Here is a 41,199-nt window from a genome sequence, read left to right on the forward strand (position 1 = left end):
CATGAGCTGCACGCCAACTGGCATGTGTCGGCCGAATCGCGCGTGATGGTGTCGCCCTGTGGCGCCATCCGCATTCCGCTGTATGAAGAGGGCACACGGCGGACAGATCTCATGCACCAGTATTTGCCTGATCATCCCGGCGAAGGCGTCCAGCACATTGCACTCGCCACGGACGATATCTTTGCTTGCGTCGAGCAGTTGCTTGCAAACGGCGTGGAATTCGTCGAGCCGCCGCCGCGCTACTACGAGCAGCTGAACACGCGTTTGCCGGGGCATGGCCTGGACGTGCAGCGCCTGAAGTCCACGCATGTTCTGGTGGATGGCGAGATCGGCGCCGACGGCGTGCCGCAACTTTTTTTTCAGACTTTCGTGCGCCGTCGCGCCGGCGAGATTTTCTTCGAGATCGTGCAGCGCCAGGGCCATCATGGGTTCGGCGAAGGCAATCTGAGCGCACTCGCACAGGCGCGCGACTGACCCGCGAATCGCGCTACTTCACCGCAGATTCATCACGGGTCGGCGTTTGAGGAATATCGGCACTGGTTGCCATCCATAATACTTCGGCATCCTCTTCACTTGTCGATACCGCCGCGTGGCCGGTGCGGCTGTCGAAGTAGAGGCTGTCGCCCGCGGTCAGATGCGTCGGCGCATACAGCTCCGAATACAGGCAGACGCTGCCGCTGATCACGTACAGAAATTCTTCGCCTTCGTGACGGCCCCAGTCGTCGAACGCGTCGAGCGTATGCGCCGAAATGCGGATGCGAAACGGCAGCATTGCCTTGTGCGCGAGATCGGTCGCGAGCAATTCCATCTGATAGCCGCGATAGGCGTGGCGCTGGCCTTCGCCTTTGCGCGTCAACGCGCGACGTCCGCTCGCGCTGACCTTGGGCGTCGAGCCGAACAACTCGCCGATTTCAATCTTCAGACCGAGGACGATTTTCTGCAGCACGTCGAAAGTCGGGGACATGAGGCCGTTTTCGACTTTGGAGAGTGTCGAGCGCGAGACGCCGCAAAGACGGCTTGCGGTTTCGAGCGTCAGGTCCTGCGATTGACGGGCCGCGCGCACGCGCCGCCCGAGGTCGGCGGTGGAAGGTTCGACGGGCTTGGTGGTGTTGGTGTCCATGGGTTGCTGCATTGGTCGCTGCGTTACTGCACGCCTGGTTGCGGTGCATGGCGGTATGTTCAATGTTTCCGATAATAACATTCGGGTTGCAGCGGCGACTCCGCGGGGGGCGCGTTTATTGCCGCCGCCCGCCTGCGCAGGCGAGGAACGGAGCTTTTCTGATTGGAAACGAGTGCGCGCTGCGGCGCGCGGTAATTCGCGTGTCTGGCCGGCTTACCATTTACCGTGACTTTGCAACGCGCTGTGACATAAAACCGCCACTTTCAAATGTCAATGCAGGTCGCATATTGATTAATTGTTAAAACTGGCGTGTAGCAATTGATTTATTGTTCCAATGCATTACGATGCTGAAACTAAAATGGCATCAAGAACATAAATCGCTCCATGTCGCAGAATCGGAAAAAACGGCCATCGGGGAATCAGGCGCGTAGAAAGCCGCTTGGCAAAGCGCAACTCTTGCCGCACACGGCCGCCTATGCCCACGAGCAGGCGCTCGGCTGGCATCTTGCATTGGCAGCTTTCAAAGCGGGCAAAGGTAACGGGAGTTTGCTGGCTAAACTCGCGGAGGTGCTTTATCTTGCCTGGTATCTCCGGGAGGCGGATTTTGGCACGGTTGAGCGCGAGGTTTTTGTCGAGGCCGAGCGTATTCTGGATGCCGCAGCTTCTGGCGCCAGTCGTGATGCCTGGATTATCGAAGCTGACGACTGTTTTGCGATTATCACGATTTTCGATTTACACGAGCGACAGTTGCTTTGCGCGCCGGTGTTCGCTGTGGATGAAGCTCAATTGCGTGTCGCCCGGTTCAGCCAGAGCGAAAGGCGGGCGCCGTGGTGAGCGCCGGACTGGTGCGACGTGCAAAGCGAAAGCTTCTTTTTCCTCAATGCCGCTCGCAACGGTGTTCTCTGCTGCATCGGGTATCGTGGCATTAGCAGGCGGCGCGGCCCGCTGACGCTGCATGACGCATGCCGGCGCGGCAAGCCGTGCCGCGCCTAATTCCCCATCACCTTTTTCCCTTTTTTCTTCCCCGCGCCGGGCTCTACCCCCACGCGCGAGTCGCGGTTGCTCACCAGCTTCACGACCGCGCCTGCAATCGCTTCAAATTCTTCATGCTTCTGCGACAGATAAAGCCATTTTCCCAGTACAGGATGCGGCGTCAGCTCTGGCAACTCGCCAATGAGACCGGCGTGCCGATCACGCGACGTGCACACCAGCAGTCCGTTCCACGGCTCTTCCCCGTTGCTGACCGCGAGGCACAGCAGGCCATCCACATAAGCGGCTTCGAAGCCGAACAGGCGTCTTCTCATGAAGCCGGAATCGTCCTCGAGAGGATCGAAAAGCCACAGCAATGAATTCTTGACGGTCGATCCCATAGGCGCTCCTTTTTCCGAGCACCAATCTTAGATCGAACGGAGTGAAAGTGCTTTTTGCTTACTGGTGCAAATAGCGCAGTCTGCAGGCGCTACTTTTCAACGCACAGCAAACAAACGAAGAGACCGTAAGACCCGCCGTTACCAGGAACGGTAAGCCCCTCCATTACTGAGCCGTCGCGCCCGACCCGGCTTGCGACGTTCCGGTCGCTGTCGAACCATAGCCGGTAGTCTCGCTTTGAGCCATCGCATTCTGCGCAGCAACGCGAGCTTCCGCCGCCTGAATATCGGCGGGATAGTTCGCATCCACGGCAATCGCCGGGTTATATCCGGCCTGTTGGATCTGCTTTAACTGTGCCTTGACTTCGGCGCGCGTCAGCGGCTGCTCGGACTGCGCAAACGATGCCACTGGCGCGGCCAGGGCGACGAAGAGCGTAATGACCTTGATCTGCGTATTCATGGTGCTTCCCTCCGGGGATGATGTCGTCAGGTGCCGCAACGGGGCGTCGACACCATGCGCGGATTGTAGGAAGCGGTTTTGCCAGGGAAAACCCCCGATACGGGAATTCACTCTTGCAGCAATCGATAAGTCGGCGTGCTGTAATGACGCGCGTAAACAATGAATGCTCTTTGTCAAATCCCCTCGCGCACGCCCACGCGATACGCGGTGACCTGGCGGTACGTGTCGCCAGGCCGCAGAATGAGTTCTTCGCGCTCGGCGGGCATATTCACCTGATTTGGAAAACCGCCCGCTTCGAGACAGAGCGCGGCATGCGCGTGATAAAGCATTCCGCCGCGTCCTGCTTCGCCTTCCAACCAGTTGCCGCTGTAAAACTGCAAGCCACGCTGATCGGTCGAGACGGTCATCTCGCGGCCGCTGCCCGGATCGTAAAGACAGGCGACTTCGCGCACCTTGCCGGCGCCGCCCGCTGCATCGCGTAAGACATAGCAGTGGTCGAATCCGCCAGCCTGCACGAGCTGCGCGTGCGGCCAGTCGAGCCGCGCGCCGATCGGCGCGCTCTGGCGGAAGTCGAACGCGTTGCCCGCCACGTCCGCGAGTCCGCATGGGATCATGGCTGCGTCGATTTCGTAGAACTGGTCCGCGTCGATCGACAGCATGTGCCCGCGGATATCCGTGCCCGGCCGCCCCGTCAGATTGAAATAACCGTGACTGGTGAGATTGAGCGGCGTGGCGGCGTCGGAAACGGCTTCATACTCGATCGTCAACGTGCCGTCGTCGTCGAGCGTATAACGCACTTGAGTGGTCACATTGCCCGGAAAGCCGGCGTCGCCTTCGGGCGACTCCAGTCGCATGAGCAATGACCCATTGTCTTCGCTCACGTCCCACAGCATGCGATGAAAGCCGACGCTTCCGCCATGCAGCAGCCTCGTGCCTTCATTGCGATCGAGCGTGTACTGGATGCCGTCGAGCGTAAAGCGCGCATCGGCAATGCGGTTGGCCCAGCGGCCAATCAGACCGCCCATATAAGTTGTGGCCGCAACGTATTGAGCCGGCGTATCGTGGCCGAGCAGAATATCGCCAAGACGCCCCGCGCGATCCGGCGCATGCCACGAAACGAGCGTCGCGCCCAGATCGCTGATTGCCACCTTCATGCCGTGTGCGTTGCGCAGCGTGAAGAGCGACACCGGGTCTGTGCCGTTGAGCGTGCCCCATGATTCGGAAGAAAGTTGTGCGATGCTGATCATGTCGTCGATAGGAAATAAATGAGTAAAGGCATGCTCAGCCCGGCGTCGAAGCCTCAGTGGACTTCGCGCGCTCCTGATACTCGCGCGGCGTGCATCCAAGCTCGCGGCGAAACACCGCGTACATGTATTGAAGCGAAGTGAAGCCGCAACGTATCGCCACTTCAGCACTCGACGCGTCCCCCTTAGCGAGGAGTGCTTTGGCGACATCGAGTTTGTGGCGCAAGATTTCCTGGTGCACCGTGCACTTCCTCTCGCGCCGGAAGTACTCTTCAAGCGATGAGCGCGACACGCCCACATAGTCCGCAACCTGTTCCGTGCGAATGCCCTGGCACGCATACTGGCGAATGAAATGCCGCGCGCGCATTACATAGGGACTCGCTAGCGGTTGGTGTTTCGTCGATTCGAGCACGTTGATACCCACCGGCGGCACGAGAATGCGCCGCCCCGGAAAGCGTGCCCCGCGCAGCATCTGATGCAACAGGTGAGCGGCGGTACGGCCCATTTCCTCGGTGCCCTGAATAACCGAAGAAAGTGGAATGCGTGTCAGCGTGCGCGTGAGCGGGTCGTTGTCGATGCCGATAATCGCCACTTCCTCCGGCACTGGAATGCCCGCAATCAGACACGCTTGCAGCAGATGCCGCGCACGCGCGTCGGTCACTGCAATGATGCCGACCGGTTTGGGCAACTCGCGCAGCCACGCCGTGAGCTGTTCCGTCGCCTGGTTCCATGAAGGCGCGCTGGTGGACAGGCCACGATAAATCTCGCTGCGAATCTGCTCTGCACTGTAGCCGTCTGCATGCCGCAGGTGAGCGAATGCCAGTTCACGCTGCTGTGCCCAGCGGTTTTCTTCTGCTTGCGGCAGGCTATATAGCGCGAAGTGTTCGAGTCCCGCGCCGATCAGATGCGTATAGGCGAGCGAGACCAGCTTGCCGTTATCGGTAGCGATATAGGGTAAGTCCGGAGGATATTGCGCCGGGTCCTCGAATGACGAGCCCACTGCGACAACCGGCAAAGGGCAATCGCGCAGTGCTTCGCTCACCGCCGGATCGTCGAAATCGGCAATGATGCCGTCGCCGTCAAAGCGCTCGATGCCGGTCAGGCGGCAGCGGAAATCTTCCTCTAGAAAGAGGTCCCAGGCCGCGCGCGTGGACAGCAGATAGTTGCCAATGCCGGTAATGATCTCGCGGTCGTAGACCTTGTTCGCGTTGAACAGCAGCGCTATGCGATGCGTGGTCTGTGGTGTTTGCGGACGGGTCATGGCGGTGGGCGGCATGCGGATCACAAAACCCACAGTGCCTTGTCTCCTTGGTCCCTGTTTTTAAGCGTCCAGTTATTCTAGGCCGCGAAACGCGCGCCGGTGCAAAACAAAATAGCAGGCGGTAAGAAACATCAAGCGTACTGCGCAATTTCGCAATTGCCGATGCCCTGCGCAAGCGGCAGCATGGCGTCACCTTATCGACCGGCCCGGCCTCGTCGCGCGGGTTGCGGTGCAACATAATCCCTTTAGATGGGAAGGAGACGCTGATGTCCTACTTCGAACACATTCCCGAGATCCGTTACGAAGGCCCGCAATCGGACAACCCGCTTGCGTACCGTCACTATGACAAGAACAAAAAGGTACTCGGCAAAACGCTCGAAGAACATCTGCGCATTGCGGTGTGCTACTGGCATACCTTCGTATGGCCCGGTGTGGACATTTTCGGGCAGGGCACGTTCAGGCGCCCCTGGCAGCAGCCAGGCGACACAATGGAAATGGCGCACCTGAAAGCGGACGCCGCATTCGAGTTCTTCTCGAAGCTGGGCACGCCGTACTACACCTTTCATGATACCGATGTCGCGCCGGAAGGCGCAAACCTGAACGAATACAGCGAGAACTTCTCCCGCATAGTGGACTACCTCGAGCGCAAGCAGCAGGACACGGGCATCAAACTGCTGTGGGGTACGGCGAATCTGTTTTCGCACCCGCGCTATGCGGCTGGCGCGGCCACGAGTCCCGACCCTGAGATCTTCGCTTTTGCCGCGACGCAGGTACGCCATGCTCTCGATGCAACGCAGCGGCTCGGCGGCGAAAACTATGTGTTGTGGGGCGGGCGCGAAGGCTACGACACACTGCTCAACACCGACCTCGTGCGCGAACGTGATCAACTCGCGCGCTTTCTGCATATGGTGGTCGAGCATGCACACAAAATCGGCTTCAAAGGCGCTCTGTTGATCGAGCCTAAACCGCAGGAGCCGACCAAGCATCAATACGATCACGATGTGGCGACCGTGCACGGCTTCTTGCTGCAATACGGGCTCGAGAAAGAAATTCGCGTGAATATCGAGGCCAATCATGCGACGCTTGCCGGCCACTCGTTTCACCATGAAATCGCAACGGCCTATGCGCTCGGCATTTTCGGCAGCGTGGACGCGAATCGCGGCGATCCGCAAAACGGCTGGGACACGGATCAATTCCCAAATAGTGTGGAAGAACTCACGCTTGCCTTCTATGAGATCCTGCGGCACGGCGGCTTCACGACAGGCGGCATGAATTTCGACTCGAAGGTGCGCCGGCAAAGCGTGGATGCGGAAGACCTGTTTCATGGCCACATCGGCGCGATAGATAATCTGGCGCTCGCGCTTGAACGGGCGGCTGTGCTGATCGGGAACGACCGTCTTGACCAGTTCAGGCGTCAGCGTTACGCGGGCTGGGACGCAGACTTTGGCCGCAAGATTCTTTCCGGCGACTATTCGTTGTCGACGCTTGCCGCCGAAGCAGTGTCGCGCGATCTGAATCCGCAGCATAAGAGCGGCCAGCAGGAGCGTATGGAAAACATCGTCAATCAGGCCATTTATAGCGGACGTTAGAGAGCATCGTTGCAATCGGAGAGAGGCGCGCGAGTACATCTCGCGCAAAAAACAAAAAGAAGCTTTGGGTTGTCGCTTGTCCGGACCTGCGTCTCGCAGCGCGGGCCGTCCAATCCGGTATTCCGGCTATCAGACGAAGGAGACAGAGATGAAGTTCGCAACGCGTCGTACTGTACTGAGTTCGCTCGTATGTGGAGCAGTGCTGGCCAGCCTGTCGCTTGTCGCGCCGCTTGCGCACGCGAGTAAGGATCACCCCGAGATCGGCTTTTGTATCGACGACCTGAGGGTCGAGCGCTGGTCGCGCGATCGCGACTATTTCGTCGCCGCTGCCGAAAAGCTCGGCGCGAAGGTATCCGTGCAATCCGCGGATGCCAGCGAGGCGCGGCAAATTTCGCAAATCGAGAACCTGATTTCGCGCGGCGTCGATGTAATCGTGATCGTGCCATTCAATTCGAAGACACTGGGCAACGTGGTGGCGGAAGCCAGAAAAGCGGGCATCAAGGTGGTTTCGTATGACCGCCTGATTCTGGATGCCGACGTGGACGCCTATATCTCGTTCGACAACGAAAAGGTCGGCGAATTGCAGGCGCAAGGCGTGTTTCAGGCGAAGCCGAAGGGCAACTACTTTCTGCTTGGCGGCGCGCCGACTGACAACAACGCGAAGATGTTGCGCGAAGGACAGTTGAAGGTGCTGAAGCCCGCTATCGACAAAGGCGATATCAAGGTAGTGGGCCAGCAGTGGGTGCCGGAGTGGAGCGCGTCCACGGCGCTGCGCATAGTGGAAGATGCGCTGACCGCGAACAACAACAAGATCGACGCAATCGTCGCTTCGAACGACGGCACGGCTGGTGGTGCAATCCAGGCGCTCGCCGCCCAGCATATGGCAGGCAAGGTGCCGGTATCAGGCCAGGACGCGGACCTCGCAGCAGTCAAGCGCCTGATCGCGGGCACGCAAACCATGACGGTGTACAAGCCGCTGAAGCTGATCGCGGGCGAGGCCGCCAAGCTTTCCGTTGCATTGGCGAAGGGCGAAAAGCCAGCCTTCAATGCACAGTACGACAACGGCAAGAAGAAAGTCGATACGGTGCTGCTGCAGCCCACGTTGCTGACAAAAAGCAACGTCGACGTGGTCGTCAAGGATGGCTTCTACACCCAGGCCCAGCTCGCGAGCCAATGACCGTAACGTGCGCGCGGCTCCCGCCGGTACGGTCATAGCGTACCGGCGCGGTCGCACGCCTTGCAGCGAGGCATAGCGAATGACGCAACCGTTACTGACGATGCGCGGCATCGTCAAGGCATTTTCAGGCGTGAAGGCACTCGACGGTATCGACCTCACGGTCGCGCCCGGCGAGTGCGTTGGCTTGTGCGGAGAAAACGGCGCGGGCAAATCCACGCTGATGAAAGTACTCTCCGGCGTTTATCCGCACGGTACCTGGGAAGGCGAAATAACCTGGGAAGGCAAGCCGCTGAGAGCGGCGAGCATACGCGACACCGAGCGCGCCGGCATTATCATCATTCACCAGGAACTCATGCTGGTGCCGGAATTGTCGGTGGCGGAGAACATCTTTCTCGGCAACGAAATCACGCTGCCCGGCGGCCGCATGAACTACGCCGCAATGTATCAACGTGCCGACGAACTGCTGCGCGAACTCGGCATTAGCGGAATCAACGCCGCGCAGCCGGTGATGAACTATGGCGGCGGGCATCAGCAGCTGATTGAAATTGCTAAGGCGCTCAACAAACGCGCGAAGCTGCTGATTCTCGATGAGCCCTCGTCGTCGCTCACGTCGGCGGAGATCGCCATCTTGCTGGACCTTGTGCGCGACCTCAAACGGCGCGGCGTGGCCTGCGTGTACATCTCGCACAAGCTCGACGAAGTGGCCGCGGTTTGCGACACGATCAGCGTGATACGCGACGGACGCCATGTCGCCACGGAGCCTATGCACACGCTCACGACAGATCGCATCATTTCGTTGATGGTGGGGCGTGAGATCAAGAACCTGTTCCCGCGCGAGCCACATCCTGTCGGCGAAGTCATTTTCGAAGCGCGTAACGTGACCTGCTTCGACGTGACGAATCCACGCCGCAAACGCGTGAACGACGTGTCGTTCACATTGCGGCGGGGCGAAATTCTCGGCGTGGCGGGTCTTGTCGGCGCCGGCCGCACGGAATTGATGCAGGCGATTTTCGGCGCATATCCTGGCGCAAGCGAAGCGACGGTCGTAATGGAAGGCAAGCCCGTGAAGATTCGTGCGCCTATCGACGCGATTCGCGCAGGCATCGGCATGGTGCCGGAAGATCGCAAACGCCACGGCATCGTACCCGGCCTGAGCGTGGGTCACAACATTACGCTCGCGGTGCTGGAGCGCTTTGCGTCGGGTGGCCGTATCGATTCCGCAGCCGAGCTCGATACGATTCACACCGAAATGAAGCGACTTTCCGTGCGCGCGGCTCATCCGTTGTTGTCGATCGCGAGTCTTTCCGGCGGCAACCAGCAGAAGGCCGTGCTCACGCGCATGCTGCTGACCGATCCGAAAGTGCTGATTCTCGACGAGCCCACACGCGGCGTCGACGTCGGTGCAAAGTTCGAAATCTACAAACTCATTTTTCAGCTGGCGCAGCGCGGCATGTCAGTCGTGATGGTGTCGTCCGAATTGCCGGAAGTGCTCGGCATCAGCGATCGCGTGCTGGTGATCGGCGAGGGCGAACTGCGCGGCGATTTCGTCAACGAAGGCCTTACGCAGGAAGACATTCTCAGCGCCGCGATCCGTCCCGTGCAGCGAGTCCCGAACCCAACCGCAGCGAGTGCAGCATGACGCCCGACGTTACTTCCCAACGCGCCGACGATACCGCGCCACGAGGCGCATTCGGCGGCACCTTGCGCATTCAGCAACTGTTCGCGCGCTACAAGATTCTCGCGTTGCTGATTGCCGTGGCCGCAATCTGGATTTTCTTTTCAGTGCTCACGCATGGCGCATTCGTGACGCCGCGCAATCTGTCGAATCTGCTGCGGCAAATGTCGATTACCGGCATGCTCGCGTGCGGCATGGTGTTTGTCATCATCGCGGGCGAGATCGATCTGTCGGTCGGATCGCTGCTTGGTTTGCTCGGCGGTGTAGCGGCCATACTCGACGTGAACCGCCATTGGCCAATAGGCGTGACACTGCCGGTGGTGATGCTGCTGGGTGTGCTCGTCGGCGTTTTCAACGGATGGTGGTCGACTTACCGACGTGTGCCTTCGTTCATTGTGGGCCTGGGCGGCATGCTTGCGTATCGCGGCATTCTGCTTGGCGTGACCGGTGGCTCGACCATCGCGCCGGTCTCCGACAGCTTCGTGTTCGTCGGGCAGGGTTATCTGCCGCGACTAGCCGGCGATACGCTAGCGGTCGTGCTGTTTCTGCTGCTAGCGTTCCTGACGGTACGTCAGCGCCGCAACCGCGAGCGGTATCAGTTGAGCGTGGTGCCCATCTGGCAGGACGTCGCGAAGGTAGTCGGCGCGGGTGCTATTCTCGCGGGCTTTGTTGCGACGCTGGACCGTTACGGCGGGATTCCAGTGCCTGTTCTGCTGCTGCTCGCGCTGCTCGGCATTTTTACGTGGATCGCCACGCAGACGGTGTTCGGGCGCCGCATCTACGCGGTCGGTTCCAACCTCGAAGCGACGCGCCTTTCTGGCGTCAATACGGATCGCGTGAAACTCGCTATCTTTGCGCTGATGGGATTGATGTGCGCATTCGCCGGCATCGTGAACACGGCGCGGCTCGCTGCGGGATCGCCGTCGGCGGGCTCGATGGGCGAACTCGACGCGATCGCTGCGTGCTTCATCGGCGGAACCTCGATGCGCGGCGGCTCGGGCACGGTCTACGGTGCGTTGATCGGCGCGCTTGTCATGGCGAGCCTCGACAACGGCATGTCGATGCTCGACGTGGATGCTTATTGGCAAATGATCGTGAAGGGCGGCATTCTCGTATTGGCGGTATGGATCGACGTCGTGTCCGGGTCGAACCGGCGGTGAGGTTGTAAAGTCAAGCGGCGGTTCACTCAGGACAATTAATGAAGCGCCCCACGGCGTTGGAGCAAAAGGCCCTGAACGGCTGACATGCCCATGCCACGCGAATGCGGCTCGATCTGGCCAATTTAAGTCCGCGCCCGTTTCTCCGTCTTACTAATATTGCGTGAGAGCGCAGGGTGCGAACCGCGCCTTGCAGCGGGTTACCGGCAGGCTAGCAGACGGGCCATGATCATGAAGCGCAGAACCTTCCTCATCGGCGGCGCAGGCGCAGTGGGTGCGTTGCTGGTGGGCTGGTCGGTGCTGCCCGCGCGGCAGCGCCTCACTACGGAGGCGCCGTTGCCCATCCAGGGCACGCAAAGCGCGCTGAACGGCTGGGTCAAGATCGCCGCCGACAACAGCGTCACCATCATGATGTGCAAGGCGGAAATGGGGCAGGGCGTTCACACGGGCCTTGCAATGCTGCTTGCCGAAGAACTCGACGCCGACTGGTCGCGCGTGCGTGTCGAGGATGCGCCAATCGACAACATCTACAACAGCGTGCAGAACGTGATTGACGATCTGCCGTTTCGTCCCGACCACGACAGCATGACGAAGCGCGCGATTGTCTGGTACACGCGCAAAGTGGTGCGCGAAGCCGGCACGATGATGACCGGCGGCTCCTCCAGTATCAATGACCTTTGGACACCCATGCGCGAAGCCGGCGCCTCCGCGCGCGCCATGCTGATCGCTGCTGCAGCCGCGCAGTGGCACGTGCCGCCCGGCGAATGTGCTGCGCAAAACGGCTACGTAATGCATCCAGCGGGGCATAAGGCAAGCTTTGGCGAGTTGTCGTCGACTGCCGCTCAGCAGGCGCTACCCCGCAAGGTCGCGTTGAAAGATCCCGCCAGTTTCACGCTGATCGGCAAACCGCTGCGGCGCATCGAGGCTGCCTCGAAAATCAACGGTACCGCGCGTTTCGGCATCGACGCGTTGCCGGACGGTCTGCTCTACGCGAGCGTGGTGATGTGCCCGACGCTCGGCGGCAGTGTCGCAAGTTTTGATGAGACAGCAGCGCAGAAATTGCGTGGCTTCGTCAAGGCGCTTGCCTTCGCGCCTTATGCGGGCGGCACGGGCGGCGTCGCAGTGATCGCGGACAACCCGTTTCGCGCGATGAAGGCCGTCGAAGCGCTCAAGGTCACATGGAAGCACGGTGCCGCGGCTTCGCTTTCGAGCGCGGAAGTGGAGCGCCGCCTCGTGCTTGCACTCGACGACGGAGACGGTCACGCGTACTACCGTCGCGGCGACGTCAACGACGCGCTGAGCGGTGCCGCGCGCACCGTCGCTGCCGAATATCACGCGCCGTATCTTGCGCATGGCGCAGTCGAGCCGCTGAACTGCACCGTGCAGGTTGCCGAAGGCATGGCCACCGTTTGGGTGTCGACACAAGTGCCCGCGCTTGCGCGGCATCACGTCGCCAAAGTGCTGCATATCGACGACGACAAGGTGCATGTGCACGCGCAGTTACTGGGCGGTGCGTTCGGCCGGCGCCTTGAACTGGACTACATCGCGCAGGCTGCGGTGACCGCGCAGGAGGCGGGCGGCCGTCCTGTGCAAACGCTATGGTCACGTGCGCAGGATTTCACGCACGATTTCTATCGGCCGGCATGCGTGTCGCGATTGAAGGCGGGCTTCGACAGTCACGGCAAACTGGTTGCATGGCACAGCGCGTCTGCGAGTCAGGCAATCGTGCCCGAAGTGCTCGCGCGCTATTACGGCGTGCCGCGCATTCCACTCGACAAGACCACGACCGAGGGAGCCTTTGACCAACCGTACGAATGGCCGGCCGCGCGCGTCGCGCACAAGGTTGTCGATTTGCCGGTGCCGGTCGGCTTCTGGCGCTCGGTCGGCCATTCGCATCAGGCCTTCTTTACAGAGAGCTTTACCGATGAACTAGCCGCGGCCGTCGATCAGGACCCCGTTGCATTTCGCGCCGCGCTGCTCGTGGAGCATCCGCGGCATCTGGCTGTGTTGCAGCGAGCGGCGGCATTGTCCGACTGGCGGCAGCCGTTGACGCATGCCGCCGACGGCGCGCCGCGTGCGCGCGGCGTCGCGCTGCACGAGGCGTTTGGCAGCGTCGTGGCGCAAGTCGCGGAAGTATCGATTGGGCCCGACAGACGGATTCGCGTGCACCGCGTGATATGTGTGATCGATTGCGGCTTGCCGGTGAACCCGAATCTGATTCGTCAGCAGATGGAGAGCGCAATCGTATTCGGCCTTTCTGCCGCATTGCAGGAAGAAATAACGATTGTGAACGGCCAGGTCGAGCAGAAGAACTTTGTCGACTTTCCGGTGGTGCGGATCAACGACTGCCCGCTTATCGAAGTCGACATCATGCCGAGTCAGTTGCATCCGCAAGGAGTTGGCGAGCCCGGCGTGCCGCCTGTTGCACCCGCTGTCGCGAATGCGGTGTTCGCACTCACTGGCAGGCGCCTGCGCAACCTGCCGTTGAGACTCACATAAAGCCGGAGACGCACATGGGATCGCTACATATCAACGGACGCGCGGTAGCCGTGCAAGCGGAAGCGGAGATGCCGCTATTGTGGGTGCTGCGCTGCGAACTCGGCATGACGGGAACGAAATTCGGCTGCGGCGTGGGCATTTGCGGCGCCTGCACCGTGCATCTGAACGACAAGCCTTGCCTCTCGTGTCAGACGCCGCTGGCGAGTGTGAATACACAGAAGATCACGACGATAGAAGGACTGCAAGGCGTAGAAGCGCAAGCATTGAAGGCGGCGTGGATCGATCTGGATGTGGTGCAATGCGGCTATTGTCAAAGCGCGCAACTGATGGCCGCCTGCGCCCTGCTGAAACAGAAGCCGCGTCCCACGGATGCGGATATCGACGCGGCGATGAGCAATATTGTCTGCCGTTGCGGCACGTATCCGCGTGTGCGCGCCGCGATCCATCAAGCGGCAAAAAGCCGGCCCACATAAGCTGGGCCGGCTTTTTGCGTGGGCCCGACGCCTAGCCCGCGAGGATTTCGAGCACGGCCACCACGGCCGTGAAGATGCCGATGCATCCGCCCAATGCTGCTGCGCTTTTCATGAATGACGACATACCTTGGCCTCGTACGTGTGGTTGGTGGCAGGTATTTAACCGTAAATGAAAGGCAAAAGAAAGCTGGTCAAAAATAAAACGTAAGTATTGAGTGACCCGGCTACGGCGCCGTGGTGTGCACAGCTACCCCGGAAGCCGGAGCCGCAGCCGCAGCCGCGGGTTGCCGGCCCTGTTCCCACCCGCCGCCCAGAGCGAGGAAGAGGTTGACCTGATCGATGGCCACCTGACCTGCGGCAGCGGCGACCTGTGCTTTGGTCGAGGTCAACGTGCGCGTTGCGTCCAGGTCCGAAATGAAGGACTCGCGGCCCGCGCGATATAGCCGGTGGGTTTCATCTGCGGATTGAGTTGCGGACTTCAGCGCAGCGCGCAGAGCCTCGGCGCGAGCATAGTCGGAAGCATAAGTCGCGAGACTGGTTTCGGTTTCGCGCAACGCGGTCAGCACGACGCCGTCGAAGCGGGCCAGCGCGACCTGGCTCGACGCCTGCGCTTCGCGCACGCGGCCGCGCGCGCCGTTCGCCGGAAATGTCCAGCTGATCAGCGGACCGAAGCCCCAGCGCGCGGTGGGCGAGGTGCCGAGATCTTCGAGAACGCCCGTCAAACCCGCCGATGCGCCGATGCTCACGGTGGGATACAGCGCGCCGGTCGCCACCCCGATGCGTGCCGTGGATGCCGCCAGTTGACGCTCGGCCTCGCGCACGTCCGGCCGGCGTTTGAGCAGCGCGGCGCCGTCGCCGACGGGAATCGGCTGGCGAATCTGCGGCAGCCTTTCGCAAGCGAGAACGGCGGGCGGCAAGTCGGACGGCGCTCGCGCAAGCAGTGCCGCGAGCCTGTATTGCGCGATCTTGCGACGCGCCGTGTATCGCGGAATATCCGCGGACAGCGTATCGACCTGCGTTTGCCCGCGTGTGACCTCCGTCTGATTGCCGCGGCCCGCGTCGCGCAGACGGCGCGATACGTCAACCCGCTGCCTTTGCAACGCGAGCGATTGCTGCGCGATGTTCAGTTCCTCGGCCGCCGAGCATTGCTCGACGTAGGCACGCACCACGTCTGCGACCACCGTGATTCGCGCGAGATCGCCCGCGGCCTGCACGGCTTCGGCATCGGCTTGCGCTGCTTCCACGCCGCGCCGCAGCTTGCCGAACAGGTCGATCTCGTACGCGACGCTGATGCCGACATCGCCTTCGTTCACGACCGGCAGTTTCTCGGTCAGCAAGTACTGTTCTGCCGATTCCTGCGCGCGCTGGAAGGCCGCTGACGCCTTTCCCGAAAATCCGCCTTGCGCCTGCGCGACGCCGAGCGCCTCGCGCGAGCGCGCGAGATTTGCGGCGGCCACGCGCAAGTCCGTGTTGGATTGCAGTGCTTCGTCGACCAGACGGTTCAGCACCGGATCGTCGTACAGCTTCCACCAGACGGCGGGCACGTCGGCGCGCGAGGTGAGCGCCGCGTCGGCGCCTTCGATGGGCGCATTGGCGAGCGGCGCATTGACGAGCGCGTCTTTCGGCAGCGAATAGTTCGGCCCGACGTTCATGCAGCCGTTGAGCAACGCGGCAAGCGGCAGCAGCGCGAGCGCGCGGGAAAGCAGCGGGGACGGCACGGAACGCAGCACTTTCATTGCGAGGCGCCTGAAGCGATGGCAGCCGACGCAGACTGCGAAGCCAGGGCGCCAGAAGCGGGCGAAGCAGCCGCGGGACTCGAAATTCCCGAAGCCCCCGAAGCAGCGGGCGCACTCGTGGCCCCCGAAGCCGCAGCCACATGCGAAGCGTGTGCATGGCCCGCATCGCGCACCGACACCGTTGCAGTGCGCCCTGCAATCATGCGGAAATCCGCGGGCACTTCGTCCAGCGCGACGCGCACCGGAATGCGTTGTGCGAGCCGCACCCAGCTAAAGGCCGGATTCACGTTCGGCAGCAGATTGGTGCCCTGCGTGCGGTCGCGGTCCTCGATACCGGCAACGATGCTTTGCACATGGCCACGCAGCACGCGCGGCTCGCCCATCACGCTGATGTCGACAGGTTGCCCGATGTCTATGCCGCCAAGCTTGGTTTCCTCGAAGTAGCCGTCTACGCGGAACGAATGCATATCCACGACCGAAAGCACCGCGCGTCCGGCCGCGACGAATTCGCCCGCACGCGGCGCGCGGTCGTTCAGGTAACCGTCGACCGGGCTCACGATGGTCGCGCGTTGCAGGTTCAGCTTCGCCGTGTCGATCGCAACGTTCGCGTCGGCAAGTGCCGCCTCCGCCTGGTCGACGCGCGAGCGGCTTTCTTCCGCCACTTCGGCCGCCACCAGGTTGCCGAGCTTGCGATTGCGCGCATCTTCGCGGCGCGCCTGGTCGAGCGTGGCACGGCGTTGCTGGGCAGTGGCCTGTGCCTGACGCAGCGCGAGCGCATAACGTGCCTGATCGATGACGAACAGCACTTGGCCTTGCCTGACCTGCTGGTTGTCCACCACCTGAACCGAGGAAATTAGCCCCGACACGTCGGGCGCGACCTGGATTACGTCGGCGCGTACGTGTCCGTCGCGAGTCCAGGGCGCGAACATGTAGTAGCCGATCAGCTTCCACAGCACGAGCGCGGCGGCCACGACGACGATCAGGGTCAGCAGGATCCGACCCACGGAGAACCATGTTTTTTTCACGTTGATTTCACGAAACGAGTCTGTGCGAAACGACGACGACAAGGCCCAGCACCAGCACGTAGATGCCGAGGTCGAAAATGGAGCGATGCCATACGAAGCGGTAAAAGCCGACGCGCGCGAGCACCGTGCGAATCGCGAGATTGATCAGATAGGCGACCAGCATCAGCACCAGCACAGCCGGCACGAACACGCCGAAGATGTCTATTTCACCGATCATCGCGGGACCAGAGCAGAAGTGTTGAACGGCGCATCAGGCACTCGCGTCGCGTGTGGGCGGCGTGGCTGCTTGCAGCGTGGCCGGAAAGAGCGATAGACGCATGCCGACCAGCGCATGCAGCGCGTCGCGCAAGTGGCGTGCCGAGCTTTGCGAAGCCGGGCTGGCCGCCCCCGCATTGGCAAGCCCTTCTGAGGTGACGCGCGCGACGGCCGAGTCGATGGACGACATCAGGCTGTCGGGCACCGGCTCGCGCGCGCGACGGTTCACGCAGTTCTCGTAGTAGGCATGCACGCCGTCGAGCACCTGTTCGATCGCAGCCGGCGCCTCGCCGCCGAGCTTGAGCGTGAGACGGCGCAGATCGATGGAATTGAAGGCGATGCGCAGGTCGCGAAAACTCTCGATGGAAGGATGGCGATGGTCGTCGGTCGCGCCGAGCCGCGGGATCAGCTGCATCAGGCGGTCCAGCATGCGCGCCGCGTGATTGCGCGGGTCTTCAATAGGCCGCGTGGACGCGGTTAACGCGACGTCGGTCCAACTCGAGCGCAATAGCCGGGCGGCCGCTAGCTCGGCGCCGAACGGGCGCGCCGCGCGAGTCCACAGATACGCATACAGGAGCCCGGCAAGGCCCGCCAGATTGCTGTTCAGGAAGGTCAGAAAGTTGGCGTCGTACGCATCCTGAATGCTGATGAACGTGGCAGTATTGACGGCGACAAGCACCGTGACCATATTGAACTGCGGGCGCGGAATCAACGTGCCGACCAGAATGAACGGCACGGCAAACAGAATCACCAGCATCGCAAAGTCATGCACGTGCGGCAATACGGCGAACAGATACACGCCTGCCGCCACCACGCTGATTGCCGTTGCGACAAAGAAGCGGAACACCATTGGCGCGGGTTCGTCGAGCGCGGCGAAGAAACAGCAGGCGACCGCCGCGAGCGTCACGGCGCTTGCGCCGTCCGCCCAGCCCGAGGCGATCCACAGGCTGCACGCCAGAATCACGGCCGCCGCGGTCGAGCCGGTGGAGAACAACATCATGCCGCGGTCGAAGAAACGTTCGGTGCCGCCAAGCCGCCAATGGCGAAAACGCGGCCGCCAGAAGCCTTCTTCACGCGTGATGATGATGCGCAGGGAGCGGCAGTCCTGCCACACGTCTATCACCTGCTTCATGCGCCACAGTCCGCTCGAAAGCAACACGCCTTCCCATGTCGTGAGCGCGGCGGGTGGCGGCTGCATCGCGGCAATGCGCTTGCGCAGCGTGTCTGCGGCCGGGTCCGGATGATAGCCCGCGCTCGCCGCCGGCAGCGGCGCATTGAACCATCTGACGATATCGGCGAGCAGCGCTTCAAGCCCTTCTGGCCACTTGTGGCTGCCGCTGTTGTAGAGCGCAATGAGCGGATCGGCAAGCGCGGACATGAGCGGCAACAGCAACTGCATGCGTCCGCGAAGTTCATGCGCGCGTGTCAAAAGGTCGGGGCGCGTGTGGTCGTACGCCAACTGGCTCAGCAGCAATTCCAGACCGTTGATGGTGGCTGCGAGCCGCTGGCGCGCACCGGAAATCGCCGCGCCCGCGATGCGTCCCGACAGCGTTTCGGTCGCGTAGAACGCGGCGTCGCGAAACCATGCATCGGTGCGCTCGATGATGGTGGGCGCAAGCCGGCTTGGAAACACCACGCTGCCTACTATGCTTGCGCACACAATGCCGAGCGTGATCTCTTCGGTGCGGCTCACGGCGAGATCGAACACGCCTGCCGGATTGGTGACGGCGGGCAATGCAATGATCGGCATCGTATAGCTCGCGAGCAGAAACACGTAGCTGCGTGCGGTACGGTCCGAGATGGCGAGAAACAGCAGCGTGCCGACCCACAGCGCGAGGACCACACTGAACAGATACGGCGATTCGACGAACGGCGGCACGAGCAGCACAGCCCCCGACGCGCCCAGCACCGTGCCGAGCGCGCGATAAATCGCCTTTGAGCGCGTCGCGCCAACGAACGGGTTCGACACGATGTACACCGTCGCCATGGCCCAGTACGGCCGCGGCAGTTCGAGCGCGAGGCCGATGTACAGCGCGATCATTGCAGCGGCAAAGGTCTTGACCGAGAAGAGCCAGTCGCGAACGGAAGGGTAGATCATCGCGCGCTATGCCGTGCCTTGAGCGCTGCCCGACGCGGCTTCGCGCGTGGGGCCTTGACCGGCTTCGCGGATGTTGCCGTTGGTGTTGCAGTCGCGGCGTTCGTGGCCTTAGCGGCCCGCGCGGCCTTCGCGACGTTAGCAGCGTCGGCGGTTTGCGATTCTTCAGGGGAACTGGCGGTGAACGCGCTCAGCACGCGCAGCGTGGCTTCCAGGTCGCTGCGCGAAATGCCTTTCAGAGCCTGCGCGCGCAGTGTGACGAGTTCGTCTTCCATCTGTTGCGTCACAAAGCGGCCTTGCTGGGTCAGTACCACGGTTTTGGCACGCCGGTCCGCGGGGTCCTCGTCGCGGCGCATCAGGCCCGCCGCGCAGAGTTGATCGAGCAGACGCACGAGCGATGGCCCTTCAATGCCGATGTAGTCGGCCAGCGTGACCTGACGAACCGCCTCGCCGAGCCGGCTCGCGGTAAGGAGCGGGGTGGCGCACGCCTCCGACACGTTGAACGCGGACAGCACGCCATGACTCGTGCGCCGCCACTTGCGGGCAGCGATCACGAGCGTGCCGCTCACTTTACGGCGTAGGGCGTCGAGATTCGTCATGGCCGGTATTCTATTTCCAAAACAATCGTTAGCAAACTATCGAATTGGAAATTTTTTGGCGACGCGACGGGAGCAGCCGTTCAGGCAATCAGGCCGAGGCGGATGCTGCGTGCGAGGTCGTCGAGCTGGAAAGGCTTGCGCAATACGGTGCAGCGTTCCACCGAAAGACCGGATATATCGACGTCGGCATAACCGGTGGCGAGAATCACCGGCAGATCGCTGCGCATTCTGCGTGCTTCCGCGATGACGTCGATGCCGTTCATGCCAGGCATCGCGAAGTCGACCATCAGCAGGTCCGGGTTGTCGTCCTCGAGACGGTTCAGGCCGGCGCGGCCGTCGGCGGCTTCGGTCACGTTGTAGCCGAGCATTCGCAGCGACTCCACCAGCATGGCGCGCACTTCGCTGTCGTCTTCGATCACGAGCACGCGTTTTTCGCCGACGGCGTTCGCTTCTATATTCGTTGCCTCGGCATTCTGCGGCGCGACACGCTCGCGCATCGGCAGCCACAGTTCAACGGTGGTGCCGACGCCTTCCTCGCTGACGAGCCGCGCCGTGCCGCCGGCCTGGCGCGCAATGCCATACACCTGGCTCAAGCCGAGGCCGGTTCCCTTGCCGATCGGCTTGGTGGTGAAGAAAGGATCGAAAACACGCGTGACGATGTCGGGCGGAATCCCCGAGCCCGTGTCGGCGACCTCGATCACGACATATTGGCCTTCCGCGAGGGTCTGGTCGGGCGCCGGGCGTTCCTTCACGCTGACCCGCAACTGGCCGCCGCCTGGCATGGCGTCGCGTGCGTTGATCGCGAGGTTCAGCACGGCAAGCTCCAACTGGTTCGCGTCGGCCTGCGTCCACATCTCGTCGCTTTCGAAGTCGTTGCTGTAGCTGATACCTGATCCGAGCGACACGGTGATGATGTCGCGCATGCCTTGCAGCAATGCGACGACGTCGACGGCTTTCAGATCAAGGTTGCTGTTGCGCGAGAAGGTGAGCAACTGGCCCGTGAGTTTGGCGCCGCGCTCGGTGGCGCGCTTGACGGTCGCGGCCATGCTGCGAATGCGCTCGTCGCCGCTGACGCGAGCGATCAACTCGGAGTTGACCATGATGACGTTCAGCAGGTTGTTGAAGTCGTGCGCGATGCCGCCGGTGAGCTGCCCGAGCGCCTCCATTTTCTGCGATTGCACGAGCACGGCCTGCACCTTCGCGCGCTCGTGAATCTCCATCATCAGCCGGTTGTTGGCCGAAGCCAGTTCGTGAGTGCGTTCGGCGATCCTGCTTTCGAGCGAATCGTTGAGCTGGACTAATGCTTCCTGGGCCTCTATGCGCTCGGCCAGATGGCGGCGCGATTCATATTGCCGGGCGCGCGCCCGCAGCCCAGACGCCACCGCTCGCCGCAGCGTCTCCGAGTTCAGTGGACGTTCCAGTACGACCACGTTGCCAAGCCGCTCGAGCGCCTCCAGTCCGCGTGGCGAGCGACGGCCGGTGCGAGTCGCCGCGAGCAGAATGAACGGGAAATCAGACCATGCCGGCTGGTGTTCGAGCCATTCGAACAGGCGCGTCGCGCGTTGGTCGCCGAGCGCTTCTTCGGCAATCAGTGCGCTGCCAGCGCCCGCATCGAGCGCTTCGGTGAGCGCGTCTGCATCGCGGCAGGCAACGCATACCCGGTTGTCCTTGTTCAGGACCTCGGCAATGACATCGGCGTCGCGGCCAAACGGCGCGAGAATCAGGACGCGTTGCTCCATGAGATTACTGCCGCGACGTGTCGATGACGTGGTCTGGCGCGCCGAGCAGCGCAGTGCTGCCGCGATAAGCCGGCAGCCCGGAGAGCACGCCTTCGAAATCGCGCAGCGCCTCGCCTACTTCGACGCCTTTCGAGGTCAGCCTGAATTGACGGATCGAGCGCTCATGCGCGTTCGCGCGACTCTTGACGGCAGTGACGGCGGTCAGCACTTCGCCGTGGTGTTCGAAGTAACGGAACAGGACGACGACGTCGCTGAGATAGCTGATGTCGATATCGCTTTGAATTTCGCCGATAATTCCATGCTGCCCCAGCACGAGCATCGTGATAACGCCTTGCTGGTTCAGGTAGCCGAGCAGCTCATGCATTTGCAGCAGCAGGTAGCGTTCGCCGGGCATGGCCTGCAGGTAGGCGTTCAGGCTGTCGATCGCAACATATCTCACGCCCCTCTGTTCGACGGAAATGCGAACGTCGCTCGCGAATTCGCCCGGTGAGATTTCGGCCGGATCGATCTGGCGCAGCGTGAGCAGTCCGCTGTCGACATACGGTTGCAGGTTCATCCCAACCGTCGCGCAACGCGCGATAAGCGTGACCAGCGTTTCGTCGAATACGTAATAGACGCAGCGTTCGCCTCGTTCGAGAGCGGCAATCAGGCACGACACCACCGTGGTGGTTTTGCCGACACCAGACGGGCCGACTATCAATGCATTTGTGCCGGGGATCAGACCGCCGCCCAGCAGCATGTCGAGGCCCGTGGTGCCGGTGCTCGTCATGTGCGTGTCGAAGTCCGCGTGATGCTCCGCCGCGACGAGGCGTGGATACACCTTGATGCCGCCGGTATCCAGCGAGAAGTCGTGATAGCCCTCGCGGAACTTGATGCCGCGCATCTTCGCGATGCGCACGCGACGCCGGTTGCCGCCGTAGTCGTGCACGAGGTTGTCGAGCGTAATGACGCCGTGCGCGATGCTATGCAACTGGATGTCGGACGGATCGGACGTGTTGTCGTCGAGCAGCAGCACCGTGCATTCACGCGTGGCGAAATAGCGCTTTAACGCAAGTATCTGCCGCCGGTAGCGCAGCGCGTTCTGCGACAGCAGACGCAATTCGGAGAGGCTGTCGAGCACGATGCGCGAGGGCTTGATCTGTTCCACTTGCTGGATCACGTTACGCACGGTTTCGCCGAGTTCGACCTCCGCCGGATGCAGCACGGTCTGCTCGAATTGCGGGTCGAGGCCCTCGTCGGAAAGCAACTCGAGAATGCGGAACTGGCTCAGGTCCCAACCGTGGCTGTCGGCCACCGAAATCAGTTCGGAGCGCGTCTCGGAGAGCGTAATGTACAGACCTACCTGCCCCTCCTGGACGCCTTCGAGTAAAAATTGCAAGGCCAAGGTAGTTTTACCCGTGCCGGGCGCGCCTTCCACGAGATACATGCGGTGCGGCGTCAGCCCACCCCCGAGAATGTCGTCGATTCCCTCGATTCCCGAGCGAAGGCGGTCAGGCGTGTATTTGGCTTTTGACATAGCGGTGGATGGTTATGCATCAAGTAATAGACTGAAGGTCAGTCAGCCGGTATCGCCAGAATGCAAGTTGCATGCCTATCTGTGGGCGCATGTATTTGACATTGTGGACGTTGCTTACGCAACGAGACTCACGATTAGCTCGGCCACCAGGTCCAGCCCCGCTGTCCCGAGTGCCGCATTTCGACGGCGGTAAGCGGCGGAATTTCAATGCTGCAGAAAATGACCGGGGACGCGCGGAGTACATGCACGATAGCGGCGCGGATCACCGGCGCATGCGTGACGGCGACGACATGGCGCGTGCCGACCGATGCGTTGTCTGCTGTAACGTAGGGTTCGTCAGGTGATTCCAGCGGGACATGCAAGGCAAGTGCATCGAGCCAGTTGCCGATGCGCTTCACGACCTGGGCGAACGGCTCGCCACCGTGAGGGGCGACGTCAGGATCGCGCGTCCATGCGGCGAGCGCACTTGGCGCGTGTGCCGCGAGCTCGCTCAAGCGCCGGCCGCGCCAGTTGCCGTAGTCGATATCCGCCAGTGCTGCGTCTGCTCGCGCCGCAAGGCCGAGCGCGAGCGAGGTTTCGCGTGCGCAGAGGGCGGGGCTCACGAAGGCGGTTGCGTCGTCCGCGATGGGCAGGCGCGAGCGCGCGGCTTGCGCTTCTTCAAGACCGCGAGCGTCGACCGGGTCGTCGGCGGGAAAACGGCCCGCGCGCATGGCCGCGGTCGCGGCATGGCTGATCAGCAACAGCCGTAGGTTCATTCGTGTGCTTTTATAAAAACGGGCTGGTTGGGCCGCGATAGCGGGCCCCGAAGTTTAGCGCGTAGAATAGCCGCACTGCGAGGCGCGGAAGCCGGTGAGAGCCCGGCGCGGTCGCGCCACTGTAATCGGCATCGCAAGCCGAAAGCCAGACCTGAGCTTCGCAGCATTCCTTTGCAATCGACTACGGGGCGCGTTACCCCAGGAGATGTCCATCATGACTGAAGCTGTTTTCGATTCCGCCAGCCAGCCGGCTATTCAGCCCACGCCCATTCCGTTGCGTGAACTGTTGCCCTGGGCCGTGTTCGGCGGATTGCTGCTGTTGCTCGCGCTGTATTTCGTCGGCGCGGAACAGGGTGCCACTTCCATCTTTCCCGGCATGTACGTGCATGAGTTCGTGCACGACGGCCGCCATCTGCTCGGCTTTCCCTGCCACTAACGGAGCAGAACATGGTTGGTAAGTTGTTGTTGCGCGGGATGCTCGCAGGCATCGCCGCGGGGCTGCTCACGTTCGCGTTCGCTCGCGTGGCCGGCGAGCCTCAGGTCAATCAGGCAATCGCCCTCGAGGAACAAGCCGGTGATTCGCACGGCGCTGCGCATGAGCACGAGCATGCGCAGCAGCCTGCCCATGCGCACGAGCATTCGCATGAAGAGGAACTGGTCAGTCGCGACACGCAAGCCAGTTGGGGTTTGCTGACAGGCGTGGTTGTGTACGGCGCGGCGTTCGGCGGATTGTTTGCGCTGGTGTTCGCTTACGCGTATGGGCGAGCGGGCGCGATCAGTGTGCGGGCGTTGTCGGCGTGGCTTGCGCTAGGCGCTTTTGTCGCGCTGGTGATCGTGCCGAACATCAAATATCCGGCGAACCCGCCGGCAGTTGGCTCGCCTGAAACGATAGGCGAGCGCACGGGCCTGTTCTTTCTGATGATCGCCATTTCGCTCACCGCGCTGGTGTTTTCGCTGAAAGTGCGGCGGCGGGCAGCGCTCAGGCTTGGCGCCTGGAACGGTTCGATCGTGGGGGCGCTGGTGTTCATCGCGATCATTGCCGTCGTGCAGACGTCGATGCCGGTTATCGACGAAGTGCCGGCCGGTTTCCCCGCCGCGCTGCTGTGGAAGTTCCGCGTGGCCGCGCTTGGCATGCAGGCGATCATGTGGGCCACCATCGGTCTGCTGTTCGGCGCGATTGTCGAGCGCAGTTCGTTTATGCGGGTGGATCGCAGGCCAGCGGGGGTGGCGGTGGGTTGAGGTGCGGCACTGGCAGGGCGCAGGGGGTAAGTCGTCGCACTCCCGTGCAGCGGGCGGGAAGGCAACCGCGTCAAGTACTTGGGGCGGTTGTGCGGTGGTTTTCCACAGGCCTATGAACAAAAGCTGTGGACAAGCCTTTTTCGCTGGCGCTTTCGCCCCCCTCACCCCGCGTCATGAAAAATAACGCCCAACGTATGCCGCCGCCCTGAGCGCAAGCGGCTCACTCCATGCCGCAAATTCACGCGATAAGCGCCGCGCGTGCCCTGCACCGGCCGTTGGTGGACCGCGAACACAACCGCGTCGCCCTTGCGCAGCGGCACGACCTCGGTGCGTGACTGCATACGCGGACGCTGCTCGGTCATCACGAATTCGCCGCCGGTGAAGTCCTCGCCGGGCTCCGACAGCAGAATCGCAACCTGCAGTGGGAAAACGTGCTCGCCGTACAGGTCCTGATGCAGGCAGTTGTAGTCGTCAGTTGCGTACTGAAGGATCAGCGGTGTGGGGCGCGTCTGCCCGGCAGCATGACAGCGCTCGATAAACTCCGCATGTGCGGCGGGATAGCGTATGTCGATGCCCATCGCCTCGTTCCAGCGATTCGCCACCGGCACGAGATGTGGATACAGTTCGCCGCGCAACTGCGCGATCAATGGCGGCAACGGATACGCGAAGTACTTGTACTCGCCGCGGCCGAAGCCGTGCCGCGCCATCACCACGCGGCTGCGGTACAACTCCTCGCGCGGATAAAGCGCGCTCAGGGCATCGCATTCGCGTGCGGTGAGCAGCCCACGCAGCATCGCGCAGCCATAGCCGTTCAATTCGTGTTCGACGTTGAACCAGTCGATCGCCTCTATGCGGCGCACAAGCGAACTCACGGCAACGCGCTCGTGCGGCGGCGTCGCTTCGGTTTGGGGAACCCGCTGCGGCGAGTGCCCTCGCTGATGCTTCGCGAGCGTATTCATGCGTGTCTCCATCAAACATCTTTGAACGATGATTCGAGTGTAAGCGCGTCTTTCCTGGCGCGCACTCCGACTCTTGCTCTGCAATTCGCATTGACTGGGCGAAACAAGCAGCGGTTAAGACCGGGCAACTGACATGAGACGAGTCATGAGCGGCTCTGTCGCTCGTATATAGCTGAAAATTAAACCGGCGCGTAATGAAAACAGAGCTGTGTATAGGGGCGTGCGTGTAATTGCGGCGATATTTCCCCACAGCTTGTAGGAGCAACCCGGCATTAGCGATGAGAACATGCCGGCGGCGCGGCTTTCTATGCGCATAATGACCTGCTGCCCGTTAACATTAAACCGGCACGCATGCAGTCCACCATCGCCGCGCAACCGAAGGCGCATAAAGGCTCGACCCGAGTTCGCAGCTCACCGCCCGCGCCGCTGCGGGGCCGCGTTACGTTAAAACGGCATGAGCCCGAGAACAATCACATGCGGGGCCGCGTCGCATTAATCGGCGTGAGATTCCCGTGCATCAGCGAGCCTTGCCCGAATGGTTAAATCGAATTCAAAAACTGGCTTGCGGCTAAAAATATCGGTTATGATCGCTGCCTCAAGCGATCGGTCACGCAGCTTAATCCGGCCGGCATCAACGTTAATATCGTCGCGTCGAACAGAAAAAATCAGATGAAGATGTCGCGTAAAAAGATTGCAATTGTGGTGGCCGTGCTTCTGATCGTGGCTGCCGTCGTCATTCAGGCGATCTGGCGTCCGTTCGCACATCGCAAGGCGACCGACACGGGGGAGGTGGTTCTCGATATTCGCCATCCCGACGCGGTGATCGACAGCGAGGCATTGTCGCGCTTGCCGCGCGACATGCTGCGCGTGCCTCTGCTTCACGACGTGCTGACGCAGGACTTCGTCGACTATTACGAAGCGGCGAATACGCGGCTTTCCGCAGAAGGCGCGTTGCGGCGTCTCGCGTTCGAACATCAGCTCGACTGGCGCGACGAGCTGATGCGCCGCGTGTTTGACGAGCCCGCGCACGTACTGCTGTGGCGCTCGCCTGACGGGCGCCTCGGTTACTGGGTGCTGTCGGTGCGCCGCAACGGTCTCGCCAAACTGCTGCAAGGCATTGGCAACGTCGCCGCGAGCGACAAGCAGTTGAGCCAGGTCGCGAAGCTCTCGGGCGGCGTGCCGGTCTATGCGCTCAAACTCGCCGTAGGTCGCACGCTGCTGTTCGCGACAAAAGACGATCGTCTCGTCGTGTTGTCGGCGCCGGGCGTGCTGCTCGACGAAAAAGGCGGCCTGCTCAGCGAACGCGCGGACGCGGTGTCAGACATGCTGTCGTCGGGGCGTGACGACGCAGCGCACGCCTATAGCCTGGATGCACAGACGGACACGCCCAAGGGGCACCGTCTCGTCGTGTCGGCCAATTATCTGTCGTTTGGTTATCAGGCGTTCTTTTCCGGCATCGACGCATTGCGTTTCGATTTTTCGCCGAACGGCAACGCTGCCGCCAACTGGCGAACCTTGGCTCTGATTCAGCCGGGTAAGCTGCCGCAGCAGTGGAACAGCGCCGATTTGTGGCGCGCGTTGCCGGCCAACGCCGCGGCGTGTACGAGCTTGCCGGCGGACTGGAAAGAAGCTTCGGCGCTATTGGGCAAAGTTGCGGATGGCGGCGATGCATCCGCCGCAATCGGCGATGGTCTGACAGGCCCTGCGGCGGTGTGCTGGTATGCAAAGTCCACGCTGGTCGCGCCGGTGTTCGTCGCGCGCGTGAAGGCGCAGGACGCTGCGTCGATCGCGGCGCTTAAAACCGCGCTCGGCAAAACGTTCGGCGATGTGGTCGGCGCTTATGAGGCGAAGGCCGCTAAGGCGGACGGCAACGACGCGGCCTATCGGCGTCTGCCTGTCACCATGCGCGAGCAGGGCGCGGACGTCACCGTGTGGCAGCGGCCCGTGAGCGCACGCTCGGGCACGGCATTGAGCAGCAAGGCGTCGTTTGCTTCGCAGTTGTCGGCGCAACGGTATTTCCCGGTGACGCTCGCGCTCGCGCACGGTTACGTGATTTTCTCGCCGGACTCGCGTCTCGTCGACGACACGCTCGCCGTGCTCGACAAGCGTTACCCGGCGCTTGCCGATACGCTCGCGGCAGAACGTCTGCCCCGCACAATCTTGACGCTCGCGCCTGCGTCCGCTGCCGCGTTGATCGAACGCGAAGCAGGCGCCGCCTTGCCGGCGGATCAGGAGGCGATCTTCCGCAACGCGTCGCGCACCCATCTGACGCCGAAGCTGCGCGCGCTTGCGCACTATCCGCCCTTATCGTTGACGCTGCCGCAGAGCTTGCCTGGCTCGACTGGCTGGGTGCCGGTCGAGTGGTGGTTCGACCGCGCAAAGGGCGATGCCGGGTCGGCGAATGCAGCCGCAGACGCACCTGTCGATCAGCCCGGCACCGAGGGCGATTAAGTGCGCCTCTTTCGTGTCGCAGGCACGATGCGCGCGCCTCGCGAGGTGCATCGTCGCGCGCCCACCGTCGACCATGATGCGCACGCGGCCCACCAATCGCTCGCCGCTGGCCTCGCCGCAGCGTCGCGCCGCGCATGCCTCTCGCGCGTGATCGCGTTGTTCGCACTGGCCGCCGTTGCGCCCTGTGCGCGCGCGCTGAGCATTGCCACCACCTCGCCCGATCCGGACGCGCTCAACACTCAGCAATCCGCCGCGTTTCGCGCGTGGTTCGCGCGCATCGTCGATCAGCAGATGCGCCGCGGTCCCACGCCGCGCTGGACGCAGCGCGATTGCGCGGGGCTCGTGCGCTTTGCCGTCGGCGAGACTTTGCGGCCGCACGACAGCAAATGGCTGCGCGCGAACGGCATGACAGGTCTCGTGGACACCAGCAGTTTGCCGCCCGAACTGCAGCTTTCCGCGGCGCAGCGCACGCTCGCCAATCGTTGGACGCAACTGGACGGTTCCACTGGCGCATACGCGTCCGCCATCGCGCTGATTCAACGCAACAGCCGTTTCGTTTCGAGGGACGTGAACCAGGCGCTGCCCGGCGATCTGTTGTTCTTCGATCAGGGCGACGACCAGCATCTGATGATCTGGCTCGATCGCTACATCGCTTATCACACTGGCACCGTCACGCCGACCGACACCGGTCTGCGCGCAGTCGCCGTTTCCGACCTGATGCAATGGAAAGATTCCCGCTGGCAGCCGCTCGACGGCAATCCGAACTTCGTCGGCGTATTTCGTTTGGACTTTTTGACACCATGACCCGAATGATTTCCGTCGTCGCGACGCGCGACTGGTTGGGCAAAGCGCGCCATCGCGCGGCATTCATTGTGACGGCACTGCTGGCCGCCCTTGCGCTCGCGAGCGCAAGCGGCGCCGCGCTTGCAGCCGACGAGGCATCGGCCGCCGCGGCCGCTGACGCGAATATCGCCGCGAATCCCACATTGAACCCCGCGCCGCCGAGCAACTACAGCTCGCAAAAGCTGGACGGCCAGCCGTTCTTCCTGCTGTCGGACGCGAGCTTCGGCAGCGATCAGCTCGCTCAGGTCCGGCTCGAGGCGCCCGGCCGCGACTTCAAGGACGCGTTGCAGCCGTATGGCGGTGCGGACATTGTCGTGTATCGCGTGGCGAAACCTCTGGAGTTCCTGAAGGCGCAGAAGAACCTGCATCGGCCGAATGTCGCGCCGAATTACCAGGGTGAAGGGCTCGCGAACACGCTCGCTTATTTGTGGGACCGCTGGTACACCGAGGCGCGCCGCGCATGGCAGCGCGTGCTCTCGTTCGCGACCCGCAGCAAGGCAACCCAGGCGGCACCGCAATTCAAGCTCGGCGAGCAAACGGGCAAACAGACGCAATTCGAGCAGAACTCGCAGTTCGCGCCGCTCAAGGGCTACGACGTGGTAGCGCGCTTTCGCTACCCGATCTGGGACGCAAAGGTGATCGAGCCGCCCAAGGGTGTGAACCTTGCGGGCAGCAGCAGCAACTTCATCGAGGCGAGCGCGGGCAACGTGATGATTCCGGTTGGCAAGCTGCCGCCGGGGCTCTATATCGTCGAGGCCGTGATCGGCAACTATCGTGCTCATACGCTGCTGTTCGTGTCGGACACGGTCGCGGTCGTGAAGGCGGCGTCGAGCGGAATGCTGGTATGGACCACACGGCGCGACAGCGGCAAGCCGGTCGCCAATACCGAGATCAACTGGACCGACGGCGTGGGCGTTCTGCAAAGCGGCACCACGGGCAACGACGGCGCGCTCGTGCTGCAGCACGTGAGCCCGGAGCGCAGCTACGTGCTCGGCGTTGATCCGCAGGGCGGGGTGTTCGTCTCCGAAAACTTCTATTACGACAGCGAGATCTACAACACCAAGATCTATGCGGTAACGGACCGGCCGATGTACCGCCCGGGCGATGCCGTGCATGTGAAGTTCATTGGCCGCACGTTCCAGAACGCAACGCAATCGTCGGCGCCTGCCGAGGCCGACATCAAACTGGAAGTGCTCGATCCGAACGGCTCGCCGGTCGCGACCACTAAAACGCATTTCGCTTCCGACACGGGCGCGGACACGTCGTTCACGCTGCCCGCCGACGCGACCGCCGGCGGCTACACGTTGCGCTTCGACTATAACGGCGATGCGTATGGCAGCGCGTTTCGCGTCGCCGAATACGTGAAGCCGCATTTCGACGTGAACCTCTCGATGGACAAAGCCGACTACGCAACCGGCGAGCCGCTCAAGGGCACGATCCAGTTGCGTTATCCGGACGGCAAGCCGGTGCGCGACAGCAAGATTTCGGTCACGCTGCGCGCGCAGAAAGTGACGATTGTCGACGGCGAATTGCGTTATGCCGGCCTCTTTCCGGTCAAGCTCGAGCAACAGGAACTGAAGACGGATAGCGACGGCAACGCGAGCCTCACGCTGCCTGCCGCGACCGAGCCGAGCCGTTACGCCCTGACGCTGTTCGCACAGGACGGCGCCGCGTACAAAGTGCGTGTCACGCGGGAAGTGCTGATCGCGCGCGGCGCGACGCCGTATCGCCTGAGCACCGCCAGGTCGTTCTCGCAGCCGAACGAAAGCGTCAACTTCGATCTGCAGCCACTCGCCGCGCTTAATCCCTCGGCACACGCGCCGGCCAAATGGGAATGGACCCGCCTCGAGTCGCAGACGCATGCCGAAGCGTCGTTCGCGAACCTGCCTGGCGCGAGCAAGGGTAGCGGCGGCAAGCTGTCGTTTCCAGTTCAGTTCGACCAGCCGGGCTCGTACATGCTGTCGGTCAAGGACGACGCCGGCAACCTGCTCGCGGCCGTCAGCCACTGGGTTTCGGGTGACGGGCTGAAGGCGGTTCCGGGTAGCGTCGAGATCGTATTCGACCGCGACAAGTACCGGATCGGCGAGACGGCCGAGGCGCTGATCACGTTCCCGTTGCCGGTCGACGACGCATTGCTGACTCTCGAACGCGACAACGTCGAGCGGCGCGCGCTGCTGAGCGCCGGGGGCGACTGGCTGCAACTGCAACGCGTGACGCCGTCGCAATGGAAAGCACGCATCAAGGTCGGCGAAGACTTCGCGCCCAACATGACGTTCTCGGTGCTGTACGTGCATGCCGGCGAATACGCGTTCCAGAACGCGGGCATCGTGGTCGCGCAGCCGCAGATCGAACTGAACGTGAAGAGCGACAAGCCGGTGTACGGTCCCGGCGATACGGTCACGCTCAGCCTCTACAGCACACTGAACGGCAAGCCGGAAGCGGCGAATCTCACGGTGAGCGTGGTCGACGAAATGGTTTATGTGCTGCAGCCGGAGATCGCGCCGAACATCGTCGACTTCTTTTATCATCCGCGCCGTAACAACGTGCGGACCTCGTCGAGTCTGTCGTTCATCGCTTACGATCTGGCGCGTTCGCCGCTCAAGGGCGCGCCCGGCGGCCCGCAACGCGCGAACTACAACGAGCGGGGCGTGAAGGTGCTGGAGCGTCCGCGCCGCGACGATCAGGACACCGCCGCGTGGGAAGGCAATCTGAAAACCGACGCCAACGGCCACGCGAGCATGACCTTCAGAATGCCCGACTCGCTCGCGCGCTGGCGCATCACCGTGCGCGCGGCTGCGCCGGACGGCATGGTCGGTCAGCGTACCGCCTACGTGCGCTCGGACAAGGCGTTGTATCTGAAGTGGAGCGGGCCGTCGCATTTCCGCGCGAACGATCAGCCGGCCATCGACATGATCGCCTTCAATCAGACCGATGCGGACATGGACGCGCAGTGGGTGGTGGAAGGCGGCGGTTTGTCGTTGAACCAGAAAGTGACGCTCAGGCGCGGCGCGAATTATCTGCGTCTGCCGAGCGGCGCGTTGAAGGCGGGCGTGATCAACGCGAGCTTGCGCAAGGGCGACAAGGAAGTGGACCGCTTGCAGACCACCATTCGTCTCGACGCGAGCGGCTGGCTCGATCTGCATCAGAACACGGTTGCGCTCGACGGCTCAGGCAAGCCCCTCAATCTGCCGCAAGACGCGCAGGACGTGAGCGTGCGTTTCGCCGGCAATGCGGCGAGCCAGTTCATGCGGGTGGCCGACGACCTGATCGACTATCCATATGGCTGCGCCGAGCAGACCTCGAGCCGGTTGATTCCGCTCGCGCTGGCCCATGACGCTATCGGCCGAGGCGACAACAGCAGTTCGACGCAGGGAATAGAAGCGCTGCTGCGCAATCAGCGGCAGCGGCTTGCAATGCTCGCAGGTGTCGGCGGGACCTTCGGCTGGTGGGGCGATACGACGGGCGGCAGTGCGCTCGTTACCGCCTACGCGTATTACGCCGACTGGCTCGCGAGCCGCAGCCTCGGCATCAGCTTGCCTGCCGCCAACTGGCAGCACGCGATGGAGGTGTATCGCGACGCCGGCCCGAAAGAGCCGCTGCTGCACCGCGCGCTTGCGCTGTGGTTCATGCAGCAGATGGGCTTGCCCGTTGCCACGCCGGTATCGGGCGTCGCGGCGGACCTGGCCAGCGACGCTGTTGCCTCAGCCAATGCGCCGGCTCGCAATGCCACCAATCCGACATATGCCGCGTCGGACAGCATCGTGTTTGCACAAGCCGACTCGCCGCGCGGCAAGCAGATGGCGACGTTGCTTGTCGCGAGCATGGCGCGCGCTACCGGCGCTCAGGTGCCGGACGGTTTCGATGCCGCAGCGGGCGCGGCGCGCGCCGCGCTCGCCAACGATCCGGCGCCGCTCGTGCAGAGCCTGATTGCCATGTCCGGCGACGGCGCGGGCGTGGATGCGTCCGCGTTGCTCGCGAAGAGCAGTGCCGATTATCCGACGCTCGACCGCGCGCTGACGCTGCTGTGGTTGCGCAAGACGCTCGGCGGCGACACAGCGGCAGGGGCAGCAGCGGCGGCGTTGCCGTCGCTGCAGGGCGCGGGCTGGATGCGCGCGGCGACGCCTACCGGCACGCCATCGTGGAGATGGACCGGCGCGGGACTGCCGGCCACGCTCGACGCGGGCGCGGCGCGCCCCGACGTCAACGCGATCGTTTCGTTCCGCAGTCGTGCGAGCGAGGAAAGCCGCCTGAACATCACCGTTGCGCGGCGCTTCTACAAGCTCGAGCCGCTCGAAGTGAAGGCCGACCCGAAGAAGCAGGGCGCCGGTGAAAGTACCTTGGGACGCTCGGCGTTCACAGCGCGTCTGGTAAAAGCGGGCGATGCGATTGACAGCAATGCGCTGTACGTCGACGAAGTCGCGCTCACGCCGCGTTCGGGCAACGCCTATCACTATGGCTTGCTCGATGTGCCGCTGCCGCCTGGCGGCAGTGTCGAAGCGACGAGCTGGGGCGTGTCGGTCGAGGGCTTGCCCGGCGACAAGGAAGGCGAGAGCGGGCCGCAACCGTTCGCGCGCGCCGCGTCGTATGAAATGGGCGAGCTTTCGTATCACCAGCCTGTGCCGCTGCTCGACCGCCCGGTCGTATTGCGGCAACTGGTGCGCTTTGCGTTGCCGGGCACGTTCGCGCTGCCGCCCACGCGCTACTTCCGCATGTATCAGCCGGACGCCAAGGCGTTTGAAGGCGGCAAGAGCGATCGCGTGACGACGCTGCGCATCCAGTAAGCGAGGGATGAACATGGTCCGCATCTGCCTTCGGCCAGCGCGTAACGGCGTTGCAGCGGTGCTGCGCATGGCGTGCGCGGTAGGCACGCTGTTCGCCGCGTGCGCGTTGGCTGGAGTCGATGCGGGCAAGGTCTATGCGGCGGGTTCGGCAACGCCGAGCTCTGCGTCCAGGCAGACCTTGCGTTTTGCGTGGCTGCGCGACGGACAGGGCCAGTTGTGGCAGGCGGACGCCGACAGCGCCGCTGCGGGCCTCTCGCCGCAAGCCGCGGGGGCCTTGCCCGCCACATTGGAGACGCCGCTCGGCAGCGTGTGGAAGCTCTTCGTGTACGGTTACCTGGTAGACCGGAACATTGCGACGCCGGACTACTCCTGTAACGGCGGCGATCCTGAAGAAGTGTATTGCTGCATGAGCGGCGGTCATATCGACCGCGAACATGCGCTCGTGCAATCGTGCGGACGCTATTTCGAGCCCGCGCGTCTGCAACTCGATGCCGCCGACTGGCGCAGGTATTGGACCGCCGCGCATGCGCCGGCCTGGCTGCGCGATCTTCGTTCGATGGTGCCGACGCAGCGCGTGCCCGTCGCGCAACTGCTTGCCGCGTTGCAGGCCATGCCGGCGCGGCCGCGCGAAGCGGCGTCGAGCACGCTGGTGTCCGTGCTGACGAGCGGCCGCGGCGAAGGCACGGTGTCGCTCTATGGCAGCTTGTTGCGCGCCAAGACCTGGACGATGCCCGATGCGGCGCGCCCGGGTGCATCGGTGGGCGGCGCGGCTGGCTGGCTCGCGGACGGCACGCCCGTGTGGCTCGGCGGTTCGGGCGGCAGCGCGCGCGTGCTGGCGTTCGCTGCGCCGCGCATTGCGCCGCTGCTCACGCAAATCGCCTTGCCGGACGACGGCGCATGCGTGATCGTCGATTTTTTCAGCCGCTATCCGATACGCGAAGTGCTTGATGGGAACCGGGCCAAAGGTCCTGCCACGGTTGCGGACGGGCCGCTGAACGGCGCATTCCGCGTGGGCTTTGTGAACGGCAACTGGGCCCGCGTGACGAGCCGCGGCGAACTGCGGCTCGATCGTAGCTTTGCGGGCGCGCCGCAAATAGTCGGACGCTTCGGCATGAACGACTACGTGGCACGCGTGGTGGAACGGGAAGGCGACACGGCGCAGCCGGAAGCGGCGAAGGCGCTCGCCGTGGCGGCTCGTACTTACGCCGTGCAGCATGGCGCCCACGATCACGGCTGTTTCCGTATCGGCGACAGCAGCAGTACGCAGCGCGTGTTGCCGCGTGCGCCCACCGAGGCGGCGCGCCGTGCCGCCGATTTCACCGACGCGCTCGTGCTCACCGGTGTTCCTGTGCAGTATCACCACGACAAGGCCGCGCCGGGGCAAATGAGCTGGCTCGACGCGAAGGCGTCCGCGCAAGCCGGACTCGCGTTCGACGCGATACTCGCGCGCGCATGGCCGCAAGCGACGCTGACTTCGTTCGAGAGTCCGCTGTCCGGTGACTGTGTGGCCGTGGCTGGGGCGCGCGAATGGCTGCAGCGCAACGCGCCGTTGTGGGCGCGGCGCATGAACGGCGCCGCCGGCTACGAGACGCCTGACTTGCCGGCCGTGTGTGCGGTCCGCGAAGGGCGTCCGTACGCGGATGCGCAGCGCAACCGGGTGTACGTGTACCGCTTGCAGACTGAGGAGGATCGTATCGCGCTGGCGCATGAATACGTTCACCTGGCCTTTCAGCACCATCCGCGTGGGCTCGACGAAGGTTTCGTCGAACGCACCGCACGTGTGCTGATTCGTACCGACAATCCCATCCAATGAACGACGTCACCTTTCTCTTTTCGTTGAAGCGGCCTGCGGTGGCGCGTGCGCTTCGCTCGCGCGCTGCCGGGTTGCTGGTGGCCGGCGCTGCGTTGTGTGCGTCGGGCAATTGCGCGGATGCATCCGCGGCCGACAAGGACGGCGCGCTTGCCGATCTGACCGCCGCATTCGGCGGCTGGCGTCATAGCGGGCTGACGAACGAGGCAGAGCAATTCGTTGCGGCTTACCCGCGGCCGCCGGTGGATCGCGGCGCACAGCGCTACCGCACGCTGATCGAAGGGCGTCTGAAGCGCATCGACCGGCACGCGCGCAAGCCGCCGACGCTGGTCGTCAACGGCAATGCAACGCCGCTTTATACCGACGACGAAGGCGCGTTCGCGCGGCCGTGGGCGTTCGGCGCGGGTTCGAACAGCATTGAACTGATTTCCGCCGATGGCAGGCAGCGTCAGCGGATGCAGTTTTACGAAGCCGATCGCGCCAAACCACAGGCCAAGCTGCGCGCCATGGTGACGTGGGACGATCCGCACGCTCAGGTCGATTTGCATGTCATCACGCCGGGCGGCCTGCACGCGTTCTTCGCCAATCCGACTCTGGAAGATGGCAGCGGCTTCGACGTGGATTCGGTCGACGGCGCGGGGCCGGGAATCTTTTCGTCGGCAGCGCCGCAGCATGGCACGTGGCTCTTCTTCCTCAACTACTGGGGCAATTTCGATTCCACAGGCTACAACTTCGACGCCGCCGCGCACGACCGCGATGTGATCACCGCAACCTTGACGTTGGTCTTCAATGAGAACACGCCGAATGAGCGGCGCGAAACGATGGTGGTTCCGCTGCGCAAAATCGGCGACCTGATGCTCGTGAAGAGCGAGCGACTTTGACAGCGCGACGGGGCCAGTAACAGGAGCAGTAACAATGAAGCGCAGAACGACCGGATGGATGAGCGCGGGCCGTGGCTTGCTGGTGCTCGCGTGCTTGCAGGGCGCCTCGGCCGCGCAGGCAGGCGACATCGACATGAGCGCGCCGCTGAACGGCTGGCGCAACAGTGGCGGCGACAACGAGCGCTACACGCAGGACGTGCATTATCCGGCCGTCGCGGTGGCGACGCCCGAAGGGCAATCGAAATTCGCGCTGATCGCTGGGCAAATCCGCAACACGCCGAAGCAGAAGGGCAAGTCCGTGGGCACGCTTGTGGTCGACGGCACGCCGTTGCCGCAGCGCATTGAAGAGGACGGCAAGTTCTCGCGGCCGTACGCGTTTCCTGCGGGCAGCAACGGTGTCGAACTGCGCGCGCCGGACGGCAGCCGCAAGCGTGTGCAGTTCTACGACGCTTACAGCGGCAAGACCGAGCCCAAGCTGCGCGTCGTGCTCGCGTGGGACACCGACGGCACCGACCTGGACCTGCACGTGGTGTCGCCGGATGGCGCGCATGCATGGTATGGCGATCGCGTGGTGCCCAACGGCGGCGCGCTCGACGTCGACGTGACGACTGGCTACGGTCCTGAGATCTATTCGTCTGCGGCGCCGCTCAAGGGCACCTATCTCGTCTACGTGAATTACTACGGCAGCGGCGCTGACCGGCGCGACATGACCGTCGCTCAGGTGACGATCATCACCAACGAAAATACGCCCAACGAAAAGAGCGAGACGATCCGGGTGCCGATGCGCAAAGCTGGCGAGCTGACGCTCGTGAAGACGTTTGTGATGCCTTGAGCCGCGCGTTGGTGCGGTCTATTGCGGCTTATTGCGAGCTGTCGACGGTTGCCTCGCAGGCGGCCCGCTTGTATGCGAGCGTCTGCGTGCAGTGTCCGAAAACCTTGCGCGCTCAGGTACTTGGCTGATTCTTGCGCAGGATATCCACAGGCTTTTCAACGTTTTCTGTGGACAACGGCAGCGTAGTCGGGAGTGTTGTTTTGCGCGCCTTCGTGCAAGTGGTTCGCGCTTGCGCTTACTGTCCCTTACGGGGCGTCAAGTTTCGGCCGATGCCGGTCGATAGAACCTGTAACCGGCTTTGCGCCGAACGCCTTGAAGAAATTGGAGGTCGCAATGAAAATCGACAGCGCGTTGCCGTCGACACCACCAGCCGTTTCTCGCGCAAGCAGCGGCGCCTCTTCATCTGTGAGCGCCGGCGCTGATGCTGGTTCGCGGGCCTCTGCGTCCAACGCGTCTTCACAGGACGCGGCTGTGCACATCTCCAGCCAGGGCGCCGCGGCGGCGGCTCAGGAGGTGAGTGCGGGCGATGGTGCGGGCGATGGCGTTAGCGCGAGTGCGGCTGATACGGCAGCAGCGGGGAATGGCGCAGCTTCCGATTCCTCCGCAGTGAAGTCGTTTGCATATGGCACGCTGGGGCTCGAACGGCCTGATCAGCCACACGAAGCGCGCAATGCTTTTTACACAGCGGGACGTTGGCTTGCGGCGGGCATCACCCTTGGCGGGATCATCTCGCTTTTGATCTGAAGCTGCGGAAGTAGTGGACTGCGGGGATTGATGGACTTCAGGCGGGGCGCGCTTGCCATGCACGAGGCACGGCAAGCGCGATGATGCGAACGCTGCTTAACGGTCGAGGAACGACTTCAGACGATCTGCGCGGCTCGGATGCATGAGCTTGCGCATTGCCTTGCTCTCGATCTGGCGAATACGCTCGCGAGTCACGTCGAACTGCTTGCCCACTTCTTCAAGCGTGTGATCCGACTTGGTGTTGATGCCATAGCGCATGCGCAGCACCTTTGCCTCGCGCGGCGACAGAGAGTCCAGCGCGTCGTCGATGGCGGCGCGCAAGTCGGCCTGCATTGCCGCATCGGCCGGCGACGAAGCCGCCGAGTCTTCGATCATGTCGCCGAGGGTGGCGTCGCCGTCATCGCCGACGGGCGTTTCCATCGAGACCGGCTGCTTCGCGATCTTCAGGATGCCGCGCACTTTCTCTTCCGACAGATCCATCCGCTCGGCCAGCACCGACGGATGAGCTTCCTGCCCGGTCTGCTGCAGAATCTCGCGCGAGATGCGGTTCAGCTTGTTGATCGTCTCGATCATGTGCACGGGCACGCGAATCGTGCGGGCCTGGTCGGCGAGCGAACGCGTCACGGCCTGACGGACCCACCACGTGGCGTACGTGGAAAACTTCCAGCCGCGGCGATATTCGAACTTGTCCACCGCTTTCATCAGGCCGATGTTGCCCTCCTGAATCAGGTCGAGGAACAGCATGCCGCGATTGACGTACTTCTTCGCGATGGAAATGACGAGACGCAGATTGGCCTCGATCATCTCGCTCTTCGCCTTGCGCATCTTCGACTCCGCCGCGACCATCTGGCGGTTGATCTCTTTCAGGTGCTTGAGCGGCAGCGAAACGGTGGCTTCGATGTCGATCAGCTTTTGCTGTTCCGACTGAATGGCGGGCAGGTGGCGCTCGAGCGCCGCGCCGTACGACGTGTTGCCGCGCGCCGCGCGCTCGGTCCAGCCGAGATCGGCTTCATGGCCCGAGAAGGATTCGATGAACTTCTCGCGCGGCATGCCGCTCTTCGTGACGACGATCTGCAGAATGTTGCGTTCGATTGCGCGAACCTGCGCGACCTGGTGTTGCACGTCGCCGCACAGACGGTCGATGGTGCGCGCGGTGAAGCGGATTTTCGCGAGGTGCTGCTGGATCTCTTCGCGTGCCTTCTGATACGACTTCGAGGTCACGTCGCCGCGGGTATGCGAGGCGTTCATGCGATCGTACAGAATGCCGACCTGCGCGAAGATCTCGAGGCAGTCGCTCGTGAGTTGCTTCATGCGTGCTTCGTCCGCCGCCGAGGAGTCGGCCGGGCCGACGTCCTCGTCGCTATCGCTGTCTTCGTCTTCGTCCGTGACCGCATCGTCGTCTGCGGCCGAGTCAGCACTGACGGTTTCTTCTTCGGCGGCGACGTTGTCTTCGTTCAGGCCGTCCACCAGTTCGTCGATGCGCAGCTCGCCGTCCGCGACCTGCTGGGCGCTTGCCAGAATCGCGGAAATGGCGAGCGGGCAGCCGGCGATGGCCTGCACCATTTCGTGCAGACCGTCTTCAATACGCTTTGCGATGGCGATTTCGCCTGCGCGCGTGAGCAGTTCGGTCGCGCCCATTTCGCGCATGTACATGCGCACCGGGTCGGTCGTGCGGCCGAACTCCGAGTCCACCGTCGACAGTGCGACTTCCGTTTCTTCGTCCGCCTGATCGTCCGAAACGACAGCGGGCGCGTTCGAGTTTAGCAGCAGCGTTTCAGCGTCCGGGGCCTGCTCGTAGACCTGCACGCCCATGTCGTTGAACGCGCTGACAATGCTGTCGATCGCCGCCGTTTGCGTGAAGTTGTCGGGCAGGTGGTCGTTGATCTGCGCGTGGGTCAGGTAGCCTTGCTCCTTGCCCAGCTGGATGAGCGCGCGCATCTGGCGCTGACGCTCTTCAGCCTGCTGCGGCGGCAGTTCGGCCGCCACGGGGATCGCTTTGCCCGCGCCCTTGCCCTTCGGCGTACGGCCCGACGGAGCCTTCGTGTAGGCGGCGGTTTCGTGTTGCGAATCTTCGCGATCAAAAGGGTTCACGTATTCTCCTCTAGAGGCTTCGCTATGAGACGCAAGACGCGACCGTCAGGCGTTTCGAGCATGGCTCAACATCACCTGAGTGACTCAACGCGGTTATATGGCTGTGTGCTCTGGGGAGCAAAAAAGATGAGCCCGCTTGGAGCGGGCCGATAGAATGTGCGAAATTCGCGCGGCTCGCATTATATACGAGCTTGCGCGTTCGCGCGCGTTGTGCGCGGCAATTCGTCGCAGATTGTTGCCGCGCTGCGTGCTGTGCCTGACTGCGCGGGCGGCGAGGCCATGCAAAAAAAGTTGCGGGAACAACGAGCACTCGTGACGGACCGCAGAAACATAACTATAGACTAACTCGCGCGTTGTCACACGAGTGCGTGCTGTCTTCGCTTGGGCGCGCGCGCCCGCTTGCGCCCCCCTCTATATGTAGCGCGAGGTTTTTTCGCATTGATTGGCGCCTCGCGAAAGAAAATTCGCAGAAGAGGCTTGACGACTTGTCACTCCGTCTTCATAATCTCGCTTCTCTGCTGCTGATGCAGCAACGCAGAACGAAGCGGTGCCGGGTAGTTGAAGCAGGCGCTGCGGAGTGAGCGGACCGATCTTTAAAAACTAGCAGCCGATAAGTGTGGGCGCTTGATGCGCGANGCGAGCCGGGTTNTTCGGNATCTGGCGNNAAGCGAAAGTATCAAGTCTCACACAGTAATGAAAGGAAGGTTTTTCTGTCGAGAGATGGAAGGATCATTCGTCAGTACGTTGAGTGAGCGACCGGGTTCGAAAGAGCCCGAAAACAGTAACAGGTTTGAACTGAAGAGTTTGATCCTGGCTCAGATTGAAC

At 62.8% G+C, this 41,199-nt stretch carries 31 protein-coding genes (1 of these 31 only partly in view); 16 read left to right on the plus strand and 15 right to left on the minus strand.

What is annotated here, in order from left to right; genetic code table 11:
* Positions 1-474 carry the 3' portion of a 4-hydroxyphenylpyruvate dioxygenase family protein gene (locus F757_RS0123070; protein WP_027213456.1) on the plus strand. Its footprint begins 648 nt before the window's first position, so 474 of the gene's 1,122 nt are visible here — the last part of the coding sequence; the start codon falls outside the window, past its left edge; it ends in the stop codon at positions 472-474.
* Between the two features lie 13 nt (positions 475-487).
* Here the strand turns inward: F757_RS0123070 and F757_RS0123075 are convergent, their stop codons facing one another.
* Positions 488-1,120, minus strand: a complete 633-nt coding sequence (locus F757_RS0123075; RefSeq protein WP_027213457.1) for a helix-turn-helix domain-containing protein — start codon at positions 1,118-1,120, stop codon at positions 488-490.
* A 384-nt stretch (positions 1,121-1,504) separates the two neighbouring features.
* Here F757_RS0123075 and F757_RS0123080 point away from each other — a divergent pair, with 384 nt between their 5' ends.
* A complete protein-coding gene (locus tag F757_RS0123080) occupies positions 1,505-1,954 on the plus strand; it encodes a hypothetical protein (RefSeq protein ID WP_027213458.1) in 450 nt (149 codons plus the stop codon).
* Between the two features lie 155 nt (positions 1,955-2,109).
* Here the strand turns inward: F757_RS0123080 and F757_RS0123085 are convergent, their stop codons facing one another.
* The 4 genes from F757_RS0123085 to F757_RS0123100 form a co-directional block, all read right to left on the minus strand.
* The gene (locus F757_RS0123085) at positions 2,110-2,490 is read right to left on the minus strand and encodes a hypothetical protein (RefSeq protein ID WP_027213459.1); all 381 of its coding nucleotides are present in this window, start codon (positions 2,488-2,490) and stop codon (positions 2,110-2,112) included.
* 163 nt (positions 2,491-2,653) lie between these two features.
* Positions 2,654-2,947, minus strand: coding sequence for a DUF4148 domain-containing protein (locus F757_RS0123090; protein ID WP_027213460.1), 294 nt, complete (start codon positions 2,945-2,947; stop codon positions 2,654-2,656).
* Between the two features lie 173 nt (positions 2,948-3,120).
* Positions 3,121-4,194, minus strand: a complete 1,074-nt coding sequence (locus F757_RS0123095; RefSeq protein ID WP_027213461.1) for an aldose epimerase family protein — start codon at positions 4,192-4,194, stop codon at positions 3,121-3,123.
* Between the two features lie 34 nt (positions 4,195-4,228).
* Positions 4,229-5,452 carry a XylR family transcriptional regulator gene (locus F757_RS0123100; protein WP_027213462.1) on the minus strand — a complete coding sequence of 408 codons (1,224 nt, stop codon included), beginning with the start codon at positions 5,450-5,452 and terminating at the stop codon, positions 4,229-4,231.
* A gap of 266 nt (positions 5,453-5,718) precedes the next feature.
* On the opposite strand from F757_RS0123100, the gene xylA reads away from it, so the two are divergent.
* The 6 genes from xylA to F757_RS0123130 all read left to right on the plus strand — a co-directional run bounded on the left by xylA (position 5,719) and on the right by F757_RS0123130 (position 14,022).
* Positions 5,719-7,041 carry a xylose isomerase gene (gene xylA, locus F757_RS0123105; RefSeq protein WP_027213463.1) on the plus strand — a complete coding sequence of 441 codons (1,323 nt, stop codon included), beginning with the start codon at positions 5,719-5,721 and terminating at the stop codon, positions 7,039-7,041.
* Between the two features lie 148 nt (positions 7,042-7,189).
* Complete coding sequence (gene xylF / locus F757_RS0123110) at positions 7,190-8,218, plus strand: D-xylose ABC transporter substrate-binding protein (RefSeq protein WP_027213464.1); 1,029 nt, start codon at positions 7,190-7,192, stop codon at positions 8,216-8,218.
* A 79-nt stretch (positions 8,219-8,297) separates the two neighbouring features.
* Positions 8,298-9,857: a D-xylose ABC transporter ATP-binding protein gene (xylG, locus tag F757_RS0123115; RefSeq protein WP_027213465.1), complete on the plus strand. Its 1,560-nt coding sequence runs from the start codon at positions 8,298-8,300 to the stop codon at positions 9,855-9,857.
* Positions 9,854-11,053, plus strand: coding sequence for a sugar ABC transporter permease (locus tag F757_RS0123120; protein ID WP_027213466.1), 1,200 nt, complete (start codon positions 9,854-9,856; stop codon positions 11,051-11,053). Before xylG ends, F757_RS0123120 begins: the two co-directional genes overlap by 4 nt.
* A gap of 228 nt (positions 11,054-11,281) precedes the next feature.
* Entirely contained in the window at positions 11,282-13,549 is a 2,268-nt protein-coding gene (locus tag F757_RS0123125; protein ID WP_198021431.1) for a xanthine dehydrogenase family protein molybdopterin-binding subunit, read from the plus strand.
* Positions 13,550-13,563: 14 nt separating this feature from the next.
* The gene (locus F757_RS0123130; RefSeq protein WP_027213468.1) at positions 13,564-14,022 is read left to right on the plus strand and encodes a (2Fe-2S)-binding protein; all 459 of its coding nucleotides are present in this window, start codon (positions 13,564-13,566) and stop codon (positions 14,020-14,022) included.
* A gap of 224 nt (positions 14,023-14,246) precedes the next feature.
* Here F757_RS0123130 and F757_RS0123140 read toward each other — a convergent pair whose 3' ends face one another.
* The 8 genes from F757_RS0123140 to F757_RS0123175 form a co-directional block, all read right to left on the minus strand.
* Positions 14,247-15,758, minus strand: a complete 1,512-nt coding sequence (locus tag F757_RS0123140; RefSeq protein ID WP_027213469.1) for an efflux transporter outer membrane subunit — start codon at positions 15,756-15,758, stop codon at positions 14,247-14,249.
* Positions 15,755-16,783, minus strand: a complete 1,029-nt coding sequence (locus F757_RS0123145) for an efflux RND transporter periplasmic adaptor subunit (protein ID WP_027213470.1) — start codon at positions 16,781-16,783, stop codon at positions 15,755-15,757. Before F757_RS0123145 ends, F757_RS0123140 begins: the two co-directional genes overlap by 4 nt.
* Before the next feature lie 7 nt (positions 16,784-16,790).
* Positions 16,791-17,000, minus strand: coding sequence for a DUF1656 domain-containing protein (locus tag F757_RS0123150; protein WP_013341883.1), 210 nt, complete (start codon positions 16,998-17,000; stop codon positions 16,791-16,793).
* A 33-nt stretch (positions 17,001-17,033) separates the two neighbouring features.
* Positions 17,034-19,136: an FUSC family protein gene (locus F757_RS0123155; protein WP_027213471.1), complete on the minus strand. Its 2,103-nt coding sequence runs from the start codon at positions 19,134-19,136 to the stop codon at positions 17,034-17,036.
* Positions 19,133-19,732: a MarR family winged helix-turn-helix transcriptional regulator gene (locus F757_RS0123160; RefSeq protein ID WP_027213472.1), complete on the minus strand. Its 600-nt coding sequence runs from the start codon at positions 19,730-19,732 to the stop codon at positions 19,133-19,135. The genes F757_RS0123155 and F757_RS0123160 overlap by 4 nt, the downstream gene beginning before the upstream one ends.
* A gap of 80 nt (positions 19,733-19,812) precedes the next feature.
* On the minus strand, positions 19,813-21,471 hold the full coding sequence (locus F757_RS0123165) for an ATP-binding protein (RefSeq protein WP_027213473.1): 1,659 nt from the start codon (positions 21,469-21,471) through the stop codon (positions 19,813-19,815).
* A gap of 4 nt (positions 21,472-21,475) precedes the next feature.
* Positions 21,476-22,987, minus strand: coding sequence for an ATPase domain-containing protein (locus F757_RS0123170; RefSeq protein ID WP_027213474.1), 1,512 nt, complete (start codon positions 22,985-22,987; stop codon positions 21,476-21,478).
* 134 nt (positions 22,988-23,121) lie between these two features.
* A complete protein-coding gene (locus F757_RS0123175; RefSeq protein WP_027213475.1) occupies positions 23,122-23,742 on the minus strand; it encodes a histidine phosphatase family protein in 621 nt (206 codons plus the stop codon).
* Positions 23,743-23,956: 214 nt separating this feature from the next.
* Between F757_RS0123175 and F757_RS0123180 the strand changes: the two genes are divergently transcribed.
* Together F757_RS0123180 and F757_RS0123185 are read left to right on the plus strand one after the other, a co-directional pair.
* Positions 23,957-24,178, plus strand: coding sequence for a CbtB domain-containing protein (locus F757_RS0123180; protein ID WP_027213476.1), 222 nt, complete (start codon positions 23,957-23,959; stop codon positions 24,176-24,178).
* 11 nt (positions 24,179-24,189) lie between these two features.
* A complete protein-coding gene (locus F757_RS0123185) occupies positions 24,190-24,981 on the plus strand; it encodes a CbtA family protein (RefSeq protein WP_027213477.1) in 792 nt (263 codons plus the stop codon).
* 161 nt (positions 24,982-25,142) lie between these two features.
* On the opposite strand, the gene F757_RS0123190 is transcribed toward F757_RS0123185, so the two are convergent.
* Complete coding sequence (locus F757_RS0123190; RefSeq protein WP_027213478.1) at positions 25,143-25,940, minus strand: 2OG-Fe(II) oxygenase; 798 nt, start codon at positions 25,938-25,940, stop codon at positions 25,143-25,145.
* Positions 25,941-26,609: 669 nt separating this feature from the next.
* Between F757_RS0123190 and F757_RS0123195 the strand changes: the two genes are divergently transcribed.
* The 6 genes from F757_RS0123195 to F757_RS0123220 are packed head-to-tail and all read left to right on the plus strand — an operon-like array spanning position 26,610 to position 37,538.
* Positions 26,610-28,391, plus strand: a complete 1,782-nt coding sequence (locus tag F757_RS0123195; RefSeq protein WP_027213479.1) for a DUF2138 domain-containing protein — start codon at positions 26,610-26,612, stop codon at positions 28,389-28,391.
* Between the two features lie 27 nt (positions 28,392-28,418).
* Positions 28,419-29,195, plus strand: coding sequence for a DUF1175 domain-containing protein (locus tag F757_RS0123200; protein WP_084531003.1), 777 nt, complete (start codon positions 28,419-28,421; stop codon positions 29,193-29,195).
* Positions 29,192-34,015 carry an alpha-2-macroglobulin family protein gene (locus F757_RS0123205; RefSeq protein ID WP_027213481.1) on the plus strand — a complete coding sequence of 1,608 codons (4,824 nt, stop codon included), beginning with the start codon at positions 29,192-29,194 and terminating at the stop codon, positions 34,013-34,015. Before F757_RS0123200 ends, F757_RS0123205 begins: the two co-directional genes overlap by 4 nt.
* 13 nt (positions 34,016-34,028) lie before the next feature.
* On the plus strand, positions 34,029-35,828 hold the full coding sequence (locus F757_RS0123210) for a DUF2300 domain-containing protein (RefSeq protein ID WP_027213482.1): 1,800 nt from the start codon (positions 34,029-34,031) through the stop codon (positions 35,826-35,828).
* Positions 35,825-36,706, plus strand: coding sequence for a YfaP family protein (locus F757_RS0123215; protein WP_027213483.1), 882 nt, complete (start codon positions 35,825-35,827; stop codon positions 36,704-36,706). The genes F757_RS0123210 and F757_RS0123215 overlap by 4 nt, the downstream gene beginning before the upstream one ends.
* 34 nt (positions 36,707-36,740) lie before the next feature.
* Complete coding sequence (locus tag F757_RS0123220; RefSeq protein WP_027213484.1) at positions 36,741-37,538, plus strand: YfaP family protein; 798 nt, start codon at positions 36,741-36,743, stop codon at positions 37,536-37,538.
* 840 nt (positions 37,539-38,378) lie between these two features.
* Here F757_RS0123220 and rpoD read toward each other — a convergent pair.
* A complete protein-coding gene (rpoD, locus tag F757_RS0123235; protein ID WP_027213486.1) occupies positions 38,379-40,373 on the minus strand; it encodes an RNA polymerase sigma factor RpoD in 1,995 nt (664 codons plus the stop codon).
* Between the last annotated feature and the right edge of the window lie 826 nt (positions 40,374-41,199).

The organism is Burkholderia sp. WSM2232 (assembly GCF_000472545.1).
GTDB lineage: Bacteria > Pseudomonadota > Gammaproteobacteria > Burkholderiales > Burkholderiaceae > Paraburkholderia.

Coding starts and splice junctions, on each gene's coding strand:
- F757_RS0123140 (WP_027213469.1), bottom strand. CDS start 15,758: ATGAAAGTGCTGCGTTCCGTGCCGTCCCCGCTGCTTTCCCGCGCGCTC.
- F757_RS0123205 (WP_027213481.1), top strand. CDS start 29,192: ATGACCCGAATGATTTCCGTCGTCGCGACGCGCGACTGGTTGGGCAAA.
- xylF (WP_027213464.1), top strand. CDS start 7,190: ATGAAGTTCGCAACGCGTCGTACTGTACTGAGTTCGCTCGTATGTGGA.
- F757_RS0123100 (WP_027213462.1), bottom strand. CDS start 5,452: ATGACCCGTCCGCAAACACCACAGACCACGCATCGCATAGCGCTGCTG.
- F757_RS0123165 (WP_027213473.1), bottom strand. CDS start 21,471: ATGGAGCAACGCGTCCTGATTCTCGCGCCGTTTGGCCGCGACGCCGAT.
- F757_RS0123175 (WP_027213475.1), bottom strand. CDS start 23,742: ATGAACCTACGGCTGTTGCTGATCAGCCATGCCGCGACCGCGGCCATG.
- F757_RS0123095 (WP_027213461.1), bottom strand. CDS start 4,194: ATGATCAGCATCGCACAACTTTCTTCCGAATCATGGGGCACGCTCAAC.
- F757_RS0123090 (WP_027213460.1), bottom strand. CDS start 2,947: ATGAATACGCAGATCAAGGTCATTACGCTCTTCGTCGCCCTGGCCGCG.
- F757_RS0123080 (WP_027213458.1), top strand. CDS start 1,505: ATGTCGCAGAATCGGAAAAAACGGCCATCGGGGAATCAGGCGCGTAGA.
- F757_RS0123125 (WP_198021431.1), top strand. CDS start 11,282: ATGAAGCGCAGAACCTTCCTCATCGGCGGCGCAGGCGCAGTGGGTGCG.
- F757_RS0123170 (WP_027213474.1), bottom strand. CDS start 22,987: ATGTCAAAAGCCAAATACACGCCTGACCGCCTTCGCTCGGGAATCGAG.
- F757_RS0123085 (WP_027213459.1), bottom strand. CDS start 2,490: ATGGGATCGACCGTCAAGAATTCATTGCTGTGGCTTTTCGATCCTCTC.
- F757_RS0123220 (WP_027213484.1), top strand. CDS start 36,741: ATGAAGCGCAGAACGACCGGATGGATGAGCGCGGGCCGTGGCTTGCTG.
- xylA (WP_027213463.1), top strand. CDS start 5,719: ATGTCCTACTTCGAACACATTCCCGAGATCCGTTACGAAGGCCCGCAA.
- F757_RS0123120 (WP_027213466.1), top strand. CDS start 9,854: ATGACGCCCGACGTTACTTCCCAACGCGCCGACGATACCGCGCCACGA.
- F757_RS0123155 (WP_027213471.1), bottom strand. CDS start 19,136: ATGATCTACCCTTCCGTTCGCGACTGGCTCTTCTCGGTCAAGACCTTT.
- F757_RS0123180 (WP_027213476.1), top strand. CDS start 23,957: ATGACTGAAGCTGTTTTCGATTCCGCCAGCCAGCCGGCTATTCAGCCC.
- xylG (WP_027213465.1), top strand. CDS start 8,298: ATGACGCAACCGTTACTGACGATGCGCGGCATCGTCAAGGCATTTTCA.
- F757_RS0123195 (WP_027213479.1), top strand. CDS start 26,610: ATGAAGATGTCGCGTAAAAAGATTGCAATTGTGGTGGCCGTGCTTCTG.
- F757_RS0123160 (WP_027213472.1), bottom strand. CDS start 19,732: ATGACGAATCTCGACGCCCTACGCCGTAAAGTGAGCGGCACGCTCGTG.
- F757_RS0123185 (WP_027213477.1), top strand. CDS start 24,190: ATGGTTGGTAAGTTGTTGTTGCGCGGGATGCTCGCAGGCATCGCCGCG.
- F757_RS0123130 (WP_027213468.1), top strand. CDS start 13,564: ATGGGATCGCTACATATCAACGGACGCGCGGTAGCCGTGCAAGCGGAA.
- F757_RS0123215 (WP_027213483.1), top strand. CDS start 35,825: ATGAACGACGTCACCTTTCTCTTTTCGTTGAAGCGGCCTGCGGTGGCG.
- F757_RS0123210 (WP_027213482.1), top strand. CDS start 34,029: ATGGTCCGCATCTGCCTTCGGCCAGCGCGTAACGGCGTTGCAGCGGTG.
- F757_RS0123150 (WP_013341883.1), bottom strand. CDS start 17,000: ATGATCGGTGAAATAGACATCTTCGGCGTGTTCGTGCCGGCTGTGCTG.
- F757_RS0123075 (WP_027213457.1), bottom strand. CDS start 1,120: ATGGACACCAACACCACCAAGCCCGTCGAACCTTCCACCGCCGACCTC.
- F757_RS0123200 (WP_084531003.1), top strand. CDS start 28,419: ATGCGCGCGCCTCGCGAGGTGCATCGTCGCGCGCCCACCGTCGACCAT.
- F757_RS0123190 (WP_027213478.1), bottom strand. CDS start 25,940: ATGAATACGCTCGCGAAGCATCAGCGAGGGCACTCGCCGCAGCGGGTT.